We start from the raw sequence: 55,944 nt of genomic DNA on the forward strand, positions 1-55,944 counted from the left end.
CAGGCTATTTCTTTTTATCATAGCACAAAAAAACTGCCGACAAACTCTAAAATTAGAGTCATTGTCGACAGTCTGAAGCGGGCCAGTCGCGGCCCGCTTATTTATTGTATTCCCTAATTTGTGTATTAATCTCGTGCATTTCCTTTTCAAGAATGTCGAGCTCGCGCATAATGCCGTCTGTGTTGCCTCCGAAAGATTCAAGTTTTTCCAAATCTCCCTGTATGCGTACATAATCTGATTTTAACATGTCCAGCTTATGATCAAGTTCACGAAGAGTCATAGCAGCATCCGCCTCCATAATAAATTTGTGCATCTGTTTGCTATTTTAACTCAAAATCGTTATAATTTTAAATGAAAATCATTATCAATTTTATAAACGGCCTGGAATAAGATTAAGATTGCAGAAAAGAAAGGGGCTTGCGACGGTGGCAAGACTTCAAGCAGAGCAAGTAGACGTTTCTTACGAAAATAAACAAGTCCTGAAAAATATCAGCGTTGACATACCTGAAGGAAAAATTACTTCTATTATCGGGCCAAACGGCTGTGGGAAATCCACGATCCTGAAATCCCTGTCCCGTATACTGACCCCTGAAGAAGGCGGCGTGTACTTAGACGGCAAATCCATTCATGAAATGAAAACAAAAGATGTGGCCAAAAACATGGCAATGCTTGCTCAGACTCCGGATATTCCACTTACGTTGACAGTGGAACAGCTGGTATCATTCGGCCGGCATCCGCATCGCAAGCGTACCCGGAAATTAACTTCAGAGGACCACGAGGCTATTCAGGGCGCCATGAAAGACACGGGAGTTTTAGAATTTGCGGGTCGCACGCTAGATTCCCTGTCCGGCGGACAGCGCCAGCGGGCCTGGATCGCAATGGCCCTTGCCCAGGATACGGACCTGCTGCTGCTCGATGAGCCGACTACTTACCTGGATATGGCCCATCAGCTTGAAGTTCTTGAACTGCTTCAAAAGCTGAATGAGAAAGAAAGCCGAACGATTGTAATGGTGCTTCATGATTTAAATCATGCTGCCCGCTTTTCCGATCATTTAATTGCCATGTGCAGCGGAGAAGTACAGTGTATTGGCTGCCCTAATGACGTTATTTGTAAAAATGTACTCAGGCAGGTATTTGGCATTGATGCCCATGTGGTAACCGATCCAAAGAGCGGCAAACCCCTTTGCATGACGTATGATTTAATCGAGCGCACCCCTGCTTCTGCCACGGACTTATCACAGACGAATTAAAAAAAAGTAAAGCCAAGAACCCCTTCCTCGGGTTCTTGGCTTTCTTTCTGCATGATTATTACGATTTAGAGCTTCTGTGCATCAACCATAAAAAGAACGGGGTGCCGATCACAGCAGCCACGAGTCCCGATGGGATTTCATCAGGGGCGAGCACGGTGCGTCCGATCGTATCGGAAAACACAAGAAGAGAGCCGCCGATAAACAAAGCTACAGGAAAAATGCGCATGTAATCCTGTCCGACAAGCATACGGGCTAAGTGAGGCGCTACAAGTCCGATGAAGCCAATCGTGCCAACGGCAGCTACTGCCATGGCGGCACAGAAGGTGGCAAGCAGTACAGCGGTCCAGCGGGCAAAGGTTAAACGTTCTCCAAGAGCGATCGCTGTCTGGTCCCCGAGCGCAAGCACATTTAGGGAAGGCGCTAAATACCAGGCAAGCGGTATACTTACGGCAAGCGGGAGCAGCAGAAACTGCTGAAGCTCTTCGTAGCCAGTCGCATACGTACTGCCGGACAGCCATGTTAAAGCAGCGGCAGCGTTTAAATTAAAACGGGTTATCATAATTTGTGATAGGGCGCCGCCCACAGCAGACAGGGCGATACCGAGAAGCGCCAGTACAGCGGGGTGAAATTTAGTTTTCCAGGAGAAAAACAAAATCACACCTACCGCTGCGAAAGCCCCGGCAATAGCGCCAATCGGAATAAAGGCAGTTGGAATGTCCCTGAAAAGAAAAAGCACAAACAGAGCACCCGCGCCTGCTCCTGAAGTCACCCCGAGCACTGAAGGATCTGCGAGGGGATTGCGCAGAATACCCTGATACAGCATGCCGCTTAGTGCAAGCAGCATGCCAGCTGTAAGCGCCGTTAAAAGCCTTCCGAGCCTTAAGTCGAATATGATGAACCGCTGGCCGCTGCCTTCCTCTGTGAAGAGTGCCTGCCAGGTGTCCACAAAGCTGAATCCTGTGGAGCCACTGGCTAATCCCGCATAAAAAACGAGAGCGGTAAATGTTACAGCACCTGTTAAAACGACAGGGTATTTCAGCTCCCGCCCTTTACGCCCGCCCCCAATAGCACTTTGCTGCTCTGTGCCGAAAAAAGAGCCCCGGTGCTTTAAAATCAGCCACACAAGAAACGGAGCGCCGACTATCGAGGTAACAGCACCAACAGGGAGCTCACTGAGGGAAGGGTCAACCGCTCTTCCAAGCACGTCGGCCCCGATGAGGAGCACGGCCCCCCAAAGCATGGAACCAAACAGAAGGTTGGAATGAAGCTGATAGCCCATCAGTCGTGTCAAATGAGGAGCTACCAGGCCGATAAATCCTATGGGTCCAACAACACTTACGACGATGGCAGTAAGACCTACGGCAAGAAAAAACATCAATGCCTGCGTAGCCCGTACGTTTTCTCCAAGTGTAGCCGCCTGGTTTTTACCGAGAAGCAGGATATCGAGGCGGGGAGCGTAAAAGAACACCAGAAATAAAAGCACAATCAGTACAGGAAAGACAAAGCGGACTCCGCTCCAATCCTGCTGCACAAGAGTGCCATTTCCCCACAAGAACAAGCCGGCTGTCTGCACTTCAAAAAATATTTGCAGAACAGCGGTAAATGACGAAAAGGCGATAGAAAGCACAAGCCCGGCCAATGCCATCCGGACCGGTGTAGCTTCAAGTCCGCCGGCCATCGTAAACACCATCAATGCTGCCAAACACCCGCCGACAAACGCAGCAATGAATCCGCTTAGGCCCAGCCAGTCCGGCAGTATTGTAGCAAAAGCAACGATAAAGAAATAGGCTCCCGCATGGACGCCTAAGGTACTCGGCGCTGCCAGAGGATTTTTTGTGATAGTTTGAAAAATAACACCGGAAGCAGCTAAAGCTATACCAGAAAGTATGCCGATAACGATCCTCGGCAAATACACAGTCCGGAAAATACTGCTTTCTGTAGATTCGGTATTCTGAAGGAGATCCCACCAGAAACGAACTGAAAAAGTACCGGTGCTCTGCACAAGGTGCAGATATACTAGCAGCAAGAGAAGAGCTGCTCCGCTAGTATACAGCAGAACAGCTCTTGAAACGAAAGGCGAATTCATAATTACTCCTCATTTGTTAAAGCGTCTGCAACCTCTTCAGCGAATACTTCGGATGAAAGCGGACCGCCATAAGGCCATGTAGAGCTCGGAAGACGGTGAACATCATCGTTTTCGACGAAAGAAAGGCTGTTCCATACTTCATTATTATTCAGCGTTTCTTCAATATTATCACGATCGCCTTCCGGTGTGGGGATATCTATAAACGTCTGGTCCTGATAATCCTCGAGAGCGTCGACGCCTGTTTCGGTATAGCCGTATTCTTCAAACTGTTCAGCCTCATAGGCATTCTCGACACCAATCTGCTCCATCGTCTGGGCGGCAAGCGAATTGTCGGCAAACAGACGGAAAGTGACATTTTCATTTGCCAGATAAGAAAGGGAAAGCAGTACTTCTTCATTATCCTGGCCGGCGTCTTCAATTTCTGTTGACAGGTCGTCGTAGGTGCTGTCCAGATCATTTAATACCTGCTCCGCCTGGTCTTCCTCTCCAACAGCTGTGGCGATGCTCTCAAAGGTTGATTCCATCTCCTCGTACTGATTGCCTTCTCCTTCTGGAGGATATGGATTATACATCAGCGTCGGTGCAATTTCTTCAAGCTCTTCTTTGATATCTTCATGACGGTAGCCGGCAGTGATAATCAAATCGGGTTCAAGTTCGGCAATGCGCTCGAGGCTTGGCTCCTGTCTCGTCCCAACGTCCTGCACATCCCCGGAAGGAGCGGGCTCGATATCGGATAAATAATCGTTATAGCCGTCCAGGTCAGCAATACCGGCAGGCTGCATACCCAGAGCGAGCAAGTCTTCTGCATACACCCATTCAAGGGCGACTACATCTTCCGGTGTTTCATCGAGTGTTACTTCGTTGTCATACCCATCTGTTACCGTCACAGATTCGCTGTTTTCAGAAGATTCCTCATTGCTGCCGGATTCGTCCGAGCCGCTGCTGTCGTCTGAAGAACTGCATGCAGCAAGTGAAAGCGATAAAGCGGGTATCGTTAAAAATGTTAAAAAAGTCTTTTTATTCATATGTATATCCCCCTAATTGAAAAAGATTATCAATATCAACAAATCCGACTTTACTATAAAAGGGGGAGGAATTCAATAAATATAAGAAATTTTTCTTATTTATTATGTTGATCATAAAATTGGGCAGTAATTTCTTTCATTCTATTTTTATTTTTACCCATATCACCTTTGCCGAGCCTTGAAGCTGAACGGAAATGGACGTGCCCATGATTTCCGAAATAAAATACGACGTCATCCTTGAATTTAAGTACCGGGGTCGTGAATACAGCCGAAATATAGTTATCATCCTCATGAACAATTTCTGCATACTTCTGCTGCTGAATGATATGTCGAATAGTGCTTTTCGCTGTTTCCGGGCTGCCTGAATACTGGATGGGCTCCATGTAATGACGTTTATCTTCAGGGGAGCTCATGGTGGAAACACAATTTGGACTGTTAGGGCAGGGGGAGAGCATAAATAACATCCTTTCGCGGTAGAATTTTATATACAATATTGTGTACACTGTAAACAGATGATTAGATTTAGATCAGCGTTATTCTCTTTCCCGAAAAAATAAAGCGTTAATCGGAAGCAGGAAGGGAAGGGAAAAGGAAGAAAGGAGTGGATCGCAGATGGTGAAAGTAAGCCAGGTGAGTGAAAATATTATTAAGGTGCACATGAAAGTAGGTATTACCATCAGCGCCTGGGTCGTGAAGCATGAGAACGGATCAATCATTATCGATACGGGCATCCGGCCAATGGCGCCGAGAATTTTAAAAGAAGCAGCGCGTTTTGGACGGGTTCAGATGATTTTATTAACCCACGGTCATCCGGATCATGTAGGCGGACTCGCTTATATTCAGGATAAAGTAAATGCACCTGTTTATATTCATGGGCTCGAGATTCCTTACATAACGGGGGAAAAACCTTATCCTAACCGTAAAAAACCGGCCGATTATACAAAAGGATTTTCCGTAAAGCAGCTGCCGGGGGACAGCCGTGGCGTTTTTCATTCCATGATGGGAATTGATCCATATTTTACGCCGGGGCACTCGCCGGGTCATACCGCTTATTATCATAAAAAAGATGATGTGCTGATCACTGGCGACATGATTACTTCTAAAAATGGGCGTATAGGCCCTCCAATGAAACAGTTTACTGCTAATATGGACCGGGCGATGCGAAGCACGAAAACCATACAGAAAGTGGCTCCTGGAAAATTATCAATCTGTCACGGAGAAGATCTGGAGTATTCGCAGCATCTTTACAGCGCCTTCGTAAATGAATACCAGTCTAAAGTATAGGGGGCACGGTTATGTACAATGAGTCTTTAATGAAGCGGGCGGTCCAGCTGGCCCAGAGGGTAAAAAAAGAAGGAGAAGGAGATCCTTTTGGGTGTGTCATTGTCCGGAACGGGGAAATAGTGGCAGAGGAAGGGAACAAAACGTTTAAAACCTTCGATCCGACGACTCATGCTGAGCTCGAAGCAATAAGGACCGCTTCGCGGCTCTTAGAAACTACGGATTTAAGTGACTGCGAGCTGTATACGAGCGGTGAGCCGTGCCCAATGTGTGAAGCTGCCATCAATTGGAGCGGCATTCCGGTAGTATACACGGCAAAAACAGCAAAGGAGGCCGAACAAGCCGGCCTCCTTCCAGTGCCCGAAGCAACCTACGAGCTGCAGTACAAACCATTTCAGGATAAAACACTCAATCCATACCTTGAAAAGTAGACCGGGGCGATTAAAGCAGAAAAAAACGAAAATAAATAAGTATGCCCAGGTAGATAATTAATAACAATGCAGACATGAGCAGAATAAACCACATGTATAAAAGCGGCACGTGATGTGACTGCTTTTTTATTGTGATTGCAGCGAGGGTTGTTGTTGTTCCGAGCGTAAGCAGAATCAGCACGACCAGCCAGGTGGCAATGGATGGCCACGGTAGAAAATAAACAAAGGGCATAAGCATCAGCAGTACACACATTGTATAAAACGCATACAGCGATGTTTTATACAGGCGTGTGTCCTTTTGACGCTCTTTGTGCTGCCGCCGCCGGTCCAGTCTGCTGGTTGATTTTTCCCCGTTCGCGGAAGCAGGCTGTAGTGTCTGCTTAACACGGTCCCACAGCTTTTTCGGGGTGAATGCTCTCCATTTTGATGAACTTCCCATTTTTCATGCTCCTAAAGGCAGGCGGAAAACATCAGCATTACGGCCGGCGTGTGAGGCCCATAAACGTTTGCAAAAATGATTTCCAGTTACGGTTTCTGCCATAGTAATAGTCGATGATCTGCGAAAGTGATTCGAACTTTCCTTCATAAGGATACCATAAAATTTCGCTGTTCATACTCCCTCTTGCACTCATAACGGACGTTTCAATACTGAATGAACGCATGCCTGCGGTGGAGTGGTAGGATCCAATGCCGCTCTGTTTCGTGCCTCCATAAGGAAGGTAGTGATTGGCAGCGTGGGATATTACATCATTGATCATGAAGTTGCCCGTGCGGACCTTTGCAGTGAAGTTTGCCGCAAGCTCCTGATCGGAAGTGAAAATGGATCCGCTCAGACCGTAAACGGTATCGTTGAACAGCTCGAGCGCCTCGTCTATTGTAGAATAGGTCCGTACTGAAAATACAGGACCGAAAGTCTCTTCCTTCCATACCCGCATTTCTCTGGTTACTCCAGTCAAAACAACCGGTTCGATTGTCAGGGTTTGGTCGTCCCACTGTTCCGGAGGTTTCCCGGCTATTTGTTCGGCCCCCTGGTCAAGTGCTTCCTGGACCTGGCTGTAGACAATATCCCACTGCTTTTTTGTCGTCATCCGACCGATTTCATACTCCTTGTCGCCATCCCGGCGCAGACCGGCGATGGTACTGCGTACACTGTTCAAAAATTCCTCCTGAACCTCTTCGTGCACTATCACGCGCTCGACAGATAGACAGACCTGCCCGCTGTTCATGAAAGCCCCCCAGGAAGCAGCATTCGCCGCCCGTTCTACGTTTGCATCCTCATGAACGACCATAGCATCCTTTCCGCCCAGTTCGAGGGTGGTAGGGATCAAATGCTCGGCGGCCTGCTTCTGGATAACCTTTCCTGTCGCGACTGAGCCCGTGAAATGAATGTAGTCCGGCTGCTGCTCAATCATTAAGCGTCCAGTTTCAGCTCCGCCATGAAGGACTTGAAAAACTCCCTCAGGAAAAAGCCCCGAGATTTTTTCAAGAAGAAGGCTCGCAAGCGGCGTTTCTGCGGAAGGCTTTAAAAGCACGCAGTTTCCTGCGGTCAGAGCTTCGACAACAGGGATAAGAGAAAGCTGAAACGGAAAATTCCATGGAGAGATAATAGCAATTTTTCCCCGGGGCTTCCGGATAATTGATGAATTTTTACCCATGAAAATCATTGGGGTTCTGACCCGCTCACGGTTGAAAAGGCCGGGAGCTTCTTTTTCAATGTGGCGCAGTGCTTCAAGCACTGGAATGACTTCAGAACCCATGGCTTCAATAGGTGGTTTTCCTGTGGCGGAGGAGATAATGTCAGCAATCTCTTCGCGAAGCTCGCTAATAGTAAAACGAAGCAGCTGTATGTAACTCAGCCGTTTCTCTATAGGCAGAGAAGCCCAGGGAGCGAAAGCATCATCGGCCTTTTGCCAGGCGGCCAGTATTTCTTCTTCATTAGATGAATGAACGGTTGTTGAATCCAATGTTGACACCCTTTCTGAATCAAAATAATAAGTATAGTACTCCGTTCCCTAATTGGGGGTAATCATAACAGAAGTTACGGAAAAGAAACCGTGGTCGTTCCAAAAGGTGCCAGGCGTCTTTTCCGTGGTGAAGGACGCTTTATTTATCAAAGCCGTATCGGATAAAGCGGGAGATATCTTTCGCAACACCAATATCCCAAAGAATAATAAATAGAACCAAAATGGCAGGCCCCGCCAGCAGACCAACAGCTCCAAACATTTGCAGGCCGGCAAACAGGGAAATCAGCACGGCGAGCGGATTCAGATTCATGCTCGAAGAGAGCACTTTTGGCTCGATAATCTGCCGGACAACCATTGTAATGGTGTAAAGGATCAATAGACCGAGCCCAAGACCGAAATTGCCCGTCAGAATCAGATACACTCCCCAAGGAATTAAAATAGTGCCGGTGCCCAAATAAGGAAGAAATTCAGCGACACCAACGATGGCCGCAAGCCAGTAAGCTCCTTCGACTCTCATGATAAGAAGGCCGATTAGCACAATAACGCCCGTCACAAGCATAAGGATCAGCTGTGCCCGGATGTAGCCGAACACTCTCGCCCACATGGCCTGATAAAAAGCTTTCAACCGCTCAATAACAAAGGGAGGCAGGGCCAATTTCATTTTCCCGGCGTATCGGTTCCAGTCTTTTCCAATAAAATAAATAGCGAGTATGATAAATAACAGGACAATCAAAAGCGTAGGGATACCTAAAATTAATTGGGTCAAAGCGTCGGCGATGGTTTGGGCGACCGAGCCAAGGCCAGAGCCGAGCTGGCTCCCGAGCTGGGCTATCCCCTGATCTACAGAAGACTGACCGCCAATGCCGGAAGCGGCTCCGGTGGCTCTTTCCCAAAAGGGAAGGATGTTTTCATTGTAAAAATTCTGCATCTGCTGAAAGGTATTCTCCATCCATGTGGGACCCTTCTCAGCGATCACATTGAATATTTCAATTGAAAGAAAGATCAGTCCGGTAATAATGCCTCCAACGATACTTAAAGTAAGAAGGAGCCCGACAAGGGCAGCTATCCCATTTGGCAGTCGCAGTTTATAATGAAGCCATCTCGTAAGCGGCATAAGCATCCAAGCGAAAAAAGCAGCGATCCAGAACGGATACGTATAGGAAAAAATCTTGCCAATCGCCCATGCGAGGGCGAAAGCGGCTATTATAACGATGACAAACCTTAAAATCATCCAGCCGGTCGTTTGTTTCATGGGCCATTCCATTCCTTTCCTTTGGCGGACATACTATCCATCTTTTCTTATTATAACCTTCCCACTATAAAAAGGAATCTACACGTTTTTTTAAATATTCCCGAAAAGGGAGGCGGATATACTTTTGATGAATGGTTCTTTAGGGTAATTATAAGTTAGAATGACAGTAGTGGCTTATACTTTAGGAACAGACAGGGGAGGAAGCAGTATGGATATTAACGGAAAAGTCTTTTTACTGCCGGGCGGTGCATCCGGACTTGGCGGTGCTACGGCGAATATGCTTGTAGAAAACGGTGCGAAGGTGGTTATCGCCGATTTTGAGGTGAGACCCGGAAGAAAAAGAGCAAAAGAGCTTGGGGACAGCGCCATTTTTATTGAAATGGACGTTACTTCAGATGAAAAAGGAAAAGCAACTATTGATGAAACAATAGAAACGTTCGGGCGTATTGACGGAGTAGTCAATTGCGCAGCTCTCGGACTTGCAGAGAAGATTTTGAATAAAAAGAATTCGCATTCCCTGGAGCATTTCAACCGCGTTATTCAGACGAATCTGGTTGGAACGTTTAATATGCTCCGGCTCGGTGCAGATGCGATGAGACATAATGAACCAAATGAACAGGGAGAAAGAGGCATCATTATTAATACATCTTCGATCGCAGCCTACGAAGGCCAGGTCGGCCAGGCTGCCTACAGTGCCTCTAAAGGAGGCATATGGAGCCTGACGGCGCCGGCGGCCAGAGAGCTTTCAGATTTTGGCATACGCGTCATGGCTATCGCTCCGGGCTTGTTCGAAACTCCTTTTTATATGTCCTTTCCGGAAAAAGCGAGACAGACGCTGGGACAGAACGTTCCTTTTCCAAGAAGGCTCGGGTTTCCGAATGAGTACGCCTCGCTTGTGAAAGAAATTATCCAAAACACGATGTTAAACGGGGAAACTATCCGTTTGGACGGCGCACTCCGTATGCCTCCGAAATAAAAAAGTACCAGCGTCCGCAGTCGGACGCTGGTACTTTTCGTTTATGGCAGCGGAATGCCGCTTTATTACTGCTCCGGAAAGCACAGTTCATAAAAGTTACACCGCTTGCAGGCGAAGGTGTTGGTCGTTTTTTTGAAATACTCGAGCGGCAGTGGTTTATTGGCTTCTTTGTCCTCAAGGAAGCCGGCCATACGCTCCACGCTCTGGACGAGCAGCTCTCTGACTTCCTGAAGAGTGGAATGATCAAGCCTGTGTTCGACACTGGTGCCTTCGAGCAGATATTCATTCCGCACGACGATATCCTCGAGCGCTGTTTCCGGGTAGTAGTCAAGGACGTACTGCGCATACAGCGCAAGCTGATACGGATCTTCTTCTGTCTGCAGGCCGGTTTTCCAGTCCACGATTACCCATTTATTGTTTTCTTCATCTTTATAAAGAAAATCAAGAACGGCAAACACCTTTGTGTTTTCAAGGCTCATCGTGCGGAGTTCTTCCGATTCGAGGTAATAGGTGGGCCGGTCAGAAGTAAGCTCGAGTAACGTGTCACAGGTTAAAATGTGCTCTACTACAGCCTCAAGACGGTCCTGAATTTTTTTAATTTTCTCCGCGGGCAGCTTTTTCTCTTCTCCGTAGTAAATTTCATGGAGCATTGTCGTATGTTTCGGTTTTTTACGCCACTGTTCGACATTTTGGGTAGAATCGATAAATCCTGCGTTCAGACGGGTACGGATCGTTTCTTTCAAAGTGTCTTTTGTCGGCAGATGGCCATCAGTTAAATATTTTTTCAGCGTTTCTTCCACTAAATCATGCACAATAGACCCAAACAGCATTTCGAGATTAGTTAAATTTTTCAACCGGTAGACATGACGCGGAAAAGGATCCGCATTACGCAGCCAGCCGTTGTGTGAGGAGTAATACTGGTGGGCATACTGTCGTTCGCATTGAAGCAGCGTTTTATGCCTCGACAGCGACCAGGAAAACTCCGGATAATCCCGTATAGTAAACAGGAGAAATCACTCCTTTGATTTGTCTTTACCTTGCTCCTGATACCATTTTAACGGTGACGACGGGCAAAGTCGATAAAACGGAACTTATCCGAACGGTGCCTGGACTCGGTGTACTGAAATAATTCTGCATTATCGAGATACACATAGTTTCGGACGACTGCAATACTCGAATCCGGGTAAAGATCAAGAAGCTGCTTATCTTCTTCCGTCGGCTTTTCAATAGTAATTTCCTTACGCGCAAAGCTGATTACAAGCTTCAGTTTATTCTCCACGTAGTCATAAATGGAATCGGCGCAAATGTCTTCGGTGAGACCAGGCACCCAGCGCTCAAGCAGGTAGTCAATGTCGAGCACAATGTTTTCGCCATCCATTTTCCGCTGGCGTTTTACTTCCCAGACCTGCTCCGTTTCCTGAACCTCGAGCGCATGCTGAAGCGCCGGGGGCACAGTAGAGAGAGTTAAGGAATGCACATGGGTTTTACTGTTGCTGCCGGTCTGTTCCGCCAGCTCTTTAAAGCTGACAAGCCCGGAAACGGGAAAATCGAACCTGCCAGTTTCAAGCACGACGGAGCCCTTGCCCTGTATTTTTTGAATATACCCGTGCTCGGAAAGCAGATTCAGGGCTTTTCGAATCGTCTCCCGTGACGTGTCATACATAGAAGTAAGCTCATGCTCAGAAGGAAGCAGGGCATGAGGCTGAAACTGCTCATTGCGGATGCCTCGTGCTATTTCTTCATAGATGTCTAGATATTTTCTTTTTGTGCTCATGCTCGTTACACCCCAGGACGACTATTTTTGATAATGCAGAACGATTGTTTCATAAGGCTGCAGACTGTCAGCTTCCAGGGAAAAGCTATCCCGTTTGTAATTGGTGACAAAGACAGTGCCCGCCACTTCTTTTCGGGGAAGATCCAGCCTGCCGGCCTGAATCGTATCAGATGAGAAATTACTTATAACGAGTAAGGCTTCATCTTCGTCCTCGCGTGTGTAGGCGAAAAGAGAAGGGTGATCCGGCAGATAAAGCTGGTAATTCCCGGTCGTCAGGATTTTGTAATCCTTGCGGAGCTGAATTAATTTTTTGTAAAAATGATACACAGATTCCGGATCGTTTACCGCTTCTTTGGCATTAATGAACGTATAATTTTCCGGCACCGGCAGCCACGGCTCGACTTCACTGAAACCGGCATTTTTCGATCCGTCCCACTGCATCGGCGTACGTGCGTTGTCCCGGGAGCGGGCCTGAATGACAGCGAACGCTTCCTCAGGGCTTTTTCCCTGCTTTTGCATAATATCATAATAGTTGATGGTTTCCACATCACGGTAGTCGTTAATGGAGCTGTAGGAAGGGTCCGTCATCCCAAGCTCCTCGCCCTGATAGACGTAAGGGGTTCCGCGCATACAGTGCATGGTTGCTGCGAGCATCTTTGCCGATTCTACGCGGTACTTGCCGTCGTCGGCGTATCTGCTTACAATGCGGGGCTGGTCATGGTTACACCAGAACAGCGCGTTCCAGCCACCGCCTTCATACATACCGCTTTGCCAGTCCGATAACGTTTCTTTTAATTGCACAAAATTGAATTCGGGCAGGGTCCATTTTTCTCCTCCGGGGTAATCCGCTTTTAAATGATGAAAATTAAAGGTCATGCTCAGTTCTTCCCGGTCCGGGCGGGTGTATTTGATGCAATGGTCGATCGTTGTGGAGGACATTTCTCCGACCGTCATAGCTCCGTGCGGGGCAAATACGTTTTGATTCATTTCATGCATCCACTCGTGCACTCTCGGCCCGTCCGTATAAAACCGGCGGCCATCGCCGATATCGTCATTTGGAAACCGCTGATCCTTTGAAATTAAATTGATGACATCGAGCCGGAATCCATCAATACCTTTATCGAACCAGTAGTGCATCATGTCGTACAGCTGACGGCGCAGTTCTTCATTTTCCCAGTTCAAATCGGCCTGACTGACGTCAAACAGATGCAGGTAGTACTGGTTTGTCGGCTCATGCCACTGCCATGCAGATCCGCCAAATTTAGACACCCAGTTGTTTGGCACGTCTCCTTCTACAGGGTCCTTCCAAATGTAATAGTCGCGGTAAGAGCTCGCGGCATCTGACGAAGCAGCCTGAAACCAGGCATGGTCTGTGGAGGTATGGTTAATAACGATATCCATAATAATCTTCATGCCCTTAGCATGAGCTTCAGTCAACAGACGCTCGAAGTCCTCCATCGTTCCATATACATCGTAAATATTATAATAATCGCTGATATCGTATCCATTATCCTTTTGAGGAGAAGGGTACACAGGATTTAGCCATAAAACATCGATTCCTAGATCCTGAAGGTAATCAAGCTTTTCGATAATACCGGGGAGATCGCCTACTCCGTTCCCGGTCGTATCGTTAAAGCTTTTAGGGTAAATCTGGTAAATAACTGCGCGTTTCCACCACGGTTCCATTCTGCTCATCCTTTCGCATATATGCTGTATGAAGCAAAGGCGCCTGCCAAGTGGACCAGCAGACGCCTGAATTCATTAGTTAAACTTCTACTTTGCGAATACGCCCATAGAGATAGGTTAATACAATCGGGAGGATAATGACAATCAGCATTCCGATAAAGAACACTCCCCAGTCTCCCGGACGGATGGAAAAGATGCCGGGAATACCACCGACGCCGACAGCAAAGGCCAGGACGTTATTAATACTGATAAACGTTGCTGCGATGGCAGAGCTGATGAGCGCACAGAAGAATGGGAACCGGTACTGCAGGTTGACCCCGAATAATGCCGGCTCGGTAACGCCAAGGTACGCCGAAAGGCCGGCGGAGCCTGCGAGCCCCCGCATGTTCTGATCTCTCCAGGCTAAAATCATTATACCGACAGCAGCAGAGCCCTGGGCGATGTTGGAAAGAGCAAGAATCGGCCATAAGAAGGTGCCGTCAGTTGAAGCTGTAAGCTGCAGGTCCACCGCAAGGAATGTATGATGGAGCCCGGTAATAACAAGTGGTGCATAAAGGAGACCGTAAAGCAGGCCGCCAAGCCATGCGTATTGATCAAAGGTCCACAGGAAGAAGTCGGTAATCGCGTTCCCAAGACCAAATGTAACCGGTCCGATAATAATAAAGGTAAAGAACCCGGTAACAAGCAGAGCGATCGGTGCCACCAGCAGCACCTGGATGGAGTCAGGAATTCGTTTCCTAAGAAAGATTTCAATCTGTGCCAGTACATAAGAGGCTACAAGCACTGGAAGTACCTGACCCTGATAGCCGACCTGCTCAACGTTCCAGCCAAATAAATCCCAGGTTGGAACTTCATTGTTTGCACTTGCATCACCATAAGCATATGCGCTTAAAAGCTCCGGGTGAACGAAAATTAACCCGAGTACAATACCGAGGAGGGGACTGCCTCCAAACCGCCTGACTGCCGACCACCCTATGAGAACAGGAAGGAAGTTAAATGAAGCGTTTGCAATGATAAAAATAATTTCAGAAAAACTGGTCCACTGCGGATATACTTCGATGACAGCTTCGTCGAAAAATATGCCGGGGCCGGTTAACAGGTTATTTAAACCAAGCAGCAGCCCTGCAGTGATAATGGCGGGAAGAATCGGAATGAAAATGTCAGCGAGCAGGCGAATAAACCGCTGAAACCCATTCTGTTTTTTGCCGGATTTCTGCTTTTCGCTGGTATCGCTTTCAGAATCTTCGTCTCCTGCACGGCCGCCGCTTTCTTCAGAACGGCCTGTAACGCTCATCAGCTCTTTATACACTTTGTCTACTGTGCCCTGGCCGATGACGACCTGGTACTGGCCTCCGGAGGCAAAAGCTCCCCGTACAAGCTCGAGGTTTGTGAGCTTTTCCTTGTCAACTTTTTCTTCGTCGTACAAAACGAATCGCAGTCTTGTCACGCAGTGGGTGACTGTTTCTATGTTTTCATTGCCTCCCACGGCTTCTACAATCGTTTCCACGGCTTCCTTTGTGATTTTTGCCATTTTTGTTCCCCCTTAAATGAATGCATTTGAAAACGATACCAATTTATAAATTCACTTTAACTTGTATATACAAATTAGTCAATATAATTATCAATGTGAAAAAGGTTTTTATTAAACGAAAAATAGGAATACTAATAAAAAACCCTTTAATGGAGCGTGAAAGCATGGAACAGCTGATAACACTTGATCAAACAGAAACGTTATACGGAACGCTCACCGTGCCTGAGAACGGGTATGAAAAAGTCCCTGGTGTGCTGATAATTGGGGGGAGCGGTCCTGTAGACCGCGATGGAAACGCCCCGGGGATGAAATTAAACATTTATAACCAACTGGCGGCCTGGCTTGAAAAGCAGGGCATAGCGGCGCTGCGCTATGATAAGAGAGGCACAGGGAGCAGTGAAGGAGATTTCCTTGAGACGGGGCTGCAGGATTTAATCGAAGATGGTGCTGCTGCGGTGCGTCTTTTGAAAATGATCCCTGAAATTGATGAAGAGAAAATTTTCATTCTCGGTCACAGCGAAGGCGGGGCGATTGCTCCAAAAGTGGCTGAAAAAGAAAAGGTACAGGGGCTGATGGCACTCGCATCGTCGCCTAAGCCACTGTTTGATATTTTACTCGAACAGGGAGAATCGGTAGAAAGGGAAATAAGTGAGGGGAAAGGGATCTTTTACCGTGCATTGAAGACGGGGAAAGTAAACAAGCGGATGATCAAAAAGCAGCATAAAGTGCTCAAGGAGCTGCTTGATGAAGAGGCTTCAAAAAAATATAAAAATGTAAACGTAAAATGGTTTCAGGAGCACGCTGACTATGACCCGCGAGAGGCCTTTCACCGCATGCGCATCCCCGTGATTGCCGTAAATGGCGGCAAAGATGCCCAGGTGAAAGCGGAAGACGTCAGTGCAATTGCTCAGCATACAAGCGGTCCGGTGGAGGCTTATGTAGTCGAAGAGATGAATCATATTCTCAGACACCAGCCGGAAGAGTTTTCGATTATGAAAACGCATCGCAGGTACTTAAAACAGCAGAACGACAATCTGTCCCACGAACTGCTGGACCACCTGTACCCGTGGCTGCAAAAACAGATACAGTAGTAAACACTTGAAAAATCTATTATCGAATATAAAAGAATCGTCCCCGGGCTATTAGGCCAGGGGACGATTCTTTGATTATTACATAGAAGCTTTCTGCAGACTGTTGATCATTGCCAGCGATTTACCGGTACCAATCGCGACAGCCTCAAGAGGTGATGATGCAAGGTGGACCGGTACTACAATCTGGCGGCTCAGCCACTCTTGAAGGTCGTTCAGTAGCGCGCCCCCGCCAGTAAGCACAATTCCCTGATCGACGATGTCCCCGCTCAGTTCCGGCGGACACTGCTCAAGAGTAACGCGAATGGTTTCCAGAATCTGCTCGAGGGTTTCTGTGATAGCCCGGTGGATTTCCGGTGACTCGAGAGTAATGGTTTTTGGCAGCCCGTTCACAAGGTCTCTGCCCCGGATTTCCATCGTACGGACTTCACCGTCAGGGATAGCGGAGCCGATCTCCATTTTGATATTTTCAGCGGTCCGTTCGCCGATCAGCATGTTGTATTCCTTGCGGACATGCTGGGTAATGCTTTCATCCAGATGGTCTCCGCCGCGGCGGATCGCCCGGGAGGAAACAATGCCGCCGTAGGAAATAATGCCAACCTCTGTCGTGCCCCCGCCAATATCGACGATTACGTTCGCTTTAGGTTCATCTACAGGCAACTCTGCCCCGAGCGCCGCTGCAATTGGTTCTTCGATTAAGGAAACAGATTTAGCCCCGCATCCAAGCACTGCGTCCCGGATAGCCCGGCGTTCTACGGAAGTGGAATCACACGGCGTACATACTACGACCTTCGGTTTGCGGAGAGTAAAGCCTGCTTCTTTTTGAATTTTTTTCATGATATGCGAAAGCATTGCGGATGTAATATCATAATCTGCAATAACGCCTTCTTTCATCGGACGGGTCGCGATAATATTGGCCGGAGTTTTTCCAACCATTTCTTTTGCTTCTGTACCTACAGCGTAGACTTCTTTTGTGTCGATATGAAGCGCTACAACGGAAGGCTCGTTAAGAATAATGCCTTTTTCTTTCGTGTAAACAAGAATATTTGCGGTTCCCAAATCAATACCAATTTCTGTTAATGCCATTTTATTTACTCACCTTTTCCGGGTTATTAGTCTCTAGTATTTCATTGTAGAGGAGTGGAGACACTTAAATAAGGGTCTAAGGTCACGTAAAAAATGAGTAATTTCCCATTTTTACGAAAAAAATCATCTGAATTAATAAATTAAGTCCACGACTTCATCAATGGAGATAGCTCCAAAATACGTATACAGATCAAACTGCGATAATGTTTTGTAGATGGCATCGCGTTCATATTTCGTACCCTGAAGTGCTTCCTGGAGATCCTCTACGTTCCCGGTACCAAAAAAGTCACCGTATATTTTCGTTTCCTGAATCACGCCTTTTTTGACGTTGAAGCGGATGTCGAGCATGCCGGCATCGAATTTTTTGCTGCGGTGAATATCAAAAGCCGGGGACTTGCCGTAGTTCCAGTCCCAGTTGCTGTAACGTTCCTCGGATATCTTATGAATTTCCTTCCAGTCCTCATCGGTCAGGCGGTACTGCTCGATGTCTTCGTCGCTTCCAAAAATATAGCGAAGAATGAGCTGTTTGAAGGCTTCTACGGACAATGGCTCATCCAAAAACTCATTGATATTTCCTACACGGCTCCGAATGGACTTGATCCCTTTCGAGCGGATTTTTTCGTCTTTTACATTCAGCGCAGCTACGACGTTTTCAATTTCTGAATCGAGCATCAGGGTGCCGTGGCTGAACATTCTCCCTTTTGTGGCAAACTGGGCATTGCCGGAAATTTTTTTCCCGTTCGCCTGTAAATCATTACGCCCCGACATTTCGGCTGGAACCCCTATATTATTCAAAGCATCGACGATCGGCTGAGTGAATTTTTGGAAATTTTGAAAGCTATTGCCATCATCTTTGGTTAAAAAGCTGAAATTCAAATTGCCTAAATCGTGGTAGACTGCCCCGCCACCGGAAAGGCGCCGTACCACCTGAATGTTGTGCTTCTCCACATAATCGGTGTTGATTTCTTCAATTGTATTTTGATTTTTCCCAATAATAATGGAAGGTTTATTTACATAAAAAAGCAAATACATTTCGTCTTTGTCGAGATCCATGTTTTTTAAAGCAAATTCTTCAATGGCTAAATTGATTCTTGGGTCATTAATGCCTTCATTATCAATAAATTTCATTCGTAACCTCCTAAAAATTGTGCGCTGAACCGATGCTGCTTTTAAAAGTAAGATCCTTTTATATTATGCCATAAATACTGATGTGAAAGCTAATGCTAACAGGAAATAGAATGACCGGGAAAATTCCCCTATTAATAATCCCTAGTTAAACGATTTGTATTGTTGACTTTGCAAAAGGAAGCCACTAAAATATACTGTAAGCTAATAAACCTGATAAACTTACTAAGGATTTCAAAGACTTTAAAATAAGATTTTCATTTTTTATAGAAACAGGTACAATATTAAATTGAAAGGGATGGAAGCGCATGATAGTATATGATTCCCTGCAGACAAATGAATTGGAGCAAGTGAATAACGAAGTGCTGGAAGGAAAAAGTGCGCTTGAAGTTATCCGCTGGGCCTACGGCGAATACGGCGATGATTTAGTATACGCATGCAGTTTCGGAGCTGAAGGAATTGTATTGATCGATTTAATCAGCCAGGTGAAACCAGATGCAACCATCGCTTTTCTCGACACCCAGTTTCATTTTAAAGAAACGTATGATGTAATTGATGCAGTTCGTGATAAGTATCCGGAGTTAAATATTAAAATGCTGAAGCCGGAACTTTCGCCTAAACAACAGGCGGCCCAGGAAGGCGATAGACTTTGGGAAACAGATCCGGACCGCTGCTGCAGTATTCGGAAGCTGCAGCCCCTCGAAAACGAATTGAGCCAGTACGGCGCCTGGATGTCCGGCCTGCGCAGGTCGCAGTCACTTACGCGTCGCAACACGCAGTTTGTAAACGAAGATAAGCGGTTTGAATCGATTAAAATTTGTCCTCTAATCCACTGGACGTGGGATGATATCTGGGCCTATATCGAAGACAACAGCCTTCCTTACAATGAACTGCACGAACAGAATTATCCAAGTATCGGCTGTGTACAGTGCACTGCAAAGGTGCTCGAAGGCGAAGACCTTCGCAGCGGACGCTGGACAGGAAGCGGAAAAACAGAATGCGGCCTGCACCGCTGATGAATTAAGATGAAGAAGGGACGATGATCATGGCTTTAAGCACACCGCACGGTGGGAAATTAGTAAATCGTAAGGACTTGAACAAAGACGTTTCATCCATTCAAAAACAAATTGAGCTTGATGAGGTCGCTTTATCTGACCTTGAACTGCTTTCAAACGGAGCATTCAGTCCGCTTGAAGGCTTCATGAGCGAAGAGGACTACAACTCGGTGGTTTCTTCGATGCGCCTTGCGGACGGCACAGTCTGGAGTATTCCTATTACCCTTCCGGTTACGAAGGAAAAAGCGGAGGAATTGAAAGCAGGAGAGGAAGCCCTTCTGGTTTTTGACGGAGAAACGTACGGTACGATTGAACTTGAAGGATTCTATGCTCCGGATAAAACGCGGGAAGCAAGAGAAGTATACCGCACCGAAGAAGAAGCCCACCCCGGCGTAAAGAAAATGTACGATCGTCCGGACACGTATGTTTCCGGTAAAATTACGCTTGTAAAAGAAATCAGCCACGAACAGTTTGAAAACTATTATCTGGACCCGGAAGAAACGCGTAGCGCGTTTGAAAGCCGCGGCTGGAATACCGTAGTCGGTTTTCAGACGAGAAACCCTGTTCACCGGGCGCATGAATATATTCAAAAAGCAGCGCTTGAAACCGTGGACGGCCTGTTTTTAAATCCGCTTGTCGGAGCAACAAAATCAGATGATATTCCTGCCGATGTGCGTATGGAAAGCTATGAAACCATTCTTGATGAATATTACCCTGAGAACCGGACGTTTTTAGCCGTATTTCCTGCTGCTATGCGCTACGCCGGGCCGAGGGAAGCAATATTCCATGCCATGGTCCGGAAAAATTACGGCTGCACCCACTTTATTGTGGGCCGTGACCATGCTGGTGTCGGTGACTATTACGGCACGTATGACGCTCAGGAAATTTTCTCCGAATTTACGTTTGAAGAACTTGGCATTCAGCTGCGCTTCTTTGAGCATTCCTTCTACTGCCTGAAATGTGAAAACATGGCAACAGCCAAAACGTGCCCGCACGACAAAGCTGACCATGTCATTCTTTCCGGTACGAAGGTGCGCGCCATGCTGACCAATGGCGAAATGCCTCCAAAAGAGTTCAGCCGTCCGGAGGTCGTGGAAGTATTAATCCGCGGCATGCAGCGCCAGACTTCCAATTCATAAACGACAGGAGGAAAACGATGGGGTCTAAATCCACCGATATCGTCTGGCACGATGCCTCGGTATCTAAAGAAGAACGTCAGGAAAAAAATAAGCATCAAAGCTTTGTGCTATGGTTTACCGGTCTTTCCGGATCCGGTAAATCCACGCTCGCAAACGCCGTTTCCCGGAAGCTTTTTGAACGGGGCAGTCATACCTACGTGCTCGACGGAGATAACGTCCGCCACGGCCTGAATAAGGACCTTGGCTTTTCTCCGGAGGACCGGACAGAAAACATCCGCCGCATCGGAGAAGTGGCAAAGCTGTTCGTTGACAGCGGCCAGATTGTCAGCACTGCTTTTATTTCCCCGTACCGGGAGGACCGCCATCAAGTGCGTGAACTGCTCCCGGAAGGAGAATTTATCGAAGTGTACGTAGAGGCGAGCCTCGAAGCGTGTGAAGAGCGGGACCCGAAAGGGTTGTATAAAAAAGCCCGCTCCGGAGAAATTCCTTCCTTTACCGGGATCAACGCTCCCTATGAAGAGCCGGAAAACCCGGAGCTCACGGTAAATACGGAACAAAAATCCATTGAAGAATCTGCCCAGGAAGTGGTGGACGCGTTAGTGAACTGGGATTACATCGAAGAACAATAAAGAAAGATACGTAGAGGACGCGGGCTGTTAAGCCGTGTCCTTTTTTACCATTTAATAAAGAGAAAGGAGGGGTTGGGTGGCAGCTGGAAAAGTTTATTTAGTAGGAGCAGGGCCCGGAAATGAAGGTCTTCTTACCGTGCGCGGAGCAGAGTGCATCCGGCAGGCGGACGTCATCTTTTATGACAGGCTGGTCAACCCGCTTCTTCTGGAACAGGCCCCGATTGAAGCGGAACGTATATACTGTGGAAAACTGCCGCAGAAGCATATTCTGCGGCAGGAAGTGATTCAGGAAATGATGGTGGAAAAAAGCCGGGAGGGAAAACGGGTAGTACGTCTTAAAGGCGGCGACCCTGGTGTGTTTGGAAGAGTCGGGGAAGAAGCGGCCGTGATGGAGGAAAACAGTATCGAGTACGAAATTGTTCCGGGCATCACCTCTGGTATAGCTGCCCCGCTTTATGCCGGAGTACCTGTAACTCACCGCGATTATTCGGGAAGCTTTGCAGCGATTACGGCCCATACGAAAAAGGAAACTGGAGAGCCGGACCTGGACTGGGAACCGCTTGCCAAAAGCATTGATACAGTCGCTTTTTACATGGGGGTCAAAAACCTGCCTTTTATAACGAAGCGGCTCATAGAAGCGGGAAAGCCTAAGGATACGGCCGTGATGGTAGTCGAGTGGGGCACATATTCCAAGCAGCGGACAGTTAAAGGCACACTGGCAGATATCAATGATATTGTACAGAAGCATGCGATTGAAAACCCTTCGATTACGCTGGTAGGCAACGTCGTTAAAGCTGGACCGTCCTCCACCTGGTTTGAAGAGCTTCCATTGTTTGGCCGCTACATATGGCATGTGCGGACAACACCGGGTGCAGGCAGATGGAGCAGTGATTGGAAGAGTCAGGGGGCGGAGGTGTATGAAGGGCCGGTATGGGAAGAAACATTGCCGGAGCTTATCCACCTACAAAAGGATCTCCCCTATGATGAAATTGTATTTGAAACAGCCAGTGACGTTGAAGCGTTTGTGTCTCAGTTAAAGAACTGGCGTCTGGACCTGAGACAGGTAACCTGCCTTCTTACAGCCGCAACCCGCCGGGCAGAAGAAAAATGGAAGGACTACGGCGTTCTTCCCGAATTTCGTCCGAAAGAGCGGTGGGGCCATACAGAGAGCGTTCATGCTATTGGAAGCGAAGATTGGATAAAAGAAATCGGTCCCCAGGCCAGCAGTGACATAGGGCATGTGTTAAAGAGTGCCGTGTCTTCAGATCATACACTTGAGCGGCTGCTGATGGATAACTCCATTAATACAGTGATTTTCCCATGTAGAAAAGCTGTCACGACAGCTGTGGGGAAAATCAATGACTTGTATAATGGAGACGCTGGCCGGTGGTGGTCGCAAAAAACAGTAGTGTGCATTGGTGAACGCACGAAAGAGCAGGCTGAAAAATACGGAATCCATGTGGATACGACAGCAGAGGCTTCGGCGCAGGCAGTCACTGCCTCTATTCAAGATTGCTTCAGCCCTATTATTTAAGGAGGAATGATCATGAAAGCTATTTTGTTTGTTGGACACGGCACGAGAGTCCCCGAGGGCAATGAACAGGTAAAAGCTTTTACGAAAAAAGCGGGAGCTGCTTTCCCGGATTACGAGCAGAGAACCTGCTTTTTGGAATTGGCAGAGCCGGATATCGTCACAAGCGCTGTTGAGTGCATTGAAAATGGTGCCGATACCCTGGCTGTTGTGCCGGTGCTTTTGCTTTCAGCCGGTCATATCAAAAAAGATATTCCTGAAGAGCTCGAAAAAGTGCAGCAGATGCACCCTGAAGTGACTATTCAATACGGGAACCCTTTTGGTGTTCATGACCGTATTAACGATCTTCTCCTGGACCGTCTCCGGGTAAAAGGGTGGGTGCCGGAGGAAGAAGCAGTCATCCTGTTTGTAGGAAGAGGTGCAAAGGATCCCGGGGCAATCGAAGACTTTTACCGTATAGCCGGAGAGCTTGAGAAGCATACCGGCCGTTCGAGGGTGGAAACAGCTTTCCTGGCCGCCGCCGAGCCGGGGTTTCAGGAAAAAATGAAAGAGCTGGCTGAAGGAGAGCGGCCAGTATACGTTCTGCCTTATTTAATGTTTGTCGGACTGCTCATTAAAGAGATGGACGAAGCAGCAGCCCACTACAATCAGGCCAAACCCGGGCATTTTACAAGGTGCGACTTTTTAGGCTTCGACGAACGGCTGCTTCCGGTGCTTGAATCCCGTGTCGCTGAAACGCTTGAAAAAGCCGCAGGCATTCATGTCTGACTTTCTTTTTCCGCTAGCTGTAAATCTGGAAATGAGGGAAACTGTAATCATTGGCGGCGGCAGGGTGGCGGAACGTAAAGCCGGCAAGCTGTTAAAGGCAAATGCTGCTGTAACGATTGTGGCACCGGAGCTTTCTGAAGGACTGAAAAAGCTTTGGGAAGAAAATAAGGTGGACTGGAAGCAAAAAATGGGCAAACCGGAGGATTTGGAGAACGCGTGGTTGATTGTGTCCGCCTCCGGGGATCAATCAGCCCAGCAAATGATTGCGAGGCATAAGCATCCCTGGCAGCTGGTGAACGGTGCCGATAACCCTTCAATTGGTAATGTAGCTTTTCCGGCTTCATTCATGGAAGACGGGGTGCAGATCTCCATTTCAAGCGGCAGCAATAAGCCGGCAAGCGTAAAGGAGTGGAAGCACTATCTCCAGCGTCTTATAAAAAAACGGTGAATCCTGCAGGTGTAATTTAAAGAACAGCGGGTATACAGTAATAGTCACAGCATATACAGAAAGAAGGTATACAATATGGATTACGTAACTTTAAACAATCAGCTGCAAATGCCTCAGCTTGGCTTCGGTGTTTTTCAGGTAAGTGATGATGAAGCTGAACGGGCTGTTACTCACGCGCTGAACTCCGGCTATCGTTCTATCGATACGGCAATGATCTACAAAAATGAAGAAGGAGTCGGCCGTGCGATTAAAGCGAGCGAAATTCCGAGAGAAGATCTCTTTATTACGACAAAGGTATGGAACTCTGATCACGGCTACGAAAATACGCTGCAGGCATTTGACGCCAGCCTGGAACGCCTGGGACTCGATTATGTGGATTTATATCTGATTCACTGGCCGACGCCGGCAAATGACGATTACGTAGAAACGTACCAGGCGCTTGAAAAGCTTTACGAAGACGGCAAAGTAAAAGCCATCGGCGTAAGTAATTTTGAGGTGGAGCACCTGGAAAGAATTTTAAACGAATGCACAGTGAAGCCGGTATTAAACCAGGTGGAATGCCATCCTTACTTGGCCCAGAATGAATTAAAGGATTACTGCAAAAAGAAAAACATTTATGTGGAAGCATGGAGCCCTATCATGCAGGGCGGAGAAGTGCTTGGTGATGAACACATTCAAAACATTGCAGAAAAGCACGGGAAAAATCCGGCCCAGATCGTTCTGCGCTGGCATCTGCAAAATGATACGATCATCATTCCGAAATCAGTGACACCGGAACGCATTGAAAGCAACATCGATGTGTTTGACTTTGCGCTTGAGGATGAAGATATGGCGACCATTAATCGTCTGGATAAAGGCGCACGTAAAGGGCCAAGACCGGCAGAAATCAACTAAAAAGAAACTCCATAATCCTCCGGCCAATTTTGACCGGAGGATTTTTTTAAAATGAACATAGAATATATAGGCAGCTGAAGAAGCTGCCCCCAGGTCTTTTAATCAAAGGTGGTTGTTTATGTTTTCCATTCCTTCTATGAAGCTTAAGCTCCTGAATGCTTTCGCACTGGCGGTAGTCATTGCTGTCAACGGGCTTGCCAACGCTCTGCCGTTAAACGGCCAGACTACCGGCAGCATCTCGGACAGCCTCAATGTACTATTCACCCCTGCAGGCTATGTTTTTTCGATATGGGGCGTTATTTATCTGCTGATGATCTTGTGGGTGCTGCGTGCTTTTTTCGCAAAACCGACGGAAGAGCATATATATGCAGGCATCGGTTATACATTTATCCTATCCTGTATATTTAACGTTCTGTGGCTTTTCTTATTTCATTATGAAATATTTTACGGGACGATGGCGGCTATTCTGGGCCTGTGGCTCAGCCTGGGTGCTATCTATATGAAAATTAAAACGAGCCCGCGCCGGGGGCTTCTGCTGATACCAATCAGTGTATATTTTGGCTGGGTTACAGTCGCCTCTATTACGAACATCGGTGTTGTACTTACAGCGAGTGGTGTACGCGGATGGATTATCGACGGCAGCTGGTGGACTGCTCTTGCGATTACTGCAGCTTCTGCTGCTGTGATTTTGTTTTATAGAAAAACGGGCGATGTTTTATATACGCTGGTATTTGTATGGGCGTTTACCGGTATTTTTGTGCAGCGCTGGCAGGAAGTAAATCTGGTAGCATGGACGGCGGCTGTGGCTGCATTGATTCTGTTTGTGCAGCTGTTTTTCCGTCCTAAAAGGAAATTCATTTAATTGTAATTATATTAAGTGATTAATATTAACAGAGGAAGGGAAAATAGAACTTGATTACAAAGTTGGAAATTCGTATAGAGACAAAGGTTTCCGGCAGCCTTTCAATACGGAATGGAAGTCCAGCGGAATTGCTGGACTTTTTGATTGAAGCCGGAAGTACTTAATTTAGAGGTGATCAGGTTGGAAAACAAACTTTATGATATAGCAGGAATCGGGCTTGGGCCGTTTAATCTTGGCATGGCCGCCCTGCTTGAACCAGTGGACGATATAGAAGCCGTGTTCTTAGATGAAAAGGATGAATTTGCCTGGCATCCGGGAATGCTGCTCGAAGGTACAGTGCTGAATTCTTCCTTTCTTGCTGACCTGGTAACTTTTGCCGATCCGACGAGCCGTTTTACGCTGTTAAATTATTTGCATAAGCATAACCGCATGTTTCAGTTCTTTTTTAACAAGCAGCTGAAGGTGCCAAGAAGAGAATACGACTCGTACGGAAAGTGGGTGGCTGCCCAGCTTCCGTACTGCCTTTTCGGGCAGAGGGTGCTTGAGGTTGCTGACAGCAGCTGGGACGGAGTGTCCTGCTACAAAATTACAACGGAAAATACGGGCAGCGGGGAAAAGGAATATTTTTATACAAAAAATGTGGCAGTGGGAACAGGAGCAGCACCGATGCTTCCTCCTAATATTGAAAGGCAGCAGAGTGATGAGATTTATCATGCGGCCGATTATTCTTTTCGCAAGGAGGAGCTGAAGAGTGGAGACGAGGTCACCGTTGTTGGCTCCGGACAGAGCGCAGCAGAAATTTTCCATGACCTCCTGCAGGATCAGAAGCATTTTCATTATAAGCTGAACTGGTTTACCCGCTCCCCCCAGTTTTTCCAGGCCGAGGACGCGAAGGTCGCCCGCGAGATTTTTTCAACGGATTTTGTTGAATATTTCCGGTCACTCGATATTAAAACAAGGCTCGAGACACTTCCGGAGCTCGACCATGCGAGAAAGGGCATCGAGCAGCCTACGCTTGAAAAAATATACGATCTTCTTTATCATCGTTCTATCGAACGGGAAGATCCAAATGTTGTGCTCCAGGCTGCCACTGAGCTGTCGGATATTCAGTCGGTGGAGGGGGGCTATCAGTTGAAGCTCCGTCAATGGCAGCAGGATAAAACGTTCCGCTGCTTTTCGGATAAAGTCGTGCTTGCCACCGGTTTTCAGCCGAGCGTCCCGGAGTGGATTCAGAATTACGGAGAGCTTGTGGAAAAGGAAGACGCGGACCATTACATGATTGATGATTATTATCGACTTCAGTTTAAGGACGGCCGTGATAATCATATATACATGCTCACAAATATCGATCATTCGCACGGCACAGCTGCGACGAATTTATCTTTATCCGTTGTAAGAAATCAAACAATCATTAATAATTTGTGCGGATTTGAGCGCTATCCGGTGCAGAAGGATACGGTATTCCAGCGCTTTTCAGCAAAAGAAGAATAAGAAATTGGACGTCTCTGCTGGTTGGGGACGTTCTTTTTTCCTGGGGAGAGAGACAAATGGCGAAAAAGAAATGGTATGTAGTATGGAAAGGAAAAAATCCTGGAATTTACAGCACCTGGGCTGAATGTGAAAAGCAGGTCAAGGGGTTCAAAGGAGCGAAATTTAAGTCGTTTCCTTCATATGAAGAAGCAGAGGCAGCTTTTAACGGCTCCGGAGGAAAACCTGAAGCTGAAAATGGCAGCTACATAATGGAAAGTATTTCTGTAGACGCCGGCTCCCACGGCAACCCGGGACCGGTAGAATACCGGGGCGTCTATACGAAAACGGAAGAAATTGTGTTTGCCCATCCCGGGTTTAAAAAAGGCACAAACAATATGGCGGAATTTCTAGGGATCGTGCACGCGCTCCGGTACTTAAAAGAAAAGGAGAGCGGAATACCTGTATATTCGGACTCGGCGACAGCCATTGGCTGGGTGGAAAAGAAAAAAGCGAATTCGACGCTTTTTGAAGACGCGGACAGCCGGGAAATCTGGGAGGAGATCCGCCAGGCAGAAAAATGGCTGAAGGAGCATACGTGGAAGAATCCAATTTATAAATGGGATACAAAAAACTGGGGAGAAATTAAAGCGGATTATCAGCGCAAGTAAAGAAAGAAGGGAAACCGTGAAACTGAGTATACTCGATCAATCCATCATGCCCTACGGAGAAACGCCGGAAAAAACATTCGCCTGGACCGGGGAATACGCCCGTATCGCTGAAGAGCTCGGCTACCACCGGTTCTGGGTCTCTGAGCATCACGGCACAAAGCACATAGCCGGGAGCGCTCCGGAAGTATTAATTGCCCATCTGGCTGCATGCACAAAACGTATAAAAGTTGGCTCCGGTGCAGTACTGCTCCCGCATTACAGTGCCTTTAAAGTAGCGGAGGTATTTGAAGTGCTCGCTTCGCTCTACAGAGATCGTATTGATCTCGGTCTGGGCAGGGCTCCGGGAGCCATGCCAAACGTTACAAGGGCGCTTCACGAAGGAGGGTCAAGGAATGCAGCGAGGTATCCTGAACAGCTGAAAGAGCTGCTAACTTTTTTATCCCCGGAAGGCAATAAATACGAAGGGCTGTATGACTACGCTCCGGTAACGCCCCGGGCTCAGGTGAATCCGGCAGTCTGGATTCTAGGCTCAAGCCGGGACAGTGCTAAAACAGCGGCAGAAAACGGCCTGCCGTTTTGCTTCGCTCATTTTATCAATCCGGATGAAGGCTTTCAGGCAGCTGATTATTATCATGAACATTTTCAGCCCTCGAGCATCTGTCCGGCTCCTTATTTTATGCTGGTGGTTTCGGCGCTCGCAGCAGAGTCCGAACAGCAGGCGGAAGAATGGAGGGCGGTAAGTGATTACGTTTCCTCCGTGACGGCTAAGGGACTCGGACTGCTCGGTATACCGTCGTATGAAATGATTAAAGACGTTACGTATATGGATGAAGAAAAAGACATGTTTCAAAAAAACCGGTATCATAACGCGGTTGGAACGATAGATCAGGTGGAGGAAAAGCTCAAATGGCTGGAAAAAGCTTATGGTGCTGAAGAAATTATGACTGTAGGAATGACCCCGTCATTTGAAGAAAAGGCCGCTTCGATGCGCCGGATTGCCGACCGGTTTAAAATAAACGGCCGCCAGGTTTAGAATGAGCAGGGACTTGGGTAAACTTATCTGTGTGACTAAAGATTATATCCAGGAAAGGTGATATATGATGAGTAAAATAGCAGTAGTCCTTACAGATCTTTTTGAAGATGTGGAATTCACAGACCCGAAAGAAGCATTCGAAAAAGAAGGTCATGAACTTACCGTAATCGAAAATGAGAAAGGCAAAACCGTTACCGGTAAACAGGGAGAAGCGAAAGTAACCGTCGACGCTTCTATTGAAGACGTGAAGCCGGAAGATTTTGATGCTCTTCTTATTCCAGGAGGATTTTCTCCGGATCAGCTTCGCGGCGATCAGCGATTCGTGGATTTCGCCAAATACTTCATGGATCATGATAAGCCGGTATTTGCAATCTGCCACGGTCCGCAGCTGCTTATTACAGCAAAAGCGCTCGAAGGCCGTAATGCGACAGGATTTAAATCCATTCAGACAGATATGGAGTATGCGAAAGCGAAGCTTCATGATGAAGAAGTAGTCGTTTGCAACAACCTGGTTACAAGCCGTGAGCCGGATGACATCCCTGCATTTAACCGCGAATCTCTGAAACAATTAGCAAAATAAGACCGAGAGGCCGGCCGTAGAGCTGGCCTTTTGTTATTGAATGAGATGAACGGAAGAAGATTCAGGGTGAGCACATAAACAGGAAATCAAATGAAGAAATGTTATAATTAACAGTACATGAGAGATTGGGGTGAATATTATGGCAGAAGAACAAAGTACGAAGCTTGCCACCTTTGCCGGGGGATGTTTCTGGTGTATGGTGGGCCCTTTTGAACAGGAGGAAGGTGTCTACGATATTATGTCGGGATATACCGGAGGTCATACAGAAAATCCGACGTACCGGGAAGTATGTTCAGAAACTACCGGTCACGTAGAAGCTATTCAAATGAAATATGACCCATCGGTGGTATCTTATGAACGGCTGCTTGAAATATTCTGGCGCCAGATTGACCCTACAGATCCGGGTGGTCAGTTTAATGACCGCGGGGAATCCTATACGACGAATATTTTCTACCATGATGAAGAACAGCGCAGGCTTGCTGAAGCCTCCAAACAGGAGCTTGATGAAAATGGCCCGTTTGAAAAACCTGTGGTAACGAGAATCAGGGAAGCCGGGGTATTTTATCCGGCCGAAGAATATCACCAGGATTATCATCACAAAAATCGTTTTCACTATATGATGTACCGGAAGGGCTCCGGCCGTGAAGGATTTATAAACAATTACTGGAGTGAGCAGAATGAGCACCAATAAGAAATACAGTACAGAAGAACTGAAACAGCGTTTAACCCCGATACAGTATGAAGTAACTCAAAATGATGCCACCGAGCGCCCATTTGAAAATGAATACTGGAACCATAAAGAGGAAGGCCTGTATGTAGACGTAGTTTCCGGAGAGCCTTTGTTCAGTTCAAAGGATAAATTCGATTCCAACTGTGGATGGCCAAGCTTTACCATGCCTTTAAAGGAAAGCGAAGTTAAAGAAAGCTTTGACGATTCTTTAGGGATGAGAAGAACGGAAGTCCGCAGTGACGAAGCAGATTCCCACCTTGGACACGTATTTCCGGACGGGCCTGAACCAACAGGTTTACGGTATTGTATCAATTCGGCTGCCCTTAAATTTATCCCAGTTAATGAGCTTGAAGAGCAGGGTTACAGCGAATATCTATACCTGTTCAAATAAAAAAGAGGTTTTTTCAGCCTGAAAAAGGGTAAAATATACTTTGGAAGGCTGCAACTATGAGAAAACATCAATTGCACTAAACAGACGACAGGAGGAATTTATTCATGGAACGCGTAAGAGAAAACGATCCTAAAGTACAGGAATTAATCGATGGACTTAACGTCGACTTAGCACACGAATATGCAGCAGCTATTATGTATACAAACTATGCAGCTGTGGTTTCCGGCATTCACACACCAATGCTCAGACCACTGTTTGAAGATGAAATCGGTGACGAGCAGGGCCACGCTCAATACCTGGCTTCTAAAATTCGTACACTTGGCGGTACACCGACCACAAAGCCTGCTGACGTGAAGCAGACATTCCAAGTGCGCGAAATGCTTGAAGCAGCGCGTGACGCTGAAGCAGACACAATTGAGCGCTACACAAAACGCGCCCAGCAGGCAGAAGAGCTGAACATGATCGAGCTTCAAAACAAACTTGAAGACCTTATTTCTGATGAGACCGGTCATAAAGAAGAAATTGAACGGATTCTCGAAGACTCCGATCTGTAAAATACAGAGGAAAAAGCCGCCGAAAGGCGGTTTTTTTTATTGCAGGAAGGTATGCTTACGGATTTATTTAACGAAAAATTCCAAAAATTAAAAGAGACAATATATAAGGATGGCATAGAAATATCTGAAGGGGTGCCATCCTTGCAGCGCTATTAGTTGGCTCGTTTTTTAGTGGCCGGGCGGACATAGACTTCTTTGGATTTTTTTTCGTCAAGCCTGCGGTCTATAGAATCAAGTGCCTGTTTGTTGCCCTTGAGTTCATTTTTATTTGCTTCCATTAAGTCTTCAAATGAAAGTCTCTGCGGTTTTCTCATGCGGACATCTTCCTTTCTTTCTATTATACTCCTGCTGACAATTAGTTTACCCTATATTACTCGTTTGACAAACCATAAAATCATGAAAATGTGATCAAAAGCACAATAGTTTCCTGATAGGTAGATTTTTTTTGATAAGATAAAGTAAAAAAGAATAAATTCATGTAAAATGTGGTATAGGTAATAATATATGCAGAGTCGAAAGGATGGATAGTGATGGCAGAGGAAAATGGAAACACAGCACTCAAAATTGGTTTAATTCTTGGAGGCGTCGTCTCCGTTATTGTTTTGCTCAGTACACGTAAAACCCGTTCCCCTATTGTAGAGGGTACGAAACAAACAGCTTCCACACTGAACAACACATCCCAGTTTCTTTCAGAGAACAGGGAATCAGTCATTTCTACATTAAGAGAAACGTCAAATTATTATTCTGAGCTGCTCCAGTCAGCAAGCACAGATATCCAGGAAATCGTCAACCGGGTGAACAGTCTGAAAGAAACATTGATGAAAGCAAAAACGACGACGCTTGAAACTACTGGTGAATTAAAAGAGCTAAAAGAAGAAAGTACTGCTATTGAAAGCAGCTCTTCAAACAACAGCTCAGGCCAGCTGCAGAGTGCTGACAACACCCAGTCCTCTTAATAAAAAAGGCAGGTTCTTTCATTTGAACCTGCTTTTTTTTATTGGTTTGAAAATATTATTGTATTTGACGTTTACCGTTCCTGTTCGAAGGAAATACACTTTGTAGAATGGTAATTGAATAGTTAACACAGTCACGGAAAGGGGCAACAGACAATGGGAATTACGAACAATTTAAAACAGCTAAAAAATAAAGAGGATGAATATGGTTTTGTGTCCTTTTATTTGAACACCGATATTGGTGAAGGCGGCCAGCCTAGTGAAGAATGGAAGATTAAATACAAAAAGGCTGTTAACGGCTTAAAGCAGTACGCAGACAAGAGCGAAACAAAAGATGAAAAAAATGCGATCAAAAAAATTACCGATGATATCGAAAAATACATTGAGGACCATCGTTCTGATCTGCAGAAGAGTGTTATTATCTTTGCATCCGGCGACGGATCTACTTGGGAAGCAGACATTTTCCAGGTGCCGGTGGAGACAGAAGTAATGTGGGAGCCAACGCCGCAGACCGAGCAGCTCGAAAAACTGGAAAAAACTTTCCCGCCTACAGCGATTCTTCTTACAAACAAGCAGGATGTTTACCTGATCGATACCTCGATGGGCAAAATCCGCGAAGAAATGCAGTTCCACTGGGACGTGGACAGCGAGGACTGGCAGGAGTATAAAGGTACAGCATCAGCTGACCGTACGGCTGCAGGTTCTACACAAGTGGATAAAGTTCAGCAGCGTTTTGAAGAAAATCGCCACCGCTGGTACAAGAGCCTGGCTCCTGTCATCAACAAACAGATGAAAAACCGCGGTCTTGATACAGCATATATTATCGGCGATAAAGAATATGCTAAAGACCTGGAAGATAACATGGGTGGAAGAGTGGAAGAAGTCATTAATAAAAACTTGATTTCCACTCCAACGCATGAAATCCTAAATGAAATTTATCCTGAAAACGTACGCTAAACAGTACGGCTGAGGCAGCTGCTATCATTATAGCAGCTGCTTTTTTCGTGAATAAAACAGCTTCAGGCTTTTAGGTCTCCGCACAAAATCCCTCAGTTTTTGATATAATACCTTTTGTTTGGAGATAGGCTTATATTTAGATAAGATACAACACGAAGGATACTATTGAAGAGGTGAATAGAATGAAGTTTTCGATGACTGACGGAGGATTTCAAACAAGAACAGACTACGGAGAGCTGTCTGTGTCCGGGGAAGAAGAGTATGGCTTCCGCCCTTTTCAGCTGATGACTTCTTCGATTGCTGTTTGCAGCGGCGGAGTGCTGCGCAAAATAATGAATAAAAGACACCAGACAGTGCATGATATTCAAATTGAGGCAGAGGTGGAACGGGATGAAAAGCAGGCAAATAAAATAACTGCTGTTCATCTGCATTTTATCGTAAAAGCAGAAAACGTAACAGAAGCTCAGATGCAAAAAAACATGGAATGGACGAAGAAAAACTGTTCGATGGTCCAGTCAGTAAAAGACAGCATTGCGGTTACAGAAACATTCGAACTTCCTTCCGACTAACAGTGCAAGAGGTCTTGGAAAAGAATTGGAGAGAAAAGTATGGCAAATGCCGGACGTAACCAGCTAGACTTCACGGAAGGCAGTATCATGAAGAAAATGGTGATATTCGCCTTTCCGATTTTTATTGGGAACCTGCTTCAAAGCTCTTATCAAATCGTGGACAGCCTGTGGGTCGGTAACTTAATCGGCGCGAGCGCCCTGGGTGCGGTTTCACTGGCTGCTACGATTTTATTTTCTGTGCTTTCCTTTATTATAGGAATTAACAGTGCAACATTAACAGTGCTTTCCCAGAGGGTGGGAGCGGATGATGATGAGGGTCTGAAGCGTTCTCTGAATGCTTTTGTATCCGTTTTAGGGACGCTTGCAATTATTCTCGGAACGATAGGTTTTTTTGCAGCTCCAACCGTTTTGACGTGGATGGGGACACCGCCGGACATCCTGGAAAGTGCAGTCATATACTTACGCATTAACTTTATCGGCATTGTCTTTTTATTTGGCTATAATTTTATAGGTACTGTTCTGCGGGCTGTCGGCGACAGTAAAACCCCGCTTCGCTTTATAATGATGGCTGTCGGGCTGAATATCTTTCTCGATCCGCTGTTTATTTCAGGCTTTGATATGGGCATTCAGGGAGCGGCAATTGCGACGGTTATCTCCCAGGGAAGCGCGTTTGTATTCGGAGTCGTCTATATGATTCTTGTGAAGGGACTTCCATTCGCAGTGCCAAGCATCCCCGAAAAAGCAGAATTTCAGCGTATAATGAAACTGGGTCTGCCGGCAGGACTGTCGATGATGGCTATTTCCGGCGGGCAGCTGGCGATTATGACAGTGGTAACGTCGTTTGGCTCTGTGGTTCTCTCGGGATACGGGGCAGCCCAGCGGCTGGACAGCCTGATTATGCTTCCGGCAACTACGCTCGGTTCTGCTATTACAAGTATGGCTGGACAGAATATCGGAGCGAACCGCTGGGACCGTATCAGCTCAATTGCGAAAAATGCGTTAATTTTAATTTTAATCGTTTCAATCACGATGAGCACCGCTGTCTTTTTACTGGCTGAATTTTTGATGGGGCTGTTTGTAAATGACGAAGCCACCATTCAATACGGTAAAACGTATCTGCAGATTGTTGCTTTCTTTTATCCGTTTTTAGGGATAAATTTCGTGCTGAACGGTATTGTGCGCAGTTCTGGGGCAATGATCCAGGTGCTTGCCCTGAATATTATTTCTTTCTGGGTGCTTCGTTTTCCGCTTGCCTGGTTCTTTTCCGAAAGAATAGGGGAAAACGGAATTGCGCTCGGCATAGGCCTCAGCTTCGTGATCAGCGCTGTAATTGCGGTCAGCTATTATATTTTTGGCGGCTGGAACCGTATTGATATATTCAAAGAAGAAAAGAAAAAAGGAGGAGCGTCATGAGCACCCCAGTACACGATAAGAATCAGCAGCTTCAGTATATAAAACAGCGTCTGCATCTGCTTTCGACAATGGTGGATAACATTGATCCTGAAGAAGGCTCCGAATTGGAAATGAAGAGACTCGAAGAAATGGTGGAGCAGCTGCGGGTTAAATGCCGTCAGTTTCAGCCGGATTGGAAGGATGAATAATGCCTGATGTTTACTTTATCCGGCATGGGGAATCAGAAGGAAACTATGCCCAGGTGCTGCAGGGGTCGATGGATTATCCATTAACCCCGCATGGACAGACGCAGGCAGAAGCGCTTGGCAGTTACTTTCGCAGTATTCAGTTTGACGCTGTAATTGCAAGTGATTTAATGAGGGCTTCTGCGACCGCGGAGGCAATGGCACAATTTCAGCCGGTGGGCGTATCCACCGACGAGCGGCTTCGCGAAGTACATCTAGGTGTGCTTGAAGGAAAGGCGAGAGACGTGATTCAAAACGAATTCCCGGATCTTATCGGAAGGGATCTTTTAACTGCTGAAGTGGAAGGGGCAGAAACAAAAAACGATCTGACCGAGCGGTGTGCGTGGCTGTATTATAAGCTGACCGAGGAATGGAAGGATAAGGATCAGATTGCTGTCGTTTCGCACGGAGGATTTATTACGATCTTCTTTATGTATTTACTGGCCAAAGACAACTGGGTATCGCTCCAGCGTTCCATGCGTATCGACAATACAGGAGTATCCCGGATTCACTTTCGAAAAGAACGTGCTTCTATTCAATACATCAACCGAATTACACATTTGGAGTAGCATAAAAAAGCAGGAGCCGGAGCTCCTGCTTTTAAACGTTTAGCCGTTGTATTCAATCGGACCGTTTGGACCAAGCGGAATGCCAGTGAGCATCCATACGACAAGCAGCAGGGACCAGAACAGGAGGAATGCGACGGAATACGGAAGCATAACTGCTATCAGGGACCCGATGCGCATGTTTTTGTCATACTGCTGGGCAAACGCGATAATAATCGCAAAATAAGTCATCAGCGGCGTAATAATGTTGGTGGATGAATCTGCCACACGGTATGCCATCTGCGTCAGTTCCGGCGAATAGCCAAGCTGCATCATAATCGGAACGAATACAGGCGCGAGTATGGCCCATTTGGCAGAGGCACTTCCGATAAACAGGTTGATGAAACCGACAATTAATACGAATACTAAAATTAAAGGAATGCCGGTAAGATTAATTGACTGTAAAAAATCCGCGCCGTACACAGCCATAAATGTTCCAAGATTGGTTTCTTCAAAATAAGCAACAAACTGTCCGGCTGTGAATGCGAGCAGAATGAACATGCCCATGCTCGCCATCGTATCAGAAAGCTGATTGGCGACATCCGTATCGTTTCTAATATTTTTTGTCACAATACCGTATACAAGCCCGGGAATGAAAAAGGCTATAATAATGACGACAACGAGGGAGTCCATAAACGGTGACTGAACGACGGCCCCTCCCTCACCGCGAAGCGGAGCATTAGATGGAACAATGAGCAGGGCAAGCAGAATAATGGTCAGAAGCCCTGAACCCATCGACCAGAAGATTCCTTTCTTTTCCGTTCCCGTTAATGAAGTGAGGCTCTCCCGGTAGTCGCCCTTGTATTCTCCGAGCCGCGGTTCGACGACGAACTGACTCACAAGTGTACCGATGACAGCCAGGAAAAATGTGGAGACGAAAATGAAGTAGTAATTCATCGCCAAATTCATCTGTTCGGCGTAGGCCGGATCGATGGTGGACGCCGCCTGGATTGTCAACTCACCGAGCAGGACATCGGTACCGGAAAGCAGGAGGTTGGCACTGAAGCCTGCCGAAACCCCGGCGAAGGCAGCAGCAAGGCCTGCGAGCGGGTGCCTCCCGAGTGCGGCAAACAGAATAGCACCTAGAGGCGGAAGAACTACGTAGCCGGCGTCGGAGGCGACACTTGACATAATACCGGCAAAAACAAGACCAAAGGTAATTAAAGATTTTGGGATAGACAGGATAAAACCGCGAAGCAGCACGCTGATAAGTCCGGTGCGCTCCGCAATGCCGATACCGATCATGGTAGCAAGCACCACTCCGAGCGGGGCAAAGTTAATAAAGTTGTCCACCATACTGGTGAATATGTATTCGATTCCGCTCGATGAAAGCAGATTGGTTACCTGAACCGTTTCTCCTTCTTCTCCCGGAGATTCTACCTGCAGGTCGGCAGCAGAAAGAACGGCAGACAATACCAATACAAGCGCGGCGAGAATGGCGAACAGAGTAACCGGATGGGGAAGCTTATTCCCAACTCGTTCAATCCAATTCAGTGACCGCTGCAGCACGGTTGATTTTTGTGCAGAAGAGCTCATAATTTACCTCCTAATTCGTTTAGAAATGACGAAAGTATCACAGGCACACAAAGATTATTGTAATGAACGAAAACAAAGGAAGAAAGCCATTTCATCGAGAATAGGAAAATAGAACGGAAAAAATAATTAACAATTTATTGAAAATTAATACTTTTATCCTAAAAATAGAAAATATGGCAGAATTTTAAGCGTCCCAGAGAGCAGGTCGCGTGAATAGGGGTAAACGTGATAAAATAACAAAGCTTCATGAAAGGACGTAATTACTGTGCAGCAGATAATAAGGCAGATCCCATCCGTATACGATGTTCAGCTGATGCTGAAACGGATGGCACTCGATCCGCTGTATAATGTAGATATCGATAAAAGAAAGGTGAAGCTGCCTCTGCCGGGTGATAGGCAGCTTGATACAGTAACTGTTGCGTTTGTTGAACATCAACCGGAGACTTATGTATATGTAGAGGCCCCGGAGAAGAGAGAACAGGAAGCTCTGGATAAAATAGAACGTATTTTTCGTTTTCATCAGCCACTTGCTCAGGCAGCCGGGCATTTTCAGCAGACGGAATTAGAGCCGCTGTTTCATCGGTTTTACGGTGCGCCGCTCACCTGTGACTTTGACTTATACGGCTGTCTTATAAAAACAATTATTCATCAGCAGTTGAACATGGCCTTTGCCTATACTCTTTCAACAAGATTCGTTCAGACATACGGCACTTATAAAGATGGTGTATGGTTTTACCCCGCCCCTGCGACTGTGGCAGCTATTCATCCTGATGAACTTCGAAAGCTGCAGTTCAGCCGCCGGAAAGCGGAATACGTAGTGGATATTTCAAAAAGCATTGCGCAAGGTACGCTTGATATTGGTGCTCTTCAGAAAAAGCCTGATGAGGAGGTTATACGGGAGCTTACGAAGCACCGGGGAATAGGGCCCTGGACGGCAGAATGCTTTTTACTGTTTGGACTCGGAAGAGAAAACCTGATGCCCGCTGCTGATATTGGCGTTCAAAATGGATTAAAGAAGCTGCTGGGACTTGAAGCGAAACCATCTAAGGCGGAAATAACAGAATGGTCCAGCCGGTGGAGCCCGTACAACAGCTATGCAAGTATTTATTTATGGCTTCATGTGGAAATACCAGATAAAGGAGAAGATACACGTGCCGAAAAATGAAAAATTTGAACAGCGCCAGCCGCTGCAGGAGGGTCAGGAATTTCCGCTGACCATTAAACGAATAGGTATTAACGGTGAAGGAATCGGATATTTTAAACGCCAGGCTGTTTTCGTGGAGGGGGCGCTCCCGGGGGAAGTGATTGTCGGCCAGGTCGAGGAAGTAAAACGGAACCGCGCGATCGCAAGCATTAAGTATATCCGCGAAGCTTCGCCGAGCCGGCAGAAAGCTCCCTGCCCGGTGTATAAAATCTGTGGCGGCTGCCAGCTGCAGCATGCCGAATACGACGAACAGCTGTGGATGAAGCAGGATCTGGTGCTGCAGTCATTTGAACGCTATGCTCCCGTCGTGCCGGAAATTCGTGAAACGATCGGGATGGAAAATCCATGGCGGTATAGGAATAAAAGCCAGTGGCAGACAGGCGAGGGAAAGAAAGGGCGAGTGGAAGCGGGTCTGTATTCGAGTGATTCCAATCAGCTGGTGGACCTCACCAATGTCGGCTGTATGGTGGAAAAGTCGATTCTAAATAAAATTACAAAAGCAATTACCGTATTTATGAAGGATGAAGAGGTGCCGGTACACACGAGTAAACAAAAAGGGGTTAAAACCATCGTTGTGCGGGCAAATGAACAAAAAAGCGAGGTTCAGGTCACGCTTGTGACGTCTTCGGTGGATCTGCCGGAGCAGGAAGAGCTGGTGGATTTCCTGCGTTCTTCGTTCGCTGAAATAAAGTCAATTCATCATCATGTGCAGAATGAAAGCAGCCCGACTGTTTTTGGCGGGACGACCAAGCGGCTGTGGGGTAAAGATACAATTAAGTACAACATGCAGGACTTTTCCTTTCATTTATCCCCGGAAGCATTTTTTCAGCTGAACTCGGAGCAGGCTTCCACGCTTTATGACGAAGCGAAGCAAGCGGCAAAGCTCACAGGCCGTGAAAAAGTGGTCGATGCCTACTGCGGCAGCGGCACAATTGGCCTTTGGATGTCCTCGGATGCTAAGGAAGTACGCGGCATGGATATGATTAAAGCAAGCATTCAGGACGCTAACAAAAATGCTAAACAGGCAGGAGCTTCCCATGCCAGGTTCTACCATGGCAAAGCCGAAGAAATGATGCTTCAGTGGCAGCGGGAAAACTGGAGCCCTGATGTAGTAGTGGCGGATCCGCCACGTACAGGCTGCGGAGAGGCACTGCTGGACACGATTGGAAAGGTGAAGCCTAAACGTTTTGTGTACGTATCCTGTAATCCATCCACCCTGGCCAAGGACGCCGCGTACCTGAAAAAAGCAGGGTACCATCCAGAATATGCCCAGCCGGTGGATATGTTCCCGCAGACATCCCAGGTGGAAGCTGTAGTTCCTTTTGTATACAAACCGGAGAAAAAAGGCAAAAAATAAATATGCGTGGTGAACTGCAATGTGTTTATACTGGCTCGGTATCAGCCTGATTGTCTCCATTATTCTTACCATCCTGGCAAATCTGCTGCTCTACCTTTTTTTATAAACCTTGGAAGGAGAGCGCATAACTATGTTTGAAAAGCAGCTTTGGCAGCATACTGCCGATTCATTAAATGAATTTGCCGACTTTATCAGTGAAGCACTTGGAGGCCCGGTTACCATTGAGGATTCGACGCACCGTCTGCTCGCCTACAGCGGTCACCCCCAGGTCACTGACGGAGCACGTACGGCGACTATCATGGGGAGGCGCGTGCCGGAAGAGGTGATTCACCGTTTATGGAATGAAGGAGTGATACCAAGCCTTCATCAGCAGAGTGAGCCGGTCTCCATTTCCGCTATTGATGAAATAGGACTCGGAACCAGGATGGCCGTAGCCGTCAAGGAAAAGCAGACAGTAATAGGCTATATATGGGTGGTGGAGGGCGAAACGCCTCTTTCAGAAGAGGCAAAGCAGGATCTTCACTCGGCAGCGGTTGTGTGTGGTGAGCGTTTCCAGCGGCAGTTTCACCCAAGAAATCCGGCACAGCAGGACCATCAGGAATATTTTTGGCGTCTGTTGACCGGGGATGAAACGGATGAGCAGGCCATAGAGCGCCAAATGCTTCGTTTTTTTCCGGGGCGGCCACAGCAGTATTCCATTGTAATCATGGAGTTTTCAGAACAGCTTGAGCACAATTCCTGGGAGCGGCTCACCTATCTGCTGACGATTTCGCAGCGGGTGAAGGTGATGCTCAAAACATATGATCAGCACCGGGCTATTCTCATGCTGTACGGACTTGAAAGCAGAAATATAGAAGCAACAATCTCAGCATTTTTACGTCAGATGCATGAGTTATGGTACGAACGTTACGATGATACTTTAACGGCTATTGCTGCGTCTGAAATCTGTCATCAGTATATGGAGGTGGCGGGCGGTTACAGGCAGGCATTGACCATGCTTGATTTAAAAAAACAGGTTCGCCAGCTTCCCTTCCATTATTACTTTCTGCATGAAGCAGGCTATTACCGCTTTTTCCCAGTTCTTTTACAGAGGCGGGAGGAAGAAACATTTACACACCCTTCCCTGAAAAGTCTATCCGATTATGATGCAGAAAATGAAACGGAGCTTTTGAGCACGCTTTACATCTATCTGAGCGAAGACTGCAACGTTAACGCCGCCGCTAAGATACTTCATGTGCATCCCAATACGCTGACCTACCGTTTAAAAAGGATGCAGGCAATTGCAGGTGTGACTCTTTCCAGTGCCCATGAAAAATGGACGCTGCTGCTGGAATTGGAATTGCTGAAAGAAAAACACACAAACCTATTGTGAAAAATCACAAATGGATAATGGGAATATTATTTTAATCCGCCAATGCTTATAGCCCGGAAACACGCTATACTAATAGAAAAGGTATTAGAGGAGGCGATGCATCGTGATTATAGGGGTTCCCAAAGAGATTAAAAACAATGAAAATCGAGTAGCGATTACGCCGGCGGGGGTTGTGCATTTAACACAAGCGGGCCATCATATATATGTTGAAAACCATGCCGGAGAAGGCAGCGGATTTTCGAATGAAGAATATGAATCAGCTGGGGCAAAAATTATTCCGGAGGCCGCAGATGTATGGAAGCAGGCAGAGATGATACTGAAGGTCAAAGAACCTCTGGCTTCGGAATATCAGTTTTTCCGGGAAAACTTGATTTTGTTTACCTATCTGCACCTTGCTGCTGAACCTGAACTGGTGAAAGCATTAACCGAAAACGGAGTCACTGCAGTAGCTTATGAGACAGTCGAGGAAAACCATACACTTCCGCTCTTAACACCAATGAGTGAAGTAGCAGGAAGGATGGCAGCCCAGGTTGGAGCTCAGTTTCTGGAAAGCGTACACGGGGGCAAGGGCGTCCTGCTTTCGGGAGTGCCCGGAGTGAAAAAGGCCAACGTAACGGTAATCGGCGGAGGGGTTGTCGGCACGAACGCTGCACGCATCGCCCATGGTCTCGGGGCCAACGTAACAATTATCGATCTAAACCCGGCGAGACTCCGCCAGATTGATGAAGACTTTGGCGGCCAGATTCAGACGCTTAGCAGCAATCCCCTGAACCTGGCGGAAGAAGTAAAGCGGTCGGACCTGGTGATCGGGGCGGTCCTGATTCCCGGAGCCAAAGCACCGAAGCTCGTGACAGAAGAAATGGTGAAAAGTATGGAACGGGGCTCTGTGCTGATCGACGTGGCGATCGACCAGGGAGGCATTATTGAAACTGCCGACCAGGTAACGACGCACGATCAGCCGACATATGAAAAACATGGTGTGGTGCACTACGCTGTGGCAAATATGCCGGGCGCGGTTCCAAGAACGTCTACAATTGCTTTAACTAACGTAACCATTCCCTATGCGCTTCAGATTGCAAACCAGGGCGTGGCAAAAGCTCTTACCAATAACCCGACCCTTGGCAAAGGATTGAATACAGCTCAGGGAAAAGTAACGTATCAGGCAGTGGCAGAGGATTTAAATTATCCTTACGCATCATTAGACGAAATACTTCCGATGTTGTAAAATGTGGAACGGGGCGCCGGAGCGGGTGCCCCGTTTTCTTGTGGGAAAATAACTACAGCGGGCAACTGCTGTTCAAAGGAAGGGAGGGGCGGCAATGATTTCCTGTGCCGGTATTGATGCAGAAGGAAACACAATAAACAATATTACATTGGATGAATTTAAAAAATACGAATGGAAATGGTACTGGATTGATTATTCCTCTCCCACCGCTGAGGAAACAAACACGCTGGACTCAGTGTTTCATTTTCATCCACTGGCCATTGAGGACTGCTACATGGAGCGTCAGCGTCCAAAGCATGATTCCTATGATGGCTACAGCTTTTTCGTCCTTCATGCACTTGATAAGGAAACGCTTGGGGCTGAGGAAATCTGTATGTTTCTTGGACCCAATTTTGTCGTTACATATCATGAAGCTCCGTCTTCGGCGGTTAATCATTCCTGGAAAAAGCTGCAGGCTGAAGGAGCCGCGCTGAATCCGGATGATATCAGCTATCACATTATTGATAAAATGACGGATGAATACTTTCCGGTCCTGGATCAAATCGAAGACCGGCTGAATGAGATCGAGGAAAGCAACGCAGAGCTGACCTATGGTAAGCTGATAGAAGAAGTATTTGACTTACGGTCCGATCTGCTCAGGCTCCGTCGAACCATTGTTCCTATGAGAGACCTGGTGTACCGGGTGTTATTTGTGGAGCGTCTGCACTTGATTACCCAGCAGCGGGAATATTACCGGGATATTTATGACCATCTTCTAAAGGTCACCGAAATGATCGAATCCAACCGGGCAATGACCTCAGACATGAGAGACAACTTTCAGACGATGGCATCAAACAGAATGAATGCGATTATGATGACGCTCACGATTGTATCAACAATCTTTATTCCGCTGACATTTATTGCAGGGCTTTATGGTATGAACTTCGTGTATATGCCGGAGCTTGAATATAGATACGGATATTTCATAGCGCTTGGGGTTATGCTCTTAATAGCAGTAGTGCTGCTGGGCTTGTTTAAACGAAATGGATGGTTTAAGATTTTTAAATAGAAGAGTAGAAAGGGGGCGTTCGGATTGTCCTACCGGTTATATAAAGCACAGTTTAAGCATCCAATGCACGAAGAAGATTTGATCGTTTACTACGATAAAGATCAATCAACCTTTTGTTTTGCGACAAAAGATATTGAAGAACAATCCCCGGAGATATGTAAATTCCAATATCCTGCAGATTCTCTGCACGATGTGAAGCTTTTCATTGAAAAGCTGGGTGTTGACGCCCAGACGCTGACGTTTCGTCATTATCTTCTGCATTAATAAGCAAATCCCCTGATGCTTTTGGCATCAGGGGATTTTTTGATATTAGTCAAGATCTGCTGGATATACTCCGTTTTCATCATGAACTTCACGGCCGCTAAGCGGTGGGTTGAATACACAAACCATGCGCATATCTTTACTGCCTCCGCGAAGCATGTGCTCGTCGTTTTTATCGAGCGCATACAATACACCAGGCTCGAGCTGATATACTTTATTGTCGCTTAATGTTTCAATTTCTCCATCTCCTTCAATGCAGTAGACGGTTTCGAGATGGTTTTGGTACCAGATGTGAGTTTCAGTACCGGCACGGATAATTGTATCATTTACCGAGTAGCCCATATTATCATCTTTCATAATGAAACGGCGGCTGACCCAGTTACCGTCATCCACTTCACGTTCAGTACCGAGTAAATCTTCGAGCTTAATTACTTTCATTGTCTATTCCTCCATCTTGTCAGTTAAGGTTTTATATCATAAAAAGGCCGACCGTCGGGGTGCCGATCGATCGGCTTCTTTTTATCCAATTAATCAGGTTAGTTGGCGACAAGGTTGCTTTCTGCGGTAACTTCCTCAATTGCCTTCTGAAGAATCGACAGTCCGCGTTCAAGTCCTTCGTCGTCGATGGTAATTGGCGGGAATAGTTTAAATACTTCATCGTCTGCACCGGCTGTTTCCATGATCAGACCGTGTTCAAAGCACCTGCCGGCGATGTTATCGGACAGATCTTCGATAGGACTCATAATTCCCTGCATGAAGCCGCGTCCTTTGCGGACACCTTTCATTTCAGGGTGCTTTTTGATCATGTCATCCAGAAACGAAGCAATACGCTCGGATTTTTCCTGGACGTTCTTTTCCAAACGGTCATCCTTCCAGTAATTCAAAGCTTCAGTACCTGTTACAAAAGCAAAGTTGTTTCCGCGGAAGGTACCGTTGTGCTCGCCGGGAGCGAATTTGTCATACTCCGGCGCGACTAAAGTGATGGCAAGCGGTGAGCCGTTGCCGCCAATCGACTTGGAAAGGCATATAAAGTCTGGCTTAATACCGGCTGGTTCAAAGCTGAAGAAGGTACCGGTACGGCCGACGCCTGCCTGGACATCGTCAAGGATAAGCTTAATGTCGCGCTCCCGGCAGATTTTTTCAATCGACTGAAGCCATTCGCTGCTTGCAGCATTTAAGCCGCCTTCGCCCTGAACGGTCTCTACGATAAACGCTGCCGGCTTATCGAGGCCGCTGCCTCCGTTATCAAGGAAGTTCTCGATATATTCAACGGAATTATCGCTTTCTTTTAAGAATTTATCATACGGCAGGATTGACGTATTGGATAAAGGCATGCCGGCCCCGCCACGTTTGAATTTGTTGCCTGTAACGCTCAAAGCGCCAATAGTCATACCGTGGAAGCCGTTGGTGAAGCTGACAACATTTGTGCGCCCAGTCACTTTACGGGCGAGCTTCAGTGCGCTTTCTACACTGTTTGCGCCAGTTGGCCCGGGGAACATGATTTTATAATCCATGTTACGCGGCTTCAGAATAATATTCTGGAAAGCATCGATAAATTCGCCCTTTGCTTTAGTAGCCATATCAAGAGAGTGAGTAACGCCGTCTTCCTGAATATAGGCAAGCAGTTTTTCTTTCATGTTGTCATCATTGTGTCCATAGTTCAGTGCGCCTGCGCCGGAAAAGAAGTCAACATATTCTTTTCCATCCAAATCCCAGAGCTTGTACCCTTTTGCCTGGTGGAACACAGTAGGAAATCCTCTGACATAGCTGCGCACTTCCGATTCGTATTCGTTAAAAACGCTAAGATCATTTTTCATCATAAAAGTAAGTATCCTCCTTGGGAATGTTATCGAAAAATTCAGTTTTTACATAACACATGACATGCGCTTTGCATGTCATGTTCACTACTTATTTTGTAAAGGGTCCTACTCGAAATGTCAACTCTTCTTCATGTTCATCATCCGGAAAAAGGTCTTCCGTAAAGCATTCAGAAACTGTCACTTCAGTCTCCCGTTTCTTGGCAAGCTTTTTAAACAGCGCCTGCGAAGCTTCATTGGAAGGGGTGATGGTAGCTTCTAAATACAGCACTTCTTCACATACATCCCGTTCCAGAAGAGCATCCAGCAAACGTGAAGCAAGACCTTTTCCCCGTTGGGAAGTATCCACGCCCACCTGCCAGACGAATACGGTATCCTGTTTTTCAGGTGGAATAAAGGCCGTTACGAAGCCCACTAATTCATCGTTTTCTTTAGCGACAACACATGTTTCGGCAAAAAATTCACACATCATGATATATTTATATGAAGAATTTAAATCCAATGTGGAGTTTTTGACAAGTTCCCACATGTCTGCCCCGTCTTCCACGGTTGGTTTGTCAAAAACGATTGAATCGACGGAACCGTTCGTTCCAGTCATTTTCGTTTCCATTTTCTTACCACCTTTTAAAAGTAATAGAGGGCTACCTGTACTATACCTCTTTATAGAAAAAACAAACGTAATATTGTGTTGTTTTAAAATGTAATAAGATCTGCCACACTCATAAATCAAATCTTAACGCTAATTATGAAAATTTTCAAACTTGCCTATCAGGCATTTATGAGTATTATTACTACTTATAGAGTGTTATGTAACCTGAACAGCGAAAACGATAAGTAATACTTGCGCAGAAGGACAATTCCTCCGCCTTTGATAAGAAAAGCCGTCCGAAAAGCCCCGGACGGCGTGTAGTTACTCTTTTAAAATATTGATCAGCGCAGGCTGCAGGCTTGGGAAATGAAAGTGGAAGCCATGATCCATGGATTTTTGGGGGAGGACCTTTTGGCCTCCAAGAATCATTACACTCATTTCGCCGAGCATCTTCTCGATAATAAATGACGGCACAGAAAGCCAGTGCGGACGTCCAGTTACTTTAGCTATCTCGCGTCCCAGAGTTTCCATCTGCGCAGGTTCAGGCGCGGTAATGTTCAGTGCACCTTTAATTTCTTTGGTGGTGGCTGCAAAAAGAAGCATTTCGACAGCGTCTCTTAAATGAATCCAGGAAAACCACTGTATTCCGCTTCCAAAAGTGCCGCCGCCAAACATTTTGTATACAGAGACGAGTGGCGGGATAAACTCCTGCAGCACGAGGCCGAATCTTGCGTGTACGACACGTATGCCGAGTTCTTCTGCTTTTGCAGCTTCGTTTTCCCAGCGAAGAGCGACTTCCTGTAAAAAGTTTGTTTCTCCTTTAGGGGATTCCTCAGTAAATTCCTCTTCATCGGAAATTCCGTAATAAGCCACGGCTGAAGCGCTGATGAGAACTTCAGGTTTATGGCTGCTCGCCTTAAAAATACGGATAACTTCTCTTGTAGAATCGATACGGCTGTTTAAAATATCTTCTTTGTTTTGTTCCGTCCAGCGCTGGGCAAGCGATGCGCCGGCGAGGTTTATGAAAGCATCTACCGGCGGCAACTCATATTCGGGTTTGCTGCCGGGATTCATCCATTCAACAAAGGTGATGCTTTCGCTATTTTTTTTATTTTTACTGTTTCTTGTTAAAATATAAATATGGTGGCCCATCTGTTCGAGGTAGCCTGTGAGGGCGGAGCCTACATATCCGCTTCCTCCTGCAATAGCAATATTCAATGTGTATTTCTCCTTTCACTACTTAAGGTGATGTAAAAACGTCACTTTTGAAGCTATTCAACTTTACCCAAAAGCAGATTGTCATAATCATTTTCCACTATGCAAAAGGAGAGGGCCTTTGTGAAAATTACAAAAATTGAAGTGCAGAAAAATAACCCCGAGCGATACAGCATTTTTACCGATCAGACAGGCCGGGAAGCATTCACGACCGGTGTGGATGAAGCCGTTTTGGTGCAGTGGGATCTCAAAAAGGGAAAAGAACTGACGGAAAAAGAACTTGAGCTTCTGATTGAGGACGATCATGAACGTAAGGCCTGGAACCGGGCGCTGCATTACTTATCGAGTGTGATGCGGACGGAAAAAGAAGTATATGATCATTTAATAGAAAAAGAGTTCACAGAGGCTTCTGCATCGAAGGCGGTCGACAAAGCGAAGGAATATAAATTTTTAAATGACCGGGAATTTGCCAAAGCGTTCGTGCGCACAAAAATTAATACGACCGATAAAGGGCCGAAGGTCATTAGAATGGACCTGGAGAAAAAGGGCGTGGCGGAGACTTACGTTTCCGAGGCGATGAAGACGCTGACTGATGAACTGGCTCTCGACCGGGCTGTGACCGCAGCGGAGAAAAAAGGGCGTCAGAAAAAAGGCGAATCGGGCGGTGCGGTGAAACAGCGTTTGTTGCAAATGCTGCTCCGAAAAGGATATGATCATGAAACAGCTTCAGCCGCTGTAAAAGAAGCGGATTTTGCTCCTTCAGAGGAAGATGAGTGGAATTCGGTGCTCGTGCAGGGAGAAAAAATTTACCGAAAATGGGAAGGCAGGCTTGAAGGCCGCCAGCTTGAACAGAAAATTAAAGAATACCTGTACCGGAAACAATTCCCGATGGAGCATATTCAGCGGTTTTTAGATGAAAAGAGAGAGGAGTCCGAACATGGGAATGGAAAAAAGATACAGCCAGATGAGCAGGTATGAGCTTGAACAGGAAATAGCAAACTTAAACGAAAAATCCAAAAAAGCGGAACAGATGGGACGAGGAAATGAATTTGCGGTTTATGAGCGTAAAATCGCAATGGCGAAAACGTATATGCTTGACCCAGCGGACTATCAGCCGGGGAAAACCTACCGGATCGCTCAGGAAGGATCCACTTTTGAAATAGAATTTATTAATGGCGTGTTCGCCTGGGGCTACCGAAATAATTCAAGCCAGATCGAAGCACTGCCGTTCTCCCTGTTGGTCGAAAAATAAAGAATGGAGGCACGAGCGGAATGGAAAACCAGAAAAATTATTTATTGGAACTTCTTCTTTCAGTCAACACTCAGTTAACAGATGAAAAAGCCCGGGAATGGGTGGACTTTTTATGGGAAGACTTTGAATCCACTCAGGCGAAGGCGGGCCGTTCGTACAAAGGTGAAGAAGTAACCGGGCAGATTGTGGAGAAATGGGTCCGGCAGTATGGACCGCACCTGCACCGCTATGAAGCGACAAACGAAAAGTTTTTTGGTATTAATTAGATATAAGTAAAGAGTACGGAGAGCGGCTCCGTACTCTTTATTATTGAGTATAATAGGAAAAATCCCGGCCTTTGTCGAGTTTTTTGTAAAGGGTCTCATCACTGAAAATCCAGCCGGTATAGGAAGTCATAATCTCCAGCTCCTCGTTCAGTTGAACGACCGCGACAAACGGATAGTATCCTTTACTGCGGTAGCGCAGGTCAATGAATTTCACTTCATATCCCTCGTCTGTGTTTCGGACGATCCAGCGGTACGTAGGGGAGAAGGATAGAAAAGAAGCAAGGTTCCGGTCGTCTCTGGCCGCATTGATAACAGGGTCGTCGGGAATTGGCTCGAATGGGTACGTTTCAAAGTAGCGGAGGCGTCCATTCCGGTAATTGGTAACGAATAACTTGTGCGGCGTACGGATAACTAGGTGCCATCGGTACCAGTTGTAAGTCGGCGAAATAAACAGATGTGTGGCATCCGGGTGCAGGCGGCGGGCTCTTTGCAAAACAATGTTTCGGGCCTGGAACCGCCATAAATAGTAAAAAAGCAAAAAGATATATAAGACAATCATTGAGGCTGCTATCGGTACATCGAACCACCACAGAATAAATACAAAGAGGTGGGAGAAAAAGATTACCGAATCAAAAATATTAATCACGCCGAGCGCTATCCATCGTTTCGTAAACGGGGACAGCGCCTGGGTGCCGTAAGCATTAAAAATATCCACAAAAACGTGAAGAGCGACAGCGATAAAGGACCAGAGCCATAAATGTGAAAAAGCAACGTCCGGGGAAAACATATATATAATAGCTGCCAACAGCACCGGCCAGATTAAAACGGCGGGTATGGAGTGTGTCGGGCCGCGGTGGTAGCGGATATAGACGGCGTTATTTTTCAGTTTTAATACGGTATCAAAATCAGGGGCCTGTGACCCTATAATTGTTGCGATCAGGATTGTACCCATTGCTCCGCCTTCAGATGAAATAGAAGGATCAATGGTGGCAAGACCGCCCAGGCCGATCCCCATCACAGTGTGAGTTGCTGTATCCATTGGCACCACCTTTAATTTATGGCATGCTGAAACAAAAAAAGCCTGTGGCATCATACAAGCACAGACCGTACCAGCGTAGTTTCATGATACCCTAAACAGTTTATTTCAAAAAGGAGAATTGTATGAATCCGCAGAAATACGTCGTTTTTATGGAATACCGGATTTTAGAAGATAAAAGAACTGAATTTTTAAAAGCAATGAAAGAAATTTCTTCAGCTATGCTCAACGAGCAGTTGAACAATTATGAATGGTTTGAGTCTGTGGATCAGGGAGCATTATTTGTAGAAATGTTTGCAGTTAATACATCCGAACAGTACCAAGCTCTGAAAACAAAACGAACAGAGACAGATGAAGAAATATATGGCCGCCTTGATAAATTCGTCCCCGGGGGAATAAAAAAAGTCCACTGCTGGTGTTTTGAGAAAAAAGGACCTTACGATAACCAACATAAAGAGAAAGAGTGAATTGCTATGCATCCACTATTGGAGAATTTTTCGCCGGAACAGTTTCAGCAGGATCTAGTCGACTGGTACCGGCATCAAAAAAGAGACCTGCCCTGGCGAAGGAGCGCAGATCCTTATCACATATGGATTTCAGAAATTATGCTTCAACAGACAAAAGTCGATACAGTCATTCCATATTACTACCGTTTTTTAGAAGCTTTTCCCACTATTGAAGCTCTGGCAGAAGCTGAAGAAGATCAGGTGATGAAGAAGTGGGAAGGCCTCGGTTATTATTCACGGGCGAGGAACCTGCACCAGGCGGTCAAGGAAGTAGCTGAAGAATACGGTGGAGAGGTTCCGAGTGGAAAAAAAGAGTTTCGGTCGTTAAAGGGCGTCGGTCCCTATACAGCAGGAGCAGTACTTAGTATTGCTTTTGATAAACCGGAGCCGGCAGTGGATGGGAACGTAATGCGCGTGTTTTCGAGGCTGCTGTGTTTGTATGAAGACATCGGCAAGCAGTCCACAAAAAGTACTTTTGAAGCAGTGCTTGGCGAAATTCTGCCGCTTACCTCGCCATCAGATTTTAATCAGGCAGTGATGGAGCTTGGTGCTCTTATTTGTACGCCCACCTCGCCGGGATGTCTGCTGTGCCCAGTGCAGGAACACTGTAAAGCAAGAGCAGCAGGGGTGCAGGAAGAACTGCCGGTAAAAGAAAAGAAAAAGGCCCCGAGAAAGCAGGAAATGGCAGCAGCGATTATTTGGAACGATGAAGGGGAATTATTAATTCATCAGCGTCCGGATAAAGGTCTTCTGGCAAGACTGTGGGAATTTCCGAACACAGCAGTGGAAAATGAAGCGGAGCGTGCCAAAGAAATAGGTGCTTACCTTGAGGCAGATGCATTCATAACCCCCGAAATTGAGCGTCCTGTACAGCGTGTGGAACAAACATTTTCACATTTGATCTGGAATGTGCACGTATATGAGGGGCAGGCGGAAAAAAGCGCTCTGCCGGAGGATTGGAAGTGGGTTTCGCTGAAGGACGTATCGAACTACGCGTTACCCGTGGCCCACCAAAAAATATATAATACGCTGGTTGAAAGGATGGAGTTAAAATGAGCAAAGCTTTTGAGGGGAAAAAAGTATTGATTACAGGCGGTTCCAAAGGAATAGGAAAAGGCATTGCCCGGGCATTTTACAGCCAGGGAGCCGACGTTGGTATCCTGGCTCGTTCTGAAGAATATCTAAAAGCTGCCAAAGAAGAGATAGGAGACATTGAGACCTACGTCTGCGATGTCACTGTAGATAAAGAGAGGCAAAAAACCTTTCAACGGTTTATCGAAGCGTTTGGCGGTATTGACGTACTTGTAAACAATGCCGGGGGAAGCAGCGGTGGAAAAATTGCGGATACTTCTATGGAAGAGTTTACACAGGCGATGGAAACAAATTACTTCCAGGCTGTACACTTTAGTAAAATGGCATATGAGCAGATGAAGGAACGCGGCGGAGCAGTTATTAATATCACATCGATCTTTGGAAAGGAAGCTGGCGGAAAAGCTACGTATAACAACGCCAAAGCGGCGCTGATCAGCTTCACAAAAGCAGCAGGTAACGAGTGGATACAGGACGGGGTGCGGGTTAATTCAATTGCTCCGGGGTCCATTCTGCATCCTACCGGTAATTGGCAAAAGCGGATAGATGAAAATCCAGAAGCGATGGAGCGGTTTGTGGAACAGAATATCCCCGCCGGAAGATTCGGTAATGTGGAGGAAGTGGCAGACGCAGCGTTGTTTCTAGCTTCGAAGGAGGCACGATGGCTTGTTGGCACAACGCTTACTGCTGACGGCGGCCAGTCCCGGATGAATATATAAAACCGGAGGCAGCAGCCTCCGGTTTTATGTTTATTCAGAAACAGTAAGCACGAGGTTGCCGGAGTAACGCTTGTTTTCCAAATCTTTGTGAGCCTGGGCAGCTTCATTCATAGAGTAGGTACGGGCTACGTGCGGGGAAAAGACTCCTTTTTCATAAGCCTGTTGTACTCCGGAAGCTGCTTCCTGCAGCGCCGGAACAGGAGCTGTGAAAAGCAAAATGCCGAGGATGGAAGCATATTTTTTGTTTAAAAGCTGCCATGGAAAAGACGGCATAGTATTCACCGGGGAGCCGACCGCAACGATTCGTCCTCCGGGAGAGAGAATCTGCAAATCTGTATCGGCATTTTCGCTGAAGGACATATCAAGAATAACATCAGCGCCGGGCTGTCCTGTAGCTGAAGCAAAATCCTCCTTCCAGCTTTCATCATTTAGGTTCAAAACGACATCAGCACCGGCGCGGCGTGCGGCTTCGTGTTTTTCAGTGCTGCTTGCTGTAGTGATGACAAAGGCATTATGATGCTTGGCCAGCTGAATAGCGGCATGACCGACCGCCCCGGCCCCGCCGTAAATAAGCACGGTTTCTTCAGGCTGAAGCGCTGCCCGGAAAAATAAGGCCATATGAGCAGTAAGGGCGGGAATTCCAAGAGAAGCTCCTTCGGTATAGCTCATAGCTTTTGGAAGGGGAAAAATGTTTGAAGCCGGGGCGGCTGCCCACTCGGCGGCGGCACCTGGAATGTTTGTGCCCCATACCCTGTCCCCCGGCTGGAAATTTCCTGCACTGCTGCCGACTTTTTCGACGATTCCGGCAGCATCAAAATGAGGAATAGCCGGGAAAGAAGTAACGGGGCGTTTGCCGGAGCGAAAATACGTATCAACGGGATTGAGGCCTACCGCTTTCACCTGTATGAGTACTTCATCCGGCTGAATATCGGGTTTATCCACTTCTTCCATGGTGAGTACATCCGGCGTTCCCTGTTCATGGTAAACGATTGCTTTCAAAAAAATCGTCTCCTTTCGTTTTGCACATAATAGTTTTTTGCCTGCCCTTTTATCCTAACAGTTTTTCAGATCGACAGAAGAAATGTATAATGGAAAGTGATAGAAAAAAGAAGGCAGCAAAAATTGCAGAAGAAGGGAGGCGGGACACATTGGCCGAGCGTAACGAAATCGCCGCAAGCTTCCCGGAAACAGGTAAGCCTATCCAGGTGCAGAGTTATAAGCATAACGGATCGCTCCACCGTGTATGGGAAGAGACATTAATACTGAAAGGCACAAGCAGAGAAGTTATTGGCGGGAACGATCGTATTCTGGTTCACGAATCGGACGGGAGAGTCTGGAGAACGAGAGAGCCTGCTATTTGTTATTTTCATGCCGAAAAATGGTTCAACGTTATCGGCATGATCCGGTCGGACGGGGTGCATTATTATTGTAATCTTGGCACCCCGTTTGTCTATGATAGTGAAGCTCTTAAATATATCGATTATGATCTGGATATTAAAGTTTTTCCGGACATGACCTACAATTTACTGGACGAGGACGAGTATGCCCAGCATAAAAAAGAAATGAATTACCCTGCGCAGATAGATGAAAAGATGGAGACGAGTATTCGGGAACTGCAGAATTGGATCTGCCAGAGAAAAGGCCCATTTAACTCTCAATTTATCGAACAGTGGTATGAGCGTTTTTTGTTTTTTCGATAAGAGGTGAAAAAGATGGGCAGTATTAAACGCTACATGCAGTTTGTGCGGCCGTACAATAAAATAATTGCGGTGACAGTGATTATTGGCATTTTTAAATTCGGTCTGCCGCTTTTAACGCCGCTCATACTTGCTTATATTATAGACCATGTGCTGTTGGCCGATGGCATGGCAACAGCTGAGAAAGCACGAGTGCTCGCCTGGCTGGCAGGCGGAGCGGTTGTGCTTTTTATTATCGTTCGTCCGCCGATTGAATACTACCGGCAGTACTTTGCCCAGTGGACGGGAAATAAAATTTTGTATGATATCCGTGATCAATTATTCAGCCACATCCAGAAACTGAGCCTGCGTTTTTATTCCAACCGCAAGGCGGGCGAAATCATTTCTCGGGTGATCAACGATGTTGAGCTGACCAAGGACTTCGTCATTACCGGCCTGATGAACATATGGCTTGATCTCGCGACTATTATTATTGCACTGATTATTATGTTTACGATGGACGTGGAATTAACGCTGGTGGCGATGTTGTTTTTGCCCATTTATGCCTTTTTCATCAAATATTTTTATTCAAGGCTGCGGGATTTAACAAAAGCAAGGTCGCAGGCTCTTGCAAACGTGCAGGGCCATCTGCATGAACGGGTGCAGGGAATGAGCGTCATCCGGAGCTTTGCGCTCGAAAATCATGAGCAGGGACAGTTCGATACGAGAAACCGGCAGTTCCTGGATCGGGCAGTGGATCACACGCGCTGGAATGCTAAAACATTTGCTGCCGTTAATACCGTGACAGATGTAGCGCCGCTGGTAGTTATCCTGGCGGCCGGCCTGGCTGTATTATACGGAAATTTATCCGTCGGGGAGATGGTGGCGTTCACCTCTTACATGGAGAGGCTTTACAGTCCGTTGCGGCGTCTGGTGAATTCATCTACCACCCTCGTGCAGTCGATTGCTTCAATGGACCGGGTGTTTGAATTTATTGATGAAAAATACGATATTACCGATAAAGAAACAGCGGTGCCGGTGAAGCACGTCAAAGGCGACATTAGGTTTGACCACGTATGGTTTAAATACGAAGAGGATACTAACGATGTATTAAAAGATGTTGATCTGCATGTGAGACCGGGGGAAACTATCGCACTGGTTGGCATGAGCGGCGGCGGTAAGAGTACGATCGTCAGTCTCCTTCCGCGGTTTTATGATGTAAGCGGCGGTGCTCTGCTTCTTGACGGAAAAGACGTGCGGGACTATGAAGTGCGCACACTCCGGGATCATATCGGCATGGTTCTGCAGGACAATATTTTATTCAGCGAATCGGTGAAAGAAAATATCCGGATGGGAAAACCGGAAGCTACGGATGAGGAAGTCATACAGGCAGCTCGTATGGCTAATGCAGAGGTTTTTATTAACGAACTGCCGCTCGCCTACGATACCCCGGTCGGAGAACGGGGCGTGAAGCTTTCCGGCGGACAGAAGCAGCGGATTGCTATTGCCCGTGTGTTTTTGAAAAACCCATCAATACTTGTATTTGATGAAGCCACTTCAGCGCTGGACCTGGAAAGTGAGCATTATATCCAGGAAGCGATGGAGCGGCTTGCACGTGACAGAACGACTTTTATTGTAGCGCACAGGCTTTCAACGATCACCCATGCGGACCGGATTGTCGTAATCGAAGACGGACGTGTAGTGGAATCAGGCAGCCACGAGCAGTTAATGATGGCAGAAGGCTCTTA

61 protein-coding genes (1 of these 61 only partly in view) are annotated in these 55,944 nt (G+C 46.7%); 40 read left to right on the plus strand and 21 right to left on the minus strand.

Annotated elements, in window-relative coordinates; genetic code table 11:
* Positions 1–97: 97 nt before the first annotated feature.
* The gene (locus tag ACTRXI_RS13810; protein ID WP_322526008.1) at positions 98–280 is read right to left on the minus strand and encodes an SE1832 family protein; all 183 of its coding nucleotides are present in this window, start codon (positions 278–280) and stop codon (positions 98–100) included.
* Positions 281–425: 145 nt separating this feature from the next.
* On the opposite strand from ACTRXI_RS13810, the gene ACTRXI_RS13815 reads away from it, so the two are divergent.
* Positions 426–1,250: an ABC transporter ATP-binding protein gene (locus tag ACTRXI_RS13815; protein WP_474263471.1), complete on the plus strand. Its 825-nt coding sequence runs from the start codon at positions 426–428 to the stop codon at positions 1,248–1,250.
* A gap of 58 nt (positions 1,251–1,308) precedes the next feature.
* Here ACTRXI_RS13815 and ACTRXI_RS13820 read toward each other — a convergent pair whose 3' ends face one another.
* The 3 genes from ACTRXI_RS13820 to ACTRXI_RS13830 all read right to left on the minus strand — a co-directional run bounded on the left by ACTRXI_RS13820 (position 1,309) and on the right by ACTRXI_RS13830 (position 4,825).
* Positions 1,309–3,336: an iron ABC transporter permease gene (locus tag ACTRXI_RS13820; protein ID WP_474263473.1), complete on the minus strand. Its 2,028-nt coding sequence runs from the start codon at positions 3,334–3,336 to the stop codon at positions 1,309–1,311.
* 2 nt (positions 3,337–3,338) lie between these two features.
* A complete protein-coding gene (locus ACTRXI_RS13825) occupies positions 3,339–4,361 on the minus strand; it encodes an ABC transporter substrate-binding protein (RefSeq protein WP_474263475.1) in 1,023 nt (340 codons plus the stop codon).
* Positions 4,362–4,456: 95 nt separating this feature from the next.
* Positions 4,457–4,825 carry a DUF1499 domain-containing protein gene (locus ACTRXI_RS13830; RefSeq protein WP_474263477.1) on the minus strand — a complete coding sequence of 123 codons (369 nt, stop codon included), beginning with the start codon at positions 4,823–4,825 and terminating at the stop codon, positions 4,457–4,459.
* Between the two features lie 148 nt (positions 4,826–4,973).
* Between ACTRXI_RS13830 and ACTRXI_RS13835 the strand changes: the two genes are divergently transcribed.
* Positions 4,974–5,645, plus strand: a complete 672-nt coding sequence (locus ACTRXI_RS13835) for an MBL fold metallo-hydrolase (protein WP_474263479.1) — start codon at positions 4,974–4,976, stop codon at positions 5,643–5,645.
* Positions 5,646–5,656: 11 nt separating this feature from the next.
* Positions 5,657–6,073 carry a nucleoside deaminase gene (locus ACTRXI_RS13840; protein WP_474263481.1) on the plus strand — a complete coding sequence of 139 codons (417 nt, stop codon included), beginning with the start codon at positions 5,657–5,659 and terminating at the stop codon, positions 6,071–6,073.
* Positions 6,074–6,083: 10 nt separating this feature from the next.
* On the opposite strand, the gene ACTRXI_RS13845 is transcribed toward ACTRXI_RS13840, so the two are convergent.
* The 3 genes from ACTRXI_RS13845 to ytvI form a co-directional block, all read right to left on the minus strand.
* Positions 6,084–6,512 carry a hypothetical protein gene (locus ACTRXI_RS13845; RefSeq protein WP_474263483.1) on the minus strand — a complete coding sequence of 143 codons (429 nt, stop codon included), beginning with the start codon at positions 6,510–6,512 and terminating at the stop codon, positions 6,084–6,086.
* A 37-nt stretch (positions 6,513–6,549) separates the two neighbouring features.
* Positions 6,550–8,037, minus strand: a complete 1,488-nt coding sequence (locus ACTRXI_RS13850; protein WP_474263485.1) for an aldehyde dehydrogenase family protein — start codon at positions 8,035–8,037, stop codon at positions 6,550–6,552.
* 139 nt (positions 8,038–8,176) lie between these two features.
* On the minus strand, positions 8,177–9,289 hold the full coding sequence (gene ytvI, locus ACTRXI_RS13855; protein ID WP_474263487.1) for a sporulation integral membrane protein YtvI: 1,113 nt from the start codon (positions 9,287–9,289) through the stop codon (positions 8,177–8,179).
* Positions 9,290–9,497: 208 nt separating this feature from the next.
* Between ytvI and ACTRXI_RS13860 the strand changes: the two genes are divergently transcribed.
* Positions 9,498–10,265: a 3-hydroxyacyl-CoA dehydrogenase gene (locus ACTRXI_RS13860; RefSeq protein ID WP_474263489.1), complete on the plus strand. Its 768-nt coding sequence runs from the start codon at positions 9,498–9,500 to the stop codon at positions 10,263–10,265.
* 65 nt (positions 10,266–10,330) lie between these two features.
* Here the strand turns inward: ACTRXI_RS13860 and ACTRXI_RS13865 are convergent, their stop codons facing one another.
* The 4 genes from ACTRXI_RS13865 to treP form a co-directional block, all read right to left on the minus strand.
* Positions 10,331–11,272 (minus strand): PD-(D/E)XK nuclease family protein, encoded by a 942-nt coding sequence (locus ACTRXI_RS13865; protein WP_474263587.1) that lies wholly within the window; start codon positions 11,270–11,272, stop codon positions 10,331–10,333.
* A 47-nt stretch (positions 11,273–11,319) separates the two neighbouring features.
* Positions 11,320–12,039, minus strand: a complete 720-nt coding sequence (gene treR / locus ACTRXI_RS13870; protein ID WP_474263491.1) for a trehalose operon repressor — start codon at positions 12,037–12,039, stop codon at positions 11,320–11,322.
* Between the two features lie 21 nt (positions 12,040–12,060).
* Positions 12,061–13,725, minus strand: a complete 1,665-nt coding sequence (gene treC / locus ACTRXI_RS13875) for an alpha,alpha-phosphotrehalase (RefSeq protein ID WP_474263493.1) — start codon at positions 13,723–13,725, stop codon at positions 12,061–12,063.
* Positions 13,726–13,804: 79 nt separating this feature from the next.
* On the minus strand, positions 13,805–15,256 hold the full coding sequence (gene treP, locus ACTRXI_RS13880) for a PTS system trehalose-specific EIIBC component (RefSeq protein ID WP_474263495.1): 1,452 nt from the start codon (positions 15,254–15,256) through the stop codon (positions 13,805–13,807).
* A 164-nt stretch (positions 15,257–15,420) separates the two neighbouring features.
* On the opposite strand from treP, the gene ACTRXI_RS13885 reads away from it, so the two are divergent.
* Positions 15,421–16,347, plus strand: a complete 927-nt coding sequence (locus ACTRXI_RS13885; RefSeq protein WP_474263497.1) for an alpha/beta hydrolase family protein — start codon at positions 15,421–15,423, stop codon at positions 16,345–16,347.
* A 78-nt stretch (positions 16,348–16,425) separates the two neighbouring features.
* On the opposite strand, the gene mreBH is transcribed toward ACTRXI_RS13885, so the two are convergent.
* Positions 16,426–17,430 carry a rod-share determining protein MreBH gene (gene mreBH / locus ACTRXI_RS13890; RefSeq protein ID WP_474263499.1) on the minus strand — a complete coding sequence of 335 codons (1,005 nt, stop codon included), beginning with the start codon at positions 17,428–17,430 and terminating at the stop codon, positions 16,426–16,428.
* Positions 17,431–17,562: 132 nt separating this feature from the next.
* Complete coding sequence (locus tag ACTRXI_RS13895; RefSeq protein ID WP_474263501.1) at positions 17,563–18,558, minus strand: lipoate--protein ligase; 996 nt, start codon at positions 18,556–18,558, stop codon at positions 17,563–17,565.
* A 305-nt stretch (positions 18,559–18,863) separates the two neighbouring features.
* Between ACTRXI_RS13895 and ACTRXI_RS13900 the strand changes: the two genes are divergently transcribed.
* The 15 genes from ACTRXI_RS13900 (at position 18,864) to ACTRXI_RS13970 (ending at position 31,307) form a co-directional block, all read left to right on the plus strand.
* The gene (locus ACTRXI_RS13900) at positions 18,864–19,571 is read left to right on the plus strand and encodes a phosphoadenylyl-sulfate reductase (RefSeq protein WP_462864886.1); all 708 of its coding nucleotides are present in this window, start codon (positions 18,864–18,866) and stop codon (positions 19,569–19,571) included.
* A 29-nt stretch (positions 19,572–19,600) separates the two neighbouring features.
* Complete coding sequence (gene sat / locus ACTRXI_RS13905; protein ID WP_474263503.1) at positions 19,601–20,749, plus strand: sulfate adenylyltransferase; 1,149 nt, start codon at positions 19,601–19,603, stop codon at positions 20,747–20,749.
* A 17-nt stretch (positions 20,750–20,766) separates the two neighbouring features.
* A complete protein-coding gene (gene cysC, locus ACTRXI_RS13910; RefSeq protein WP_474263505.1) occupies positions 20,767–21,378 on the plus strand; it encodes an adenylyl-sulfate kinase in 612 nt (203 codons plus the stop codon).
* 76 nt (positions 21,379–21,454) lie between these two features.
* Positions 21,455–22,912, plus strand: coding sequence for a uroporphyrinogen-III C-methyltransferase (gene cobA, locus ACTRXI_RS13915; RefSeq protein ID WP_474263507.1), 1,458 nt, complete (start codon positions 21,455–21,457; stop codon positions 22,910–22,912).
* Between the two features lie 12 nt (positions 22,913–22,924).
* Complete coding sequence (locus ACTRXI_RS13920; RefSeq protein WP_474263509.1) at positions 22,925–23,677, plus strand: sirohydrochlorin chelatase; 753 nt, start codon at positions 22,925–22,927, stop codon at positions 23,675–23,677.
* On the plus strand, positions 23,670–24,125 hold the full coding sequence (locus ACTRXI_RS13925) for a precorrin-2 dehydrogenase/sirohydrochlorin ferrochelatase family protein (protein WP_474263512.1): 456 nt from the start codon (positions 23,670–23,672) through the stop codon (positions 24,123–24,125). Before ACTRXI_RS13920 ends, ACTRXI_RS13925 begins: the two co-directional genes overlap by 8 nt.
* Positions 24,126–24,200: 75 nt before the next feature.
* Positions 24,201–25,019 (plus strand): aldo/keto reductase, encoded by an 819-nt coding sequence (locus ACTRXI_RS13930; RefSeq protein ID WP_474263514.1) that lies wholly within the window; start codon positions 24,201–24,203, stop codon positions 25,017–25,019.
* Between the two features lie 118 nt (positions 25,020–25,137).
* Positions 25,138–25,881, plus strand: a complete 744-nt coding sequence (locus ACTRXI_RS13935) for a TspO/MBR family protein (RefSeq protein ID WP_474263517.1) — start codon at positions 25,138–25,140, stop codon at positions 25,879–25,881.
* Positions 25,882–26,061: 180 nt separating this feature from the next.
* Positions 26,062–27,372, plus strand: a complete 1,311-nt coding sequence (locus ACTRXI_RS13940) for a lysine N(6)-hydroxylase/L-ornithine N(5)-oxygenase family protein (RefSeq protein ID WP_474263519.1) — start codon at positions 26,062–26,064, stop codon at positions 27,370–27,372.
* A 56-nt stretch (positions 27,373–27,428) separates the two neighbouring features.
* Positions 27,429–28,019, plus strand: a complete 591-nt coding sequence (locus tag ACTRXI_RS13945) for a ribonuclease H1 domain-containing protein (protein ID WP_474263521.1) — start codon at positions 27,429–27,431, stop codon at positions 28,017–28,019.
* A gap of 16 nt (positions 28,020–28,035) precedes the next feature.
* Entirely contained in the window at positions 28,036–29,052 is a 1,017-nt protein-coding gene (locus ACTRXI_RS13950) for an LLM class flavin-dependent oxidoreductase (protein WP_474263523.1), read from the plus strand.
* Positions 29,053–29,116: 64 nt separating this feature from the next.
* Positions 29,117–29,632, plus strand: coding sequence for a type 1 glutamine amidotransferase domain-containing protein (locus tag ACTRXI_RS13955; RefSeq protein WP_322525983.1), 516 nt, complete (start codon positions 29,117–29,119; stop codon positions 29,630–29,632).
* A gap of 139 nt (positions 29,633–29,771) precedes the next feature.
* The gene (gene msrA / locus ACTRXI_RS13960) at positions 29,772–30,323 is read left to right on the plus strand and encodes a peptide-methionine (S)-S-oxide reductase MsrA (protein WP_474263525.1); all 552 of its coding nucleotides are present in this window, start codon (positions 29,772–29,774) and stop codon (positions 30,321–30,323) included.
* Positions 30,310–30,753 (plus strand): peptide-methionine (R)-S-oxide reductase MsrB, encoded by a 444-nt coding sequence (gene msrB, locus ACTRXI_RS13965; protein WP_474263528.1) that lies wholly within the window; start codon positions 30,310–30,312, stop codon positions 30,751–30,753. The genes msrA and msrB overlap by 14 nt, the downstream gene beginning before the upstream one ends.
* Before the next feature lie 104 nt (positions 30,754–30,857).
* Entirely contained in the window at positions 30,858–31,307 is a 450-nt protein-coding gene (locus ACTRXI_RS13970; protein WP_322525980.1) for a ferritin-like domain-containing protein, read from the plus strand.
* Between the two features lie 152 nt (positions 31,308–31,459).
* Here the strand turns inward: ACTRXI_RS13970 and ACTRXI_RS13975 are convergent, their stop codons facing one another.
* A complete protein-coding gene (locus ACTRXI_RS13975) occupies positions 31,460–31,621 on the minus strand; it encodes an FbpB family small basic protein (RefSeq protein WP_474263530.1) in 162 nt (53 codons plus the stop codon).
* 216 nt (positions 31,622–31,837) lie between these two features.
* Between ACTRXI_RS13975 and ACTRXI_RS13980 the strand changes: the two genes are divergently transcribed.
* The 6 genes from ACTRXI_RS13980 to ACTRXI_RS14005 all read left to right on the plus strand — a co-directional run bounded on the left by ACTRXI_RS13980 (position 31,838) and on the right by ACTRXI_RS14005 (position 35,992).
* Positions 31,838–32,263 carry a hypothetical protein gene (locus ACTRXI_RS13980; protein WP_474263532.1) on the plus strand — a complete coding sequence of 142 codons (426 nt, stop codon included), beginning with the start codon at positions 31,838–31,840 and terminating at the stop codon, positions 32,261–32,263.
* A 153-nt stretch (positions 32,264–32,416) separates the two neighbouring features.
* A complete protein-coding gene (locus tag ACTRXI_RS13985) occupies positions 32,417–33,217 on the plus strand; it encodes a VLRF1 family aeRF1-type release factor (protein WP_474263534.1) in 801 nt (266 codons plus the stop codon).
* 182 nt (positions 33,218–33,399) lie between these two features.
* Positions 33,400–33,786: an OsmC family protein gene (locus ACTRXI_RS13990; RefSeq protein WP_474263536.1), complete on the plus strand. Its 387-nt coding sequence runs from the start codon at positions 33,400–33,402 to the stop codon at positions 33,784–33,786.
* Between the two features lie 87 nt (positions 33,787–33,873).
* Entirely contained in the window at positions 33,874–35,199 is a 1,326-nt protein-coding gene (locus ACTRXI_RS13995; protein WP_474263538.1) for an MATE family efflux transporter, read from the plus strand.
* Positions 35,196–35,387 carry an SE1561 family protein gene (locus tag ACTRXI_RS14000; protein ID WP_474263541.1) on the plus strand — a complete coding sequence of 64 codons (192 nt, stop codon included), beginning with the start codon at positions 35,196–35,198 and terminating at the stop codon, positions 35,385–35,387. The genes ACTRXI_RS13995 and ACTRXI_RS14000 overlap by 4 nt, the downstream gene beginning before the upstream one ends.
* Positions 35,387–35,992: a histidine phosphatase family protein gene (locus ACTRXI_RS14005; protein ID WP_474263543.1), complete on the plus strand. Its 606-nt coding sequence runs from the start codon at positions 35,387–35,389 to the stop codon at positions 35,990–35,992. The genes ACTRXI_RS14000 and ACTRXI_RS14005 overlap by 1 nt, the downstream gene beginning before the upstream one ends.
* Positions 35,993–36,031: 39 nt before the next feature.
* Here ACTRXI_RS14005 and ACTRXI_RS14010 read toward each other — a convergent pair whose 3' ends face one another.
* Positions 36,032–37,564: an AbgT family transporter gene (locus tag ACTRXI_RS14010; RefSeq protein WP_474263545.1), complete on the minus strand. Its 1,533-nt coding sequence runs from the start codon at positions 37,562–37,564 to the stop codon at positions 36,032–36,034.
* 265 nt (positions 37,565–37,829) lie between these two features.
* Between ACTRXI_RS14010 and ACTRXI_RS14015 the strand changes: the two genes are divergently transcribed.
* The 6 genes from ACTRXI_RS14015 (at position 37,830) to ACTRXI_RS14040 (ending at position 44,034) form a co-directional block, all read left to right on the plus strand.
* On the plus strand, positions 37,830–38,729 hold the full coding sequence (locus ACTRXI_RS14015) for a DNA-3-methyladenine glycosylase family protein (protein WP_474263547.1): 900 nt from the start codon (positions 37,830–37,832) through the stop codon (positions 38,727–38,729).
* Positions 38,716–40,125 carry a 23S rRNA (uracil(1939)-C(5))-methyltransferase RlmD gene (gene rlmD / locus ACTRXI_RS14020; protein ID WP_474263549.1) on the plus strand — a complete coding sequence of 470 codons (1,410 nt, stop codon included), beginning with the start codon at positions 38,716–38,718 and terminating at the stop codon, positions 40,123–40,125. The genes ACTRXI_RS14015 and rlmD overlap by 14 nt, the downstream gene beginning before the upstream one ends.
* Before the next feature lie 130 nt (positions 40,126–40,255).
* Positions 40,256–41,497, plus strand: coding sequence for a PucR family transcriptional regulator (locus ACTRXI_RS14025; RefSeq protein ID WP_474263551.1), 1,242 nt, complete (start codon positions 40,256–40,258; stop codon positions 41,495–41,497).
* Positions 41,498–41,600: 103 nt separating this feature from the next.
* Complete coding sequence (gene ald / locus ACTRXI_RS14030) at positions 41,601–42,722, plus strand: alanine dehydrogenase (RefSeq protein ID WP_474263553.1); 1,122 nt, start codon at positions 41,601–41,603, stop codon at positions 42,720–42,722.
* A gap of 94 nt (positions 42,723–42,816) precedes the next feature.
* A complete protein-coding gene (gene corA, locus ACTRXI_RS14035) occupies positions 42,817–43,770 on the plus strand; it encodes a magnesium/cobalt transporter CorA (protein WP_474263555.1) in 954 nt (317 codons plus the stop codon).
* A gap of 24 nt (positions 43,771–43,794) precedes the next feature.
* Positions 43,795–44,034, plus strand: a complete 240-nt coding sequence (locus tag ACTRXI_RS14040) for a hypothetical protein (protein ID WP_462864850.1) — start codon at positions 43,795–43,797, stop codon at positions 44,032–44,034.
* Between the two features lie 45 nt (positions 44,035–44,079).
* Here the strand turns inward: ACTRXI_RS14040 and ACTRXI_RS14045 are convergent, their stop codons facing one another.
* The 4 genes from ACTRXI_RS14045 to ACTRXI_RS14060 form a co-directional block, all read right to left on the minus strand.
* Complete coding sequence (locus tag ACTRXI_RS14045; protein ID WP_022795050.1) at positions 44,080–44,469, minus strand: ectoine synthase; 390 nt, start codon at positions 44,467–44,469, stop codon at positions 44,080–44,082.
* A gap of 98 nt (positions 44,470–44,567) precedes the next feature.
* A complete protein-coding gene (gene ectB, locus ACTRXI_RS14050) occupies positions 44,568–45,851 on the minus strand; it encodes a diaminobutyrate--2-oxoglutarate transaminase (protein WP_322525966.1) in 1,284 nt (427 codons plus the stop codon).
* A gap of 88 nt (positions 45,852–45,939) precedes the next feature.
* Positions 45,940–46,458, minus strand: coding sequence for a diaminobutyrate acetyltransferase (gene ectA, locus ACTRXI_RS14055; RefSeq protein ID WP_322525965.1), 519 nt, complete (start codon positions 46,456–46,458; stop codon positions 45,940–45,942).
* Between the two features lie 300 nt (positions 46,459–46,758).
* Positions 46,759–47,655, minus strand: coding sequence for a TIGR01777 family oxidoreductase (locus ACTRXI_RS14060; RefSeq protein WP_474263558.1), 897 nt, complete (start codon positions 47,653–47,655; stop codon positions 46,759–46,761).
* Positions 47,656–47,775: 120 nt separating this feature from the next.
* Between ACTRXI_RS14060 and recX the strand changes: the two genes are divergently transcribed.
* Genes recX through ACTRXI_RS14075 form a run of 3 tightly spaced genes read left to right on the plus strand, consistent with a single transcriptional unit; the run spans position 47,776 to position 49,170 of the window.
* Complete coding sequence (gene recX / locus ACTRXI_RS14065) at positions 47,776–48,630, plus strand: recombination regulator RecX (protein ID WP_474263560.1); 855 nt, start codon at positions 47,776–47,778, stop codon at positions 48,628–48,630.
* Entirely contained in the window at positions 48,596–48,904 is a 309-nt protein-coding gene (locus tag ACTRXI_RS14070; RefSeq protein WP_091616262.1) for a YfhH family protein, read from the plus strand. Before recX ends, ACTRXI_RS14070 begins: the two co-directional genes overlap by 35 nt.
* Positions 48,905–48,924: 20 nt before the next feature.
* The gene (locus ACTRXI_RS14075; RefSeq protein WP_474263562.1) at positions 48,925–49,170 is read left to right on the plus strand and encodes a YfhJ family protein; all 246 of its coding nucleotides are present in this window, start codon (positions 48,925–48,927) and stop codon (positions 49,168–49,170) included.
* Positions 49,171–49,210: 40 nt separating this feature from the next.
* Here ACTRXI_RS14075 and ACTRXI_RS14080 read toward each other — a convergent pair whose 3' ends face one another.
* Positions 49,211–50,209: a metal-dependent hydrolase gene (locus ACTRXI_RS14080; RefSeq protein ID WP_474263564.1), complete on the minus strand. Its 999-nt coding sequence runs from the start codon at positions 50,207–50,209 to the stop codon at positions 49,211–49,213.
* Between the two features lie 122 nt (positions 50,210–50,331).
* On the opposite strand from ACTRXI_RS14080, the gene ACTRXI_RS14085 reads away from it, so the two are divergent.
* From ACTRXI_RS14085 to ACTRXI_RS14095, 3 genes are read left to right on the plus strand one after another with little or no spacing between them, the layout of a single operon-like run.
* Positions 50,332–50,673, plus strand: a complete 342-nt coding sequence (locus ACTRXI_RS14085) for an MFS transporter (protein ID WP_474263566.1) — start codon at positions 50,332–50,334, stop codon at positions 50,671–50,673.
* Between the two features lie 6 nt (positions 50,674–50,679).
* Positions 50,680–51,768 carry an A/G-specific adenine glycosylase gene (gene mutY / locus ACTRXI_RS14090; RefSeq protein WP_474263568.1) on the plus strand — a complete coding sequence of 363 codons (1,089 nt, stop codon included), beginning with the start codon at positions 50,680–50,682 and terminating at the stop codon, positions 51,766–51,768.
* Positions 51,765–52,520: an SDR family NAD(P)-dependent oxidoreductase gene (locus ACTRXI_RS14095; RefSeq protein WP_474263570.1), complete on the plus strand. Its 756-nt coding sequence runs from the start codon at positions 51,765–51,767 to the stop codon at positions 52,518–52,520. Before mutY ends, ACTRXI_RS14095 begins: the two co-directional genes overlap by 4 nt.
* Before the next feature lie 30 nt (positions 52,521–52,550).
* Here ACTRXI_RS14095 and ACTRXI_RS14100 read toward each other — a convergent pair whose 3' ends face one another.
* Entirely contained in the window at positions 52,551–53,519 is a 969-nt protein-coding gene (locus ACTRXI_RS14100; protein ID WP_474263572.1) for an NADPH:quinone reductase, read from the minus strand.
* 89 nt (positions 53,520–53,608) lie between these two features.
* Between ACTRXI_RS14100 and ntdP the strand changes: the two genes are divergently transcribed.
* A complete protein-coding gene (gene ntdP / locus ACTRXI_RS14105) occupies positions 53,609–54,220 on the plus strand; it encodes a nucleoside tri-diphosphate phosphatase (protein WP_474263574.1) in 612 nt (203 codons plus the stop codon).
* Positions 54,221–54,232: 12 nt separating this feature from the next.
* A protein-coding gene (locus ACTRXI_RS14110) for an ABC transporter ATP-binding protein (protein WP_474263576.1) crosses the window boundary here: on the plus strand, positions 54,233–55,944 show its 5' portion. Its footprint extends 31 nt past the window's final position; only the first 1,712 of its 1,743 coding nucleotides appear in the window; its start codon is at positions 54,233–54,235; its stop codon lies off the right edge, out of view.

Source organism: Marinococcus sp. LNHM4E3-1, from assembly GCF_056034405.1.

Bases quoted from the DNA above. Each gene is read 5' to 3' on its own strand.
- mutY (WP_474263568.1), top strand. From the start codon at position 50,680: ATGCATCCACTATTGGAGAATTTTTCGCCGGAACAGTTTCAGCAGGAT.
- msrB (WP_474263528.1), top strand. From the start codon at position 30,310: ATGAGCACCAATAAGAAATACAGTACAGAAGAACTGAAACAGCGTTTA.
- treR (WP_474263491.1), bottom strand. From the start codon at position 12,039: ATGAGCACAAAAAGAAAATATCTAGACATCTATGAAGAAATAGCACGA.
- msrA (WP_474263525.1), top strand. From the start codon at position 29,772: ATGGCAGAAGAACAAAGTACGAAGCTTGCCACCTTTGCCGGGGGATGT.
- ACTRXI_RS14025 (WP_474263551.1), top strand. From the start codon at position 40,256: ATGTTTGAAAAGCAGCTTTGGCAGCATACTGCCGATTCATTAAATGAA.
- ntdP (WP_474263574.1), top strand. From the start codon at position 53,609: ATGGAAAGTGATAGAAAAAAGAAGGCAGCAAAAATTGCAGAAGAAGGG.
- ACTRXI_RS14075 (WP_474263562.1), top strand. From the start codon at position 48,925: ATGGAAAACCAGAAAAATTATTTATTGGAACTTCTTCTTTCAGTCAAC.
- ACTRXI_RS13930 (WP_474263514.1), top strand. From the start codon at position 24,201: ATGGATTACGTAACTTTAAACAATCAGCTGCAAATGCCTCAGCTTGGC.
- ytvI (WP_474263487.1), bottom strand. From the start codon at position 9,289: ATGAAACAAACGACCGGCTGGATGATTTTAAGGTTTGTCATCGTTATA.
- ACTRXI_RS13900 (WP_462864886.1), top strand. From the start codon at position 18,864: ATGATAGTATATGATTCCCTGCAGACAAATGAATTGGAGCAAGTGAAT.
- ACTRXI_RS14095 (WP_474263570.1), top strand. From the start codon at position 51,765: ATGAGCAAAGCTTTTGAGGGGAAAAAAGTATTGATTACAGGCGGTTCC.
- ACTRXI_RS14005 (WP_474263543.1), top strand. From the start codon at position 35,387: ATGCCTGATGTTTACTTTATCCGGCATGGGGAATCAGAAGGAAACTAT.
- ACTRXI_RS14085 (WP_474263566.1), top strand. From the start codon at position 50,332: ATGAATCCGCAGAAATACGTCGTTTTTATGGAATACCGGATTTTAGAA.
- ACTRXI_RS13990 (WP_474263536.1), top strand. From the start codon at position 33,400: ATGAAGTTTTCGATGACTGACGGAGGATTTCAAACAAGAACAGACTAC.
- ACTRXI_RS14080 (WP_474263564.1), bottom strand. From the start codon at position 50,209: ATGGATACAGCAACTCACACTGTGATGGGGATCGGCCTGGGCGGTCTT.
- ACTRXI_RS13925 (WP_474263512.1), top strand. From the start codon at position 23,670: ATGTCTGACTTTCTTTTTCCGCTAGCTGTAAATCTGGAAATGAGGGAA.
- treP (WP_474263495.1), bottom strand. From the start codon at position 15,256: ATGGCAAAAATCACAAAGGAAGCCGTGGAAACGATTGTAGAAGCCGTG.
- ectB (WP_322525966.1), bottom strand. From the start codon at position 45,851: ATGATGAAAAATGATCTTAGCGTTTTTAACGAATACGAATCGGAAGTG.
- ACTRXI_RS13920 (WP_474263509.1), top strand. From the start codon at position 22,925: ATGAAAGCTATTTTGTTTGTTGGACACGGCACGAGAGTCCCCGAGGGC.
- ACTRXI_RS13945 (WP_474263521.1), top strand. From the start codon at position 27,429: ATGGCGAAAAAGAAATGGTATGTAGTATGGAAAGGAAAAAATCCTGGA.
- cysC (WP_474263505.1), top strand. From the start codon at position 20,767: ATGGGGTCTAAATCCACCGATATCGTCTGGCACGATGCCTCGGTATCT.
- ACTRXI_RS13825 (WP_474263475.1), bottom strand. From the start codon at position 4,361: ATGAATAAAAAGACTTTTTTAACATTTTTAACGATACCCGCTTTATCG.
- treC (WP_474263493.1), bottom strand. From the start codon at position 13,725: ATGGAACCGTGGTGGAAACGCGCAGTTATTTACCAGATTTACCCTAAA.
- ACTRXI_RS13845 (WP_474263483.1), bottom strand. From the start codon at position 6,512: ATGGGAAGTTCATCAAAATGGAGAGCATTCACCCCGAAAAAGCTGTGG.
- ACTRXI_RS14010 (WP_474263545.1), bottom strand. From the start codon at position 37,564: ATGAGCTCTTCTGCACAAAAATCAACCGTGCTGCAGCGGTCACTGAAT.
- ACTRXI_RS13885 (WP_474263497.1), top strand. From the start codon at position 15,421: ATGGAACAGCTGATAACACTTGATCAAACAGAAACGTTATACGGAACG.
- ectA (WP_322525965.1), bottom strand. From the start codon at position 46,458: ATGGAAACGAAAATGACTGGAACGAACGGTTCCGTCGATTCAATCGTT.
- ACTRXI_RS13895 (WP_474263501.1), bottom strand. From the start codon at position 18,558: ATGAAATTTATTGATAATGAAGGCATTAATGACCCAAGAATCAATTTA.
- ACTRXI_RS13810 (WP_322526008.1), bottom strand. From the start codon at position 280: ATGACTCTTCGTGAACTTGATCATAAGCTGGACATGTTAAAATCAGAT.
- ACTRXI_RS13840 (WP_474263481.1), top strand. From the start codon at position 5,657: ATGTACAATGAGTCTTTAATGAAGCGGGCGGTCCAGCTGGCCCAGAGG.
- ACTRXI_RS13955 (WP_322525983.1), top strand. From the start codon at position 29,117: ATGATGAGTAAAATAGCAGTAGTCCTTACAGATCTTTTTGAAGATGTG.
- sat (WP_474263503.1), top strand. From the start codon at position 19,601: ATGGCTTTAAGCACACCGCACGGTGGGAAATTAGTAAATCGTAAGGAC.
- ACTRXI_RS14000 (WP_474263541.1), top strand. From the start codon at position 35,196: ATGAGCACCCCAGTACACGATAAGAATCAGCAGCTTCAGTATATAAAA.
- corA (WP_474263555.1), top strand. From the start codon at position 42,817: ATGATTTCCTGTGCCGGTATTGATGCAGAAGGAAACACAATAAACAAT.
- ACTRXI_RS13980 (WP_474263532.1), top strand. From the start codon at position 31,838: ATGGCAGAGGAAAATGGAAACACAGCACTCAAAATTGGTTTAATTCTT.
- ACTRXI_RS13820 (WP_474263473.1), bottom strand. From the start codon at position 3,336: ATGAATTCGCCTTTCGTTTCAAGAGCTGTTCTGCTGTATACTAGCGGA.
- ACTRXI_RS13985 (WP_474263534.1), top strand. From the start codon at position 32,417: ATGGGAATTACGAACAATTTAAAACAGCTAAAAAATAAAGAGGATGAA.
- ACTRXI_RS13860 (WP_474263489.1), top strand. From the start codon at position 9,498: ATGGATATTAACGGAAAAGTCTTTTTACTGCCGGGCGGTGCATCCGGA.
- ACTRXI_RS13970 (WP_322525980.1), top strand. From the start codon at position 30,858: ATGGAACGCGTAAGAGAAAACGATCCTAAAGTACAGGAATTAATCGAT.
- ACTRXI_RS13935 (WP_474263517.1), top strand. From the start codon at position 25,138: ATGTTTTCCATTCCTTCTATGAAGCTTAAGCTCCTGAATGCTTTCGCA.
- mreBH (WP_474263499.1), bottom strand. From the start codon at position 17,430: ATGGCATTAACAGAAATTGGTATTGATTTGGGAACCGCAAATATTCTT.
- ACTRXI_RS14045 (WP_022795050.1), bottom strand. From the start codon at position 44,469: ATGAAAGTAATTAAGCTCGAAGATTTACTCGGTACTGAACGTGAAGTG.
- ACTRXI_RS13995 (WP_474263538.1), top strand. From the start codon at position 33,874: ATGAAGAAAATGGTGATATTCGCCTTTCCGATTTTTATTGGGAACCTG.
- ACTRXI_RS13975 (WP_474263530.1), bottom strand. From the start codon at position 31,621: ATGAGAAAACCGCAGAGACTTTCATTTGAAGACTTAATGGAAGCAAAT.
- ACTRXI_RS13830 (WP_474263477.1), bottom strand. From the start codon at position 4,825: ATGTTATTTATGCTCTCCCCCTGCCCTAACAGTCCAAATTGTGTTTCC.
- ACTRXI_RS14070 (WP_091616262.1), top strand. From the start codon at position 48,596: ATGGAAAAAAGATACAGCCAGATGAGCAGGTATGAGCTTGAACAGGAA.
- ACTRXI_RS13835 (WP_474263479.1), top strand. From the start codon at position 4,974: ATGGTGAAAGTAAGCCAGGTGAGTGAAAATATTATTAAGGTGCACATG.